A 55,413-nucleotide genomic window follows, 5' to 3' on the forward strand; every position below is an offset into this window, starting at 1 on the left:
GGTCGCCACCGCCGGTGGGCTGCTCGGCCCGGCCCTGGAGCTGGTGACGCTCGGCTGGACGCAGGCCGCGGTCACGCTGCACGTGGCGGCCGCGTACCGGCATGATCCGACCGACCGGGACCGGGCGGCGGAGCTGCTGGCTCTCACCGGTATGCAGCCGGACGTCGCGGCGGCCCACGCGGCGCTGAACGCGGCGGGCCGGCCGGCGGCCGACGGCGATGAGGATCCGGCGTTGCGGCTGCTCGACGGCGCGCAGCGGTTCACCGAGGCGGTGAGCCGGTTGACCGACGGCGGTTGGGCGCTGCTGCGGTTGCCGGCCCGGTTCCTGCCCGGTGGGCGGGCGCTGGTCGCCTGGTCGGGCGACACGCTGCTGCTGGAGCGGCTGGCCGCGCGGGCGAGCGCCCACTACCGGCCGGTCACACCGGCTGCGCCGGTCACAGCCAGCTGAACCAGCCGCGGGGCAGCAGCGCGTAGCCGACGAACGCGACGACGTCCAGCAGGGTGTGCGCGATGATCAACGGCATCACCCGGCGGGTACGCAGGAAGAACAGCGACAGCACCACACCCATGATCACGTTGCCGAGGAACGCCCCGAAGCCCTGGTAGAGGTGGTAGGTGCCGCGCAGCAGGCAGCTGGTGGCGATGACCGCGCCGATCCGCCAGCCGAGTTGCCGCAGCCGGGTCATCAGGTAGCCGACCACGATCACCTCTTCCAGGATGGCGTTCTGCGCGGCGGCCAGGATCAGCACCGGAACCGTCCACCAAAGCTGTGGTAGCGCGGCCGGGACCAGGCTGGCGTTGAGCCCGAGCAGCGCGGCGATCCAGAACAGTCCGAGTCCGGGCAGCCCGATCGCGGCGGCCAGGGCGGCGCCCCAGGCCAGGTCGCGCAGCGGCGACCGGGTGTCGAGTCCGAGCCGGGCGCGGGCGTCGGCCCGGTCCCGGCTGAGCAGGTGGACCGCCAGCAGGACCGGCACGAGGGCGAAGAAGATCCCGAGCAGCTGGTACGTCAGGTCGAGCCAGGGGCGGGCCGACTGGGAGGCGTTCATGGTGGCGGTCTGCTGCCCCAGCGGCCGGTCGGCGGTCAGTCGCGCGGTGATGGTGACCAGGGCGTAGATGGCGGACTGGCCGAGCGACACGCCGAGGACCAGGAGCACCTCGGCGCGCAGCAGGCGCGGCGGCAGCGGGGCCGCCGGGTGGGCGTCCGGGTTGCTGCTGGCCGGTGGTGGCGTACCGGTGAGGTCGACCGTCACCGGACCACTGTGCCCGAGCGGGTACGGCAGAGCAATGTCGCACATCGGGTACGTCGACTCGCTACTAAGAGTACTCACCCTGGAACCCAGTGGTACGGCGTCAGTGGCGGCACGGTGACGGGGAAGGCCTCGATGAGCAATCTCGCGCAACTGTTGAAGGAGAGCTGGGTGCTCGTCGAGGAGGAGCACGACCAGGTAGCTGGCTACTTCTACGCCCGGCTGTTCCTGGACCGGCCGGATCTGCGGCAGCTCTTCCCGGTGCAGATGGATACCCAGCGGCGCTGTCTGATCGAAGCTATCGTCTCTGCCGTCGGCTCGATCGACGACCCGGAGCAGTTCGCCGACTATCTGCAGTCGCTCGGCCGGGCCCACCGCAAGTTCCATGTGCAAGCCGCGGACTACGCCGCGTTCGGCGACATGCTGCTGGAGGCGCTGCGGACCGTCGCCGGTGACCGGTGGAGCGTCGAGTACGACGAGGCATGGGGCGCCGCGTTGGAACTGCTCACCACCAACCTCGTCATCGGCGCGGAGAGCGACCCGAACCCGGCGTTCTGGCACGCCGAGGTGCTCGACCACGAACGCCGGGGCGCCGACGTCGCCGTGCTGACCTGCCGGCCGCTGCAGCACCGGCTGGAGTACCAGGCGGGGCAGTACGTCAGCGTCGAGGTGCCGCGATACCAGCCGAGGCTGTGGCGCAGCTACTCGATCGCGAACGCGCCCCGGGCGGACAACACGCTGGAGTTCCACGTCCGGGCGGCGGCGGCCGGCTGGGTGTCCAGCGCGCTGGTCCGCCGGGTCCGCCCCGGTGATCTGCTGCGGGTGGCGGCCCCGATGGGTGCCATGGTGCTGGACCGGGACTCGCCACGAGACATCGTCTGCCTGGCCGGTGGGGTCGGTTTCGCCCCGGTCAAGGCCCTGATCGACGAGCTGACCCGGTACAACCGCAGCCGCTGGGTGCACGTCTACCTGGGTGGGCGGACCCGCGACGACCTGTACGACCTGGCCGAGTTGAGTCGGCTCTGCGCCGCCTACCCCTGGTTGAACGTGGTGCCGTGCTGCTCGGACGACCCGGGTTGGACCGGGGAGCACGGCGAGGTCGCCGACGTGCTGGCCCGCTACGGCCCGTGGTACGAGCACGACTTCTTCGTCGCCGGGTCGGCCGGCATGGTCCGGTCGAGTCTGCGTCGGCTGGCCGAGCTCGACGTCCCGGCCGACCAGATCCGCTACGACAGCTTCGGCGACGTGTGACCGTTCCGCCCGGTCAGTACACCCAGGGCCGGCCGCTGTCCCGGTACTCCTCGACCGGCACCAGGCTGGTCCCCGGTGCCATCCGGTCGACGTACAGCCGGCCCTCCAGGTGGTCGATCTCGTGCGCGACCAGCCGGGCCATCGCCCGTTCGAAGGACGTGATCACCCGGCCGCCGTCGAACCGGGAGTGTTCGACGTCGACCCGCAGCGGACGCGGCACCAGCCCACGCACGTCGAAGTAGGACAGGCAACCCTCGTACTGGTCGTCGGTCTCCACCGAGGTGTCGACGACCCGCGGGTTGAGCAGCGCCAGCGGCTCGGCTCCCGGTTCCGGCGCCCGGACCAGGGCAGCGGCCCAGGGCAGCCCGATCTGCGGTGCGGCCAGACCCACCCCCTTACCGAACGGGTGCAGCTCGTCGAGCCGGGCCAGCATGGCCCGCAGCCGGGCGACGGTGTCCAACGCCACCGCCTCGTCGGCCGGCAGCTCGAACGGCTGCACCTGCTGCCGGAGCATCTCCGCGCCCCGCTGCACGATCCCGATGGCCCGCATCCGTTCGCTGGCCCGCGGTTCCGGCCGGGTCCCGGTCCCGGCCGGTGACCCGGCCTGCCCGCCGCTGTGGGGCGGTGGCCCGGACCGGAACCGCCACTCCAGCCGGTACCGGGCGTTGAGCAGCGGCGCGTCGGTCGACCACTCCAGCACCGACCGGCCGTTCACCCGATGCCGGCGCACCGGCGTACGCAGCGGGGCGTCCTCCGCCGACAGGGACGTCTCAACCCCCCACACCTGGGGGTCGAACGCTTCCGGCAGATCCAGCCGTACGGTGAGCTGCCGGGTGGGCAGCCGGACGGCGCGTTGAAACCACTGCCCCCACTTCTCCTGACCGACCCGGTAGGTGTACTCGATGCTGGTGCGCTGCCCCGGGTACAGCGGGAACCGGCCGTCGGAGTTTTCGAACAGCAGCCAGACCTCTTTGAACGCGTCGCGGTCGTGCTTCTTGCGCCACTGCATCGGCTCCTGGTGCCCGGGGGTTCCGCAGAAGGCGTGCAGGTCCAGCTCGACGAAGGTGAGCGGGTGTTCCCGGTGGTGCCGGTTGGACCGGTCCGGGTCGTCGGGGTACCGGTCGACGGCGACCCGGACCAGGTAGCGGGTGACCGGGTCGGTGCCGGCGTTGTAGAGGGCCCGCCGGATCGTGCAGTGGTAGTAGCCGTCCCGGTAGGCGAGGGTGGCCACCTCCTGCTCGACGATCAGGCCGGTGCCGGGCGGCATCCACTGTTCGGGCACCGGTGGGTCGCGCGGCGGGGCGCTGGTACGGCTGTGCCGCAGTTCGTCGTACTCCTGGTAGCGCTGCCAGATCGCGCCGCCGGCGCCGAGCACCGCTTCGGCCCGACGGGCGAAGTCCTCGGTGGGGCGGTGCCGGCGTCCTTCGACGTGGCTGATGTACGACGGGTCGAAGCCCATCCGGGCGGCCAACTGCTTCTTGGTCATCGCCCGGTCCAGACGCCACTGGGCGAGCTCGGCCGCGAAGGTGTCCGCGGCGCGGTCGATGGGCGAGCTGGTCATCGCAAGGCGTCCCCTCAGGCCGGATCCACAGTCTGCTTTCCGACTCGTACCCCCGGTCGAATTTGGCGCGTTGCCGACAGAGCACTTGACATCACAGTTCGGAGCACTCTGTGAAATTTTCCCATCACTCACCGGCACGGAGTGTCACCACCCCGACTGGAAGTTTCGCCGATACTCTGGTTAGCCTAGCCTTAGCAAGCTAGGGTGAACCGTCGGCGGCTGTCGGAAGGATCGAAAGGTGAGAACGTTGAGGCGAGGGACGTGCGACCCGGTTGACCACGGGAGCGCCACCTCCTTCTCGGTTGCCACCACCCCGATCGATGGTTGCTCATCGTGACCGCCGTCATAGACCCCCGGGCCCGCGCCGCCGCTCCGCTGGCCCCGATCACCGCCACGCTACGCACCGCGTTCGGCACCGACGACCTGCCCGGCCTGCACGCCGGTCTGCTCGTCGACGACCAGACTGGCTGGCTGCCCGCCACCGAGCTGATCCACGGCGACCAGCTGCCCCGGATGCTCGACTCGGCCGCCCGGCGCTGGCAGGCGAAGCGGCACGCCGCCGCCGCCCTCGCCTGGAAGGCATACAGCTACTGGGTGGCGCTGCCGGTCGCGCTCGGCTGGGCGTCGGCCCGCCGGGTGCCGCTGATGCGCGCCGACGACGTACTGCTGCGGATGGACGACGACGGCCCGCTGGTCGACGTCGGCCTGCGCACCGGAATTCCGGTGGCGGTGCTGCCGCACGACCCGATCGCGGCGGCCGGGCTGCCCGAGGTGCTGGTCGTGGCCGACGAGGCCGAGCTGCTCCGGGTCCTGCGGATCTCCCTGCTTGACCAGCACATGAGCCCGCTGCTGGACGAGATCCACAGCCGGGTGAAACTCGGCCCGCGTACGCTGCTCGGCTCCCTGTCCTCCGGCATCGCCTACGCGGTGCTGCAGGCGGCCGACGCGCTGCCCGGCTCGTCCGCCGCCACAATCGGCACACTGCTCGACGCGCTCGACATCGGCGACCTGATCGACCTGGTGCCGGGCGAGGACGGGGCCGTCACCGTGCAGCGACGGACCTGCTGCCTGGCGTTCACCCTGCCCGACCCGAAGATCTGCCCCGGCTGCTGCATCCGCCCGTGACCCCGCGCCGCGCGGCCGGTGGGCACCGGCCGCGCAGGGGTAACGGTCAGCCCGGCTGCTGGTAGGTGGCCGTCAGCCTCGCCCGGGCGAGGGTGTGGAAGGCCAGGTTGAAGCCGACGTATGCCGGGGTGGCCGTCGGGCCGAGGTCGAGCCCTTCGACGTCGAGGGCGTGCACCGCGAAGATGTACCGGTGCGGCCGGTCACCGGCCGGCGGTGCGGCACCGTCGTACCCGGCGTTGCCGAAGTCGTTGCGTACGCCGAACGCGCCCGGCGCCGCCTTCGCCGGGTCACCGCCGGCGCCCTGCGCCAGCTCGGTCACCGACGCCGGCAGGTTGACCAGCAGCCAGTGCCAGAACCCGCACCCGGTCGGCGCGTCCGGGTCGAAGCAGGTCACCACGAACCCCTTGGTCGACGCCGGAAAGCCCGACCAGGACAGCTGCGGGGACAGGTTCGCCCCGCCGGCTCCTGTGAAGACGTGGGCCGTCGGCAGCGGCCCGCCCTCGGAGAGATCCGTGCTGGTCAACGCGAACGAGTTGACCGGCGGAAGCAGGTCGTACGGATCAGGTGCGATCGGTCGGTCCAGGTTCATGCCAGGCATCCTGCCGCACCCGGCACCGGTACGCAGCACAGCGCACCGATGCCGGGTGTCATCGGGTCAGGACCGGTCGGCTCCGCTGCCGACCAAATCGGCGTCGCGTCGCGCGGCCAGCCGGGCCCGCAGCTGCTCGCCTTCGATGTCCACGTTCGGCATGATCCGGCTGAGGAAGCCCGGCAGCCACCAGGCGGCCGGGCCGAGCAGTGACATCACCGCCGGCACGATCGTCATCCGCACCACGAACGCGTCGATCAGTACGCCGATCGCCAGTGCGAAGCCCATCGACTTGATCACCGGGTCGTCGAGCAGCACGAACCCGCCGAAGACCGAGATCATGATCAGCGCGGCGGCGGTGACCACCCGGGCGCCGTGTCCCATCCCGTTGATCGTGGCCTGCACGGCGGTGTCACCGTGCACGAAGTCCTCCCGCATCCGGGAGACCAGGAACACCTCGTAGTCCATGGCCAGGCCGAACAGGATGCCGATCAGCAGGATCGGCAGGAAGCTGACCAACGGGCCGGTGGTGTCCAGATCGACCAGCCCGGACAGCCAGCCCCACTGGAACACCGCCACGGTGATACCGAACGTCGCGCCGACGGTCAGCAGGAACCCGACGGCGGCCTTCACCGGCACCAGGATCGAACGGAACACCAGCATCAGCAGCAGGATCGACAGCCCGACGACCAGCAGCAGGTAGACCGGCATCGCCTCGGCGAGCTTGTCGGACACGTCGATGCCGACGGCGGTGGCTCCGGTCAGGGCCACTGCGGCCGAGCCGTCGTCGTCCGGCGCCAGCCCGAGTACGGCGATCTCGTCGCGGATCCGCTCGACGAGCTCCTCGGTCTCGGCCTCGGTCGGGCCGGTCGCCGGGATGACCGCCAGAATCGCCGTCTGCCCGTCCTGGCTGGGCTGCGGCGGCGCGACCATCAGTACGCCGTCGAGGCCCTGCACCGCACCGGTGATCTGACCGGCGGCGGCGGTGGCGGCCTCCGTCGAGTCACCGGAGACAACCATGATCAGCCGGCCGTTGAAGCCGGGCCCGAACCCTGCGGTGGTCAGGTCGTACGCGGTCCGTTCGCTGCTGCCGACCGGCGCGGTGCTGGCGTCCGGAAGCGCGATCCGCATGTCGGCGGCGGGGATCGCCAGGGTGCCGAGGCCGGCCACGCCGAGCACGATCACCGGGATCCGCAGCTTCACCATCAGCCGGGCCCAGCGGAACCCGAAGGACTCCTGGATCTCGTGGGTGGTCGGCGCCTCGGCCGCGTCGACGGCCCGCTTGCGGCGCGGCAGCACCCGGCGGCCGGCGTAGCCGAGCAGCGCCGGCTGCAGGGTGATCGCGACCAGGACGGCGACGCTGACCGTGGCGGCGGCGGCCAGACCCATCACGGTCAGGAACGGGATGCCGACGACGGCGAGCCCGGCGAGGGCGATGACCACGGTGGCGCCGGCGAACACGACCGCCGAGCCGGCGGTGGCGACGGCGCGGGCGGCCGCCTCCTCCGGTTCCAGCCCTTCGAGCAGGTGCTGCCGGTGCCGGGAGGTGATGAACAGCGAGTAGTCGATGCCGACCGCGAGACCGAGCATCAGCGCCAGCACCGGGGCGGTCGAGGTGAGGTCGACGATGCTGCTCAACGCGAACAGGCCGGCCATGCCGGCGCCGACACCGATCAGCGCGTTCAGCATCGTCATTCCGGCGGCGACCAGCGAACCGAAGGTGATGATCAGGACCACCAGGGCGATCGCCACGCCGATCGCCTCCTGCGAGCCGACGTGCGGTTCGGTGTTCATCACCTCACCGCCGTGGGCCACCTGGAAGCCGGCGTCGCGGGCCGGTTCACCGACCGACTCGTACGCTTCGCGCTGCTCAGCGGTGACCTCGTCGGTGGGGGCGGCGAACTGCACGTTGATCAGCGCGTACCGACCGTCCGGAGAGACCGACCCGGTCTGGAACGGGTCGAGCGCGGCCACCACCCCGGGCAGTTCGTTCGCCTGCCCGACGACCGCGAGTACCGCCGCCTGGCCCTCGGCGGTGGTGAGCTGCTCCCCTTCGGGCGCGGCGATCACGATCGCACCGCCGGCTCCGCTGGCCTGGGGGAACTGCTCCTGCAGCAGGTCCAACGCCTCCTGGGACTCGGTGCCGGGGATGCTGAAGTTACTGACGGTCGGCCCACGGAAGGCGAGCGCGGCCGAGCCGAGCGCCACCAGGGCGATCAGCCAGATCGCGACGACCAGGTGTCGCTTGCGAAAGGCGGTCCGGCCGAGCCGGTATAGCAGGGTGGCCATGCGGCATCCTCTGTCGTGTCGGGCGTTACGGAACTTCGGGTCTTCAGCTGGCGCCGGGCCTCGGATGGTCAAGGGTCCGGTCGATCACCTGGCTCAGCAGCGGGCGGAGCCGGTCGGCGTCGAGGTCGAGGTGTTTGGAGCTGGCGGCGGCGACCCCGGCCAGCACCACCAGGGCGGCGAACCGGTCCTCCAGGCGTCCGGATCGACCGGTGAGGGCGTCGAGCAGCCGGTCGATCATCTGTTCCAGGTCGCAGAAGGCGGGTTGGTGCAGCATCTGCGGGATCTCGGCGTAGAGCACCGCGATCTGCCGCTGGTAGCGCAGGCAGAGTTCGATGAAGCCGTCGATCGCCGTACGGCGGGCGGTCTCGTCGTCGAGTCCGGCCAGTTGCTGGTCGAGTTGGGCAAGGCTGGCGACCGCCGGGTTCATCAGGGCGGCGAGGATCGCGTCCTTGCTGTCGAAGTGGTAGAGCAGGGACGCCTTGGCGCAGCCCACCTCGGCGGCGATGTCCTGAAGGGAGGCACCCCGGAAGCCGACCTCCGCGAAGCGCTGGGCGGCCACGTCGAGGATCTGTTCGCGTAGTTCGGGCCGGCCTGCGCCGCCCCGGCCGGCCTGCGTCACCTTGCTCACCTCCGTTCCTAAGGTCACCTGTCGCAACCAAGGATGCCGGAGCCAACCCGGGAATCCTGACCGATCGGTCAGAAGGTGAAGCAGCTCACACAAACGGCCCGCTCAACCTCGATCTCGACCAGCAGATCGCACCCGAAGCGGGTGGAAGCCTGACGAGAACCTGATGAGAGTTGTTAAGAGTCCGACCCGAAGATGGAAGCGGCGCAGATCAATGATTTGTCGCGGTCTTGCTGTGTGTTGCTTGATAGCCTGAAGTCGTGTCGGCCACCGTGGATCCACCGCCGCCGCGTACCGATTCGTCCATGCCCCGGCAAAAGATCAACTGGGTCGACCGACTCATTCAGGCGGCGGCCGTCGCCGGATCGATCGCCGGTGTCGCGTCCTTTTTTACTGAGCACCCCACTGCGGGGCTGCGGCTCATCGCGGGCAGCCTGCTCGTCGGCGGGGTCGCGCTCGCTTTCAGATGGCGTACGGCCGGCGGCCCTCGCTTTGGTTTCACCAGCGCGCTGGTGCTGGCGCTGATCGGGGCGGGCATCTTCGGTTGGTCGGCGCGGCCGGACGCGGCACCGGAGGCCGGCGCGCCGGCACCGAGCTCGACCAGGACCACTGCGTCGAGTTCGTCGGGTTCGTCGCCAACCACTGCCGGACCGGATCCCGCGACCGGCGGCACATCGGTGACGGTGCACCGGGCAAAAACCATCGTCCCCCTCTCCGCGACATCGGAGATCGACCTCGACTCACTCGCCCCGGACTGGGACGTCACGGGCTACGACGAGACGGGCCGGGCCGATCTGCGGTTCAGCATCAGCGGCCTCGACGCGATCAACAACGCCGAGCTACGGGAGGCCGCCGGGGACGGCCCGGAGCTCTGCCAGCAGGCGACGGCGCAATACCGGCTGACGTTGGACGAGGACCTGCCCGATACCAGGTACACCTGCGCGATCACCAACGAGGACCGTTTCGCCTCGGTGCGGTTCAACCGCGAAGACGTCCGGATGGGATACACCGTCTTCAGTTGGATCAACCTGACGATCACGGTCTACAACCGCGCCGCCTGACCACCGCCCGACCCGGCGGCCGGGCGAGGTTACGACCCGTCGGGCCGGGGCAGACGATAGAGTCCGTCACGTTGCACGAATATCTCCCGCCGCTCGGCGGCATCGCCGGACTTGTCAAGCACGTAACCCGTGACCCAGAGCCAGCCCTCGTACGTCGGCTTGGGGTCCACCGAGATGACCCGAAACCGCAGCCTGCGCTCACCAGCGAACTGCACACTGGCCTCACCGCCGACCACCAGCACGTCACCCGGCCTCGGCTCGGGCGCACGGAGCAGCCGACTACCCGCCACGCCGATCCGCCAACGGATATGTCCTACGCCCGCAGTCCGGACACCATCGCGACTTCACCTTGAACGACCACAGCCCGGCGCAGAAGCCCAGCAACGCCGCACTGAACAGCGCCCCGATGTCCCACATCGTTCCGTCCCTTTCGAGAGATGACGATTCCAAGCGGTCACGCGTCGTCGAGTGACACGGGCTCGCCGCCGTTGGCCTGCCACCGGGCAAGGATCTCGGCGACGATCCGGCGGGCACCGGCCTCACCGTGCTCGGCCTTCAAGTCCTCGAAGCTCCACCGCAGCGTGAGAGCCACCTCGGCCGCTTCGTCGGTTTCGCACTCTCGGGTGGAGTAGGCGTCGTCGGCATCGGCATCGGCATCGGCCTTCGGACCCAACTCGCTCGCACCGTCGTCCACCAGGATCACAACCCTGCCGGTACGCGGTAGCCGACCATCTGGCCGTAGGTCATCAGCGGACGCAGCGTCGGAGTGAGCATCGTCGGCTCGGACGACCAGCGGTGCCCACGGTTGCCCGCCAACCGCCGCTGCCTGGCCGCCGCACGCTCCTGGTCGAGCCGGGCCAGGCGCTTCGACGCCGCCGACCGCCCGTCCCGCCACTCCCGCCACCGCACCACCAGTTCACGAATCATCTCGACGATCACTGCTCTCTCCTTCTCAAGATCGTTTTGGTGTTACCCAACCGATCAAGCTCACGGCGCTACACCGCTGATGTCTCGCCCGGACAGCTTCCATGACCGTCCACAGGCAACCTTGCAACTGTCAAGGTTCACGGGGTGCCGGTGCATACGTTCGACTCGTGAGAGTCGTCGCGCTATCCGACGTCGCCGAGATGCTCGGCGGTGTATCGCGCACCCGCGCCACCGAGATCACCAACCGGGCGAGCTTCCCGGCACCAGTCGCGCTCGTCGCCTCCGGCCGGATGCGGATCTGGGACCGCGACGAGGTCGCCGAATGGATCCGCACCCACCGCCCGACCCAACAAGAAGACTGATGCCTCATTCACCTTCGTGCTCCCTCGTACAGTGGCGTCCGTTTACCAAAAACCCGCAACAGGACCGGAGTCCGCAAGGACAAACCGATACTCACGGCCGCTGGCGCAAGACGCGATAGCGGGGACGTCCGCCGAATACCATCTGCTGTCCGCAGACACCGGATCGGCTAGAGTGGGAGTTAACCTCAGACCATGAGCGACTATCTACAGGTGTCAACCGCAGTCGAGACACGTGATGCCGCAGTAGCCCTCGCCCGATCGGCGGTACGTGCTCGCCTGGCTGGGAACGCCCAGGTGGTTGGCCCCGTGATCAGCGTCTTCTGGCATCTCGGCGACCAGGGCGAGGGTGAAGAGTGGCAGGTGCTACTCAACACGACGGCCGCCCGGTACGAAGCCTTGGAGCGCCACCTACTCGCGCACCATCCCTGGCAGAACCCGCAGATCACCGCCACGGCAATCGTGGCAGGGTCGGCAGCATGTCTGGAGTGGCTTCGATCGTCGACGGACGAAGCCGCACCAGGCAGTTGACATTGAAGCTGCCCTGGCCGGGCGACGCTACCGGCTCATCTCCGCCGCTTGGCCATGTAGGTCGACGACACATGGGAGAGCCGCGTAAGGCTCCAGCCTCGACATGAATGAGTCGATTCGCTCAGCTGGGCGGATCGACCCGACTCCCGCCGCCAGCCGCATTGCCTTGCCCGCCACGGAGCACGCCTGTTCCACCTCGTTGGCGTCGAGGTAGGCGTCAGCGAGCCAGGTCAGATAGAGCGCCTTGTCACGGGCATGCGTGTCGCTGTACAGCGCCAGGACGTGCTCCAGCACCGATATCGCGCGCATCGGCCGGTGCAGCACCGACCAGCAGCGGCCAGTCATGATGTCGACCTCGACGTCGTCCACCCAGTAGACCCAATCTGGTTCAACTCGGGCACCGGCGGCGCTCAGCCACCGTGCGCCTGTATCGAGTTGCCGTTCCGCTTCTGCTGCCTGTCCTTGAAGGGCATGAGTCCAGGCCCGGCGGCAGTGCAGGAGAGTCAGGACCCGAGGGGTTGCGCCATCTTTCGCTGTCTCGCACGCCGCGATAGCTAGATTCAAGCCGGACCGGCCGAGCGCGATCGCCTGGTAGGCAAGAAACGCTTGCGCGTTGCCGGCAAGCGCCGGGCTGTCCGCCTCCTGCGCAGCGGTCAGACTCGCCTGATACAGCCGCTCCGCGTCGCCGTGACGGCCCGCGTCGAAGGCGGCCCAGCCGGCCAACTGCGCCTGCTCGGCGAGCACCGCCAACAACCGTCGATGGATGTCCTCGGCGTAACGTCCGTCCCGGATGAGCCGATCTGTCGAATCAAGCTCGGCAGCGTACATCTGGTACGTGTCCGCGCCGCCAAGGAAGTCGTCCAGACGACGCAACCGCGCGGTACGCTCCACCAATTGATTCGGAAGATCTGCACCGATCTGGCAGCCGTGATCCAGATAGGTATGCGGAAGCGCGGCAGCGAGACCAGCTCCAGCTACGAACTGGCGGCGGCTGAGAGCCCTTTGAGTGTCAGCTAGTGCTGACAATTCACCGCCGGCTCGGAGCGCAGAATCGAGCCGCTGGGCAGCCTGCGCCGTTGGTCGCTTGGAGCCGCTTTCCAGCTCATGGAGATAGGACTTGCTGTAAAAGGTCGCCCTGGCAAGCTGACGCAGCGACATACCGCGCTCAGTCCGCAGCTGACCCAGTCGACGGGAGAAGCTCGAACCTTCTGACTCTGCCATCTCGACCATCCCTGATCGCCGGAAGATCAGCTCCGCGTCAGCGAGACTTCGACGCTCACCGCTGACAACCGTACCGCAGAATGATGATCATCTTGTCACTGCCTGATGTGACCGACGCGCTCGCTGCCACAGCGGCGCAGGATCGAGTGATCGCCTACCGCATCGCGTCCGAGGCGACCGCGTCGATCATGCACCGATGCGGACAGGCGCCCCTGTGAAAGGACGCTCAGGACTCCGCACCCAGCAGGTCAGCCAGCGTGGCCAGCTCCTGGCTTACCGATCGACGGTGGCGGGCCAGGACCGTGGTGACGATGTCCCGGGCGTACCGCTGATGCCGCAACCAGGTCGGCGACCCCGCTCGGAGCCCGGACAGAATGCGCGTCGCTTCGACCAGGTCGCCGCGCTCAGAGTTGGCCCAGGCACGGTCGAGCTGGTGACGATTCCGGTTGTCCGACGTGGCCCGGCCGCGCCCCGGAGGTACGCGTTCCGCCAACGCGAGCGCCGTGACCGGGTCGCCCGCCACGACCGACATCTCCACCCGCTTCATCTGCACGGTCACCGGACAGAAGGCACCCGTGGTCACCGGCATGCGAAGAGCCACGTCTGCTGGTAGCTGCTCGCCGATCCGGACCGCTGCCGCACCGGCGGCGTCAGCATTTCTCTGGCGTCGTCGGCGCGACCGTCGCGGATCGCCGCGGCCGACCCGCGCAGCATGAGCCAGCCCCAGACCGCGAGCCGGGTCGGGTCAGTACGTGAAAAGCGTGGCTCGATCGCGTCCGCCGTGGCGAGGGCCAACCGCTCGGCCTCGTCGAACCGCCCCTGCCGGAGCAACAGCCAGCACATCGTGGTGACGACTGACGCGGCGACCAGTTCGTCTCCGGACTCGTCCGCGACATCGAGCGCGAGACTCAGCGCATGATAGGCAAGATCGAAACGCCGGAGCTGGATCAACGCCGTCCCGGCGATCTGGTACGCCTGAGCGAGCTGCCCCGCACCTGTGGTCCGCTGATCGCCGCCACTCGCGTCGACAAGGGTGCGGGCTGTACTGATCAGCACCGGCAACCGGGCGAGCGCGATGGCGTAATCGTCGCCATGGTAGATCCGGTCGATATCGGCAATTGACGTCTGCAGTTCCCGCACCGTCGGCAAATCTGTCGAGACACCACCGACGGTCGTCCCGCTCAAGCCACGGGCCGGAGTCAGCACCCGCCGTAGCAGGCCAACCGCGGTCTCGTCGTCATCGGCTCCGGCACCGGCCGCCGGGCTGGCGACAGGAGGCCCGACCAGTACGGACGTCGGCACGGCAAGCGCGGCGGCGACCGCTCGCAAGGTCGACATCCGCGGTGATCCCGGCTTGTTCTGCTCCAGCTTCTGGATCGTCTCGCCCGCAAGCCCGGCCGCCTCCGCCAACTGCTCCTGAGTGAGTCCCCTGAGTCGACGTAGCCGCCCTACGTTGTCGCCCACCGTCGAACTCATCGCGCCGCCTCCCGAAACCCGCCCCGGCCGTACGGAATCCGGCACGCCGCATCGACCGCCGCCGCCAACCGTACCGCCGAGACCATCTTGTCGCTGCTGGCCATCGATCGGGCGGAACGGACAACAGGTAGACGGAGGTGGCGTACCAGCGACCCTGCACCACCGAGATCACCCGTAGGCCAAGCGTCCTGGCAACGGCGACCGACGCCGAATTCCGGTGGCGGGCCGGCGCTGGGGTCGGCAGGATCGGGGGAATGACCACCGAACCAGACCGGCAGGCGGTCGGCTCACTGCGGGCCGTGGCGATCGACGCGCCGGGCATCGACCGCCTGGCCACCTTCTACGAACAGCTCGCCGGCTGGCGACGCCGCCCCACCGGCGACGATGACGACGACTGGATCACCCTTGTCACCGACGACGGCTGGCGGATCGAGCTGCAACAGGCGGTCGACCCCTACCGCCGGACTGGCCCGGCCAGGACCGACCGCAGCAGGCCCACCTCGACATCCAGGTGTCGGACATCGACGCGGCGGCGGACCGCGCCCAGCAACTCGGTGCCAGCCTGTTGCAACGCAACGAACGGTGGCACACCCTCGACACCGCCGAACGGGCCGCCCTCGCCATCGGCGCCACCCGCCTCGACGGCGCCGGCCCCGACTGGCGCGTCTACGCCGACCCCGCCGGCCACCCGTTCTGTCTCGTCTGGGCGGCCTGACCAGGCGAAATGATCACGACAAGCTGGCGTACCGCTGTCACCATCGGGCCGTGGTTCGGCATCGCCGACGCCAACACCCTTCGATCAGCGAGGAAGCCATGGCCGACATGTCCGGCGACCACAGCGACGCTGCCGGTCCGCGTACCGACGAGGTAGGTCAGCCCCGGCGTGGCCGGCAGCCGGTCACCCTGCCGGCTTGGATCCGTGACCCGGAGCCGGTCCGGGTCACCTGGCGGCGCCGGGTGATGCTGGCCGCGTTGCGCCTGCCCGGCGGACCGAGGGTCCGCCGGGCCTGGTGGCGCTGGCAGCGGCGGCAACGGCTGCACCGCCGGTTTCCGATCCTGACCGCGTTGATCGCGGTGCCGCTGGCCTTCGTCGCGATCATGGCGCTGGTGTCGCTGGTCTACTGGCTGTGGGCGCGGATCTGGGTGATCCCGTAGGCCAACCGGCCGGTCTGCGCCGACTCACCGGCCGGCTGCCAGGTCCAGGGCGATATCGACGATCATGTCCTCCTGGCCACCGACCAGGCCGCGCCGGCCCACCTCGACCAGGATCTCGCGGGTGTCGACCCCGTGGGCGGCCGCGGCCCGCTCGGCGTGCCGGAGGAAGCTTGAGTACACGCCCGCGTAGCCGAGGCTGAGGGTTTCCCGGTCGACGCGGACCGGCCGGTCCTGCAGTGGCCGGACCAGGTCGTCGGCGGCGTCCATCAGAGCGAACAGGTCGCAGCCGGAGGCCCACCCGGTGAGTTCGGCCACCGCCACGAACGCCTCGATCGGACAGTTGCCGGCGCCGGCACCCTGACCGGCCAACGACGCGTCCACCCGTATGGCGCCCTCCTCCACCGCGACGACAGAGTTCGCCACACCGAGACCGAGGTTGTGATGGGCGTGGATGCCGATGCCGGTACGCGGGTCGAGCACGTCCCGGTACGCCCGGATCCGGTCCCGCACTCCGGTCATCGTGAGCCGACCGCCCGAGTCGGTGACATAGACGCAGTGTGCGCCGTACGACTCCATCAGCCGAGCCTGCGCCGCGAGTTCGGCGGGCTCCGCCAGGTGCGACATCATCAGGAACCCGGCCACATCCATGCCGAGTTCCCGGGCGGCCTCGATGTGCTGTGCGGCGATGTCGGCCTCGGTGCAGTGGGTGGCGATTCGGACGGAGGCGACCCCAAGCTCCCGTGCCCGGCGCAGATCGTCGACGGTGCCGATGCCGGGCAGCAGCAGGGTGGTGAGCCGGGCCCGCCGGACCACCTCCGCGACCTCGGCTATCCACTCCAGGTCGGAGTGTGCGCCGGGGCCGTAGGTGAGGCTGCCACCGGCGAGACCGTCGCCGTGTGACACCTCGATCGCGTCCACCCCGGCCGCGTCCAGCGCGGCCGCGATGGTCCGGACCTGCGCCAGGGTGTACTGGTGGCGGATCGCATGCATGCCGTCCCGTAGCGTTACATCCTGGACGTAGAGCCGATCAGTCACGCCGCTCCTCCCGTCCGAACCAGACACTCACCGACCCGTAGCGCGGCCGACGTCATGATGTCGAGATTGCCGGCGTACGCGGGCAGGTAGTGCGCGGCACCCTCGACCTCCAGAAACACGGAGATCTGCCAGGCCAGGTTCCTCGCCGATGGCGCCAGTTGGGCGCGCGGGTCGCCAGCCCTGATCCGATCGAACTGGACCCGCTGTTTGAGCCGGTAGCCGGGTACGTAGGTAGCCACCCGAGCAACCATTTCGGCAACCGCAGCCTCCACTACCTGCGGGTCGCAGTCGTCGACCAGGCAAAGCACCGTGTCCCGCATCAGCAGCGGTGGCTCGGCTGGATTCAGGACGATGATCGCCTTGCCGCGGTCCGCGCCACCGACCCGCTCGATCGCCCGGGCCGTGGTCTCGGTGAACTCGTCGATGTTCGCCCGGGTGCCGGGACCGGCCGACCGGGAGGCGATCGAGGCGACGATCTCGGCATAACGCACCGGGGCGACACTTCCGACCGCGGCGACGACCGGGATCGTCGCCTGGCCGCCGCAGGTGACCATGTTCAGGTTCGGTGCCGCCAGGTTGGCGTCCAGGTTGACCGAGGGCACGACGTACGGACCGATCGCGGCGGGCGTGAGGTCGACCATGCGTACTCCGGTGTGCCGCAGCGCGGCAGCGTTGTCGCGGTGTGCCCGGGCCGAGGTGGCGTCAAAGACGACCTCGATCTCGTCGAAGTCGTCCCGGGCCAGCAGCCCTCGCACCCCGTCCGAAGTGGCCGGGACTCCGAGCCGGCGGGCCCGGGCCAGCCCGTCGGAGTCGGGATCGATGCCGACCAGGACACCCATTCGCAGCACGGCCGACTGCCGCAGTATCTTGATCATCAGGTCGGTGCCGATGTTGCCCGAACCGATCACCGCCGCCTTCGCGGCTGGCCGGCCGTCGGACCTGCCGGCGGTGGACGTGAGCGCCTCAGCCATGGGTGTGGACCTCCTCGGCGGACCCGATCGAGACAGCCACCGAACCGACTGCGGAAATGGTGGCGGCGACCTCGTCGCCGGCGGTGACCGGGACCATCGGACCGAGCGCCCCACTGAGGACGATTTCTCCGGCCTGGAGCGGTTCGCCGTAGGTCAGGGCCGCGTTCGCCAACCACCGCAGGGCGTTGAGCGGATCGTCCAGACAGTCCGCGCCGGACCCGCTGGCGACCTGCGTTCCGTTGCGATGCATGGTCATCGTCACCGCCGACAGATCCAAGTCGGAGATGTCGACCCGATCCGGACCGAGCACGAACAGCCCGGCCGATGCGTTGTCGGCGACGGTGTCCGTGATCGAGATGTCCCAGCCGGCGATCCGGCTGTCGCATATCTCCAGCGCGGCGACCGCGTACTCGACAGCGTCCCGGACCTGCTCGACGTCGGCCGTCGTGGCGTCGAGGTCACGGCCGAGCACGAAGGCCACCTCGGCCTCGATCCGGGGCTGCAGCAGCCGGCCCGGATCGACCCGACCAGCGGACGGGACCAGGGCGTCGTCGAGGAGCGTGCCGAGATCCGGCTGATGTACTCCGAGTTGCCGTCGCACTGCCGACGAGGTCAGTCCGACCTTGCGCCCGATCCGGTGGCGACCGAGCTCGCAGGCGTGCCAGGTGTTCGCCGCCTGCACCGCGTAGGCGGCATCGACATCGTCCGATCCGAGCAGGTCACGGACGGGCTGACAGGGAAGGCGTTCGTATGCCGCACGACGCAACCGGGCTGCGGCCCGGTCGCGAAGGTGGGGTGGGTGCTGCGACACGACAGGACTCCTCGCGGATGTGGGAGGCCGGCGCCGAGGCCGGACGACAGGTCCGATGGTGGTCATGGGGTCACCCGGGCAGGGTCCGCACGAGGTAGGCCCAGGCGTCGGCGAGTTGGCGGGGGCCGTAGCAGCGGTCCCGCTTGGCGCGCGCCTCCGCGTCGTCCGACCAGGTGAACTCGGCGCCGGTGGCCATGGCGGTGAGCTGCATCCGGCAGGCCTTCTCCAGGAACACCGCCGTCAGCACCGCGGTCGGGACATCGACCCCCACGGTGACCAGCCCGTGATGGCGCAGCAGGAGGGCGTTGCGGTCACCTAGCGCCTCGGCCACCGCCGCCCCCTGCTCCGGGGTCCGGATCAGGTCGCCGGTGGTGGTGAACCGGGCGATGTCTGGCGGACTGAACAGGGTGCCTTCGTGTGCCAGCGGGCGGAGCGGGTGGCCGGTGGCGGCGAAGGTGACGGCCGCCTCGCCGTGGCTGTGCACCACAGCGTTCACATCAGACCGTCGGGACAGGATCTCGGTGTGGATCGGATACTCGAGGTGCCGCCGGCCCGCAGCCCGCGACCCCGCTTGCGGAAGCGGCAGCACGGTTCCGGCGGAGTCGAGCAGGAGCACCCCGTCCGCGTCGACCTCCTCGAAGCCGTACCCGGCCGCCTTCATCCAGATCCCGGCGCCGGTCGGGTCGCGCAGGGACAGGTGACCCCACACCAGATCCGAATGACCGTTGGCGGCGAGCACCCGGCAGCCCTGGGCGACCTGTTCCGCCGGTGCCGCAACGGGCCGCGTCACGGCCGGGCCAGAAAGTCACCGACGACCCGGTTGAACGCCGCCGGCTGTTCGAACATCGGCCAGTGACCGGCAGCCTCGATCAGGGCGAACGACCCGGCCGGCAGGAGCTTGCTGGCCCGTTCCCCGACCGTGGCGGGCGTAGTCGGATTGTGCTCGCTCCAGAGCACCAGGGTCTCGTGCGGGATCTGTCGCAGGTCGGCTTCACGTAGCAGGTAGCGCCGGTTCTCCTCACCGGGCTGCTCGGCGATCAGCTTCGCCATCGCCTCCTGGCTCCCGGGCAACGTGTAGTACCGGTACCTTGTCTGCACCAGTTCGTCGGTGACTGTCGACGGGTCGTGCATCAGCCACTCCAGCCGCTTCCGCACGCTGTCCAGCGTCGGAGCCTGGGCGGCACGCCGGGTCACGTCGCCGACCCGCTGGTGCACCCGCTCGCTCTCCCGGCGGCTCTCCTCGTCGTCGAGCAGCAGGCCGGCGCCCGTGACGGAGACCACCCGGCCCACCCGGTCCGGGTGGTGCAGCGCCGCCCACATCGCGACCCATCCCCCGAGTGACTGACCAACCAGGTGTGCCCGGGGCGCGCCGATCGCGTCGAGGAACCGCAGCAGGTGGTCCACGAAGACCGGCGTGTGGTACGTGACGTCGGTGGGTCGTGCGGTGAGCCCGTGCCCCAGGCAGTCGATCGCGTACACCCGAAGGCCGCGCTCCGCCAACGGCAGCACGTTGCGGATGAAGCCCTCGGCGTGCCCGGTCAGGCCGCCCATCATGATGACCGGCTCACCATCGCCGGCTTCGATCGATCGGGTACGCCAGCCGCCCGCGTCCCGGAACCGCACCTCCGCGCCGAGCGCGTCAAGCCAGAATGTCATCGTTCTCCTCAAGGAATTTCTCGATCTCGGGGTTTACCAGGTCCGGACGTTCGTAGTGCGGCCACTGCCGGGCGCCGGGCACGGTTCGCAACCGGGCCCGGGGAAGCGCGGCGACGGCCGCGCGCAGCACGGTGGTCGGGAGATGGCCGGATTCGCCGTGCACCAGTAGCACCGGTGACGCGACGTTGGTCAGCTGCTCGGGGGTGAGCAGCCAACGACTGTTGTCGGCGCGGCGGACGGACTGGTGGACCGCCCGCGCGGCGTCAGGAGCGTAGAGCCGGCGCCGGACCTCGACGAGTTCGTCGGTGACCAGGTCGGGGTCGGCCAACAGGCCGGTCAGCCGGGTCCGGACGTTGTCTCCGCTCGCCTCGGCGAAGGCCCGGCCGCCGCGCTCGTACGCCGCGCGTACCCTCGGGTCGTCGAGCCGTTCCTGCTCGGACTGCAGCCCAGCCGGTTCGACCAGGACCAGCCGGTCGACCCGCTCCGGTCGGGTGATCGCGAGCAGGGCCGCTACCCAGCCGCCGAGTGACTGTCCCACCAGATCGACACGGGGCAGCCGGAGCGCGTCGAGCAGGTCCACGACGTGGCTGAGCAGCCGGTCGACGGAGTACTCGCCGGGCGGTGCGGCGGTCAGTCCGTGGCCGATCAGGTCGGCCGCGATCACCCGGCGCCGCCGGGACAGCGCCGGCAGGGTGCGCGACCAGGTCTCCAGGTGCCCGCCCCGGCCGTGCAGGAGAAGCACCGGCGGGCCGTCGCCCTGGGTCACTGTCCGGGTACGCACACCACCCGCGTCGACCCAGCGCACCTCGGCGCCGAGCAGTTCGGTCCAGAGCGTCATCACAGCCGGCGCCTCACCGGTCGAGGTACGCGTGCAGGAAGTCGAACGTGAGCCGGTCGGTCTCCTGGGCCGCCTTGGAGTGGTAGTTCGGATGGGTGTCGTCGTGGTACGCGTGCCCGGCGTCCGGATGCAGGTGCAGCTCGGTGGACTGGCCACTGCGGGCCAACGCCTGCTTGAGTTGGCGGACCTCGTCGAGCGGAATGAACTGGTCCGCCTCCCCGTAGTGGGCCTGAACCGGGCAGCGGACCGACTCGGCGGCCTCGATCCGGGAGCGTGGTCGCCCGGTCGGGGAGTACTCCGGTGGCAGCACCGGCAGACCGTAGAGCGGCACGACACAACGCAGCCGGTCCGTCCGGGTCGCCCAGACCAGTACCGTCCCGCCGCCGAGGCAGAAACCGACGGCCGCGGCCCGAGAGGTGTCCACGTCGCCGCGCCCAGCGAGGTAGTCGAGCGCAGCCTCGAAGTCGGGTACGGCCTGCTCGTCGGTCGCCGCCAGGAACGCCTTGGCACGTCGCTCCTCCACAGTGGTGTAGTCCTGTGGGGGTCGGCCACCGACGCGGCTGAACATGTTCACCGTCAGGCAGGCGAACCCCTGCGCCGCGTAGCGGCGGGTGACGTCCTGCCGGTGCTCGGTGACGCCGAGGTTCTCGTGCGCCATCAGCACGACCGGAGGGAGCCGGTCGGCGCGCGGTTCGGGCAGGGCCAGGTAGCCCTGGATCTGGTCGGTCCCGCTGGGAAAGGTGACCCAACCGGGTGTCTCGTTGGGGCTCACAGGTGTTCCCATCCTTCCGGTTCGATGGCGGTTGCCACCGGACGCCGTTCGCCCGGGGACGCGGAGGTGAGTTGTTGCCGGACCAGTTGCCCGGTCCGGTCGAGTTGGCGCCGCAGGAACCGGGACGCGGGGCCGATGACGGCGAGCGCCCCCGCGACCCGGCCGTTGACCGTCACCGGTACGGCGACCCCGGCCACGCCGACCAGATACTCGCCGGACTCGATCGCGTAGCCCCGGGCGCGGCTCACCTCGACCTCGGCGCAGAGCTCCTGATGGTCGACGATCGCCCGTGGGGTGCGCCGGGTCAGTCGTAGCCGGGGCACGATCTCGGCGACCCGCTCGGGTGGCAGCCCGGACAGAGCCGCCTTGCCGATGCATCCGCCGCCGAGCACCGAGCGCCGTCCGACTGGGGAGGACACGGCCAGCGGGTGGGCCGCCGGGCGCTTGCCCGTGATGACCAACGTGCAGTCCGACCAGTCGACCTCGGCCACCAGGACGGTCTCGCCGGTGATCCGAGCCAGCTCGTCGGCCGCCGGCTGGGTCAGGTGGGTCAGGGCGGAACTCTCCGAGACCTGGTTGCCCAGTTCGAGCAACCGGATGCCGAGCAGATACGCCCCGTCCGGGTCCTGCCGGAGGAAGCCCCGTTCGACGAGCGTGACCGCGATCCGGTGGGCGCTCGGGCGCGGCAGCCCGGCGGCCTCCGCAAGCTGGGACAGGTGCAACCTCGGGTGGGTGGTACTGAACGCGGTCAGGATGTCCAGCGCCCGCGCCACCGAGCGCACGCCCCGCCGACGGTCCGGGTCATCATCGAGGTCGATCATCAGAAGCCTTCCGTCACCGGGCTTGGGCTACAGGCAGTACTGCGGAGCCTGATCCACGTTGCTCTTGGTGATGAGCTGGTCGGGGATCTGTTGCACCTTGGGGGCAGCCGGGCCGGAACCGCCGTTCTCGGCGTCGAGCAGGGACACCACGGCGTCGATGGCCATCTCACCGATCAGGCGCGGCGGCTGGCTGATCGTCGCGGAGATCTGGCCGTCGCGGATCGCCGCAAGGCCGTCGTCGGTGCCGTTGATTGTGACGATCTTGATGTCGTCGCGGTTGGCTGCTCGGAGCGCGGAGAGCGCGCCGAACGCCATGTCCTCGTTGTGAACGAAGAGGTACTTGATGCCGGGGTTGCCCTGCAGCAGGTTCTCCGCGACCTCCTGCGCCTTGGCCCGCTGCCACAGCGCCGGCTGCTCGAAGACCACCTGCTGACCGTCTCCGAGGGCTGCCTTGAACCCCTTGTTCATCAGGTCGGCCGAGGCGCCGGGGGCGCCGCCGATGATCGCGATCTCGGCCGGTTCCTGGCCGCCGTCCTCGGCCACCCACTGGCCGAGCAGCGCGCCGGCGTGTTCCACGTCGGTGGTGGCCGCGCCGAGAATCTTGTTGGGATCGACAGCCGCCACGGAGGTCAGGAAAATCGGGACGTCGGCGCGGTTGGCTCGGTCGACATCGCCCTGCTGAGCATCGATGTTGACGGTCTGCACGATGATCGCGTCAACCTGCTTGATGATCATGTCTTCCACGTTGGAGATCTCTTTGGCGGGATCACCGGCGGAGTTGGCGACCAGCAGTTCCACGCCCTTCGCCTCGGCCTGCGCCCGTACCGACTTTTCCAGGCAAGTGTGGAACTGGATGGTATTGCCGTTCACGAAGCCGATCCGGTATCCCTCCTGGCCACCGGAGTCGACGGTTGCGTCGTCGCTACCGCAGCCGGCCGAGGCCGACACCGTCAGGGCGGCGACGGCAACCCCGATGAAGAATCTGCTCTTTCTTTTCATAGCGGTCAACCTCTCAAAGACGGACCAGTGTGGTCGTACGGGAGAACGGTCTACGGCCGGGCAACGGCACCAGATCAGCCGCTGTGCCGGCGACGTACCTGATTGGCGACAGCCGCGACGAGCAGCACGGCGCCGACGGAGACCTGCTGGTAGTAGGAGTCGATCTGGAGAAGATTCAGCGCGTTGGCTACCACCCCGAGCAGGATCACGCCGAGGACGGTGCCGATGATCGTGCCGCTGCCACCGGCCAGCGCCGTTCCACCGATCACCACGGCGGCGACCACGGTCAGTTCCAGGTGCAACCCGGCGGTGCCCGGGCTGGCCGCTCCCAGCCTGGCCAGCAGCATCGTGCCGCCGATGGCGGCGAGCGCTCCGTTGAGTCCGTAGAGGGCCAGCTTCACACCGGTCACCGGGACGCCGGACAGCCGTGCGGCGGCCTCGTTCCCACCGATCGCGAACGCGTGCCGGCCGATCGTGGTGTAGCGCATCACCAATCCCACCCCGACGCAGACCGCGAGCGCGATCAGCGACAACACCGGAATGCCCACCACCTCACCGAAGCCGAGGCCGGACAGGTTCTGCCCGATCGAGATGCTCTGCCCACGGATGACCAGGAGCGCGACGCCCTCCAACGCTGTCGCGGTGCCGAGCGTGACCACGAACGGCGCTACTCCCGAGGCGGTGATGATCGCGCCGTTGAGCAGGCCGACGGTGATGCCCACACCGACTGTGAGCGCCACCGCCGTCAGCTCTGACACGCCGGCCTCGAGAAGCCGGGCGAGCACCCCGGCACTGACTCCGGCGAGACTGGCCAGGGAGAAGTCGATACCGCCGGCCGTCATCAGCAGGGTGAGGCTCGCGGCGAGCACGGCCACCACGGAGATCTGCCGGACGACGTTCAGCAGGTTCGGCCCCGTCAGGAAGGCGTCCGACTGGGTCGCCGTGAAGATCGCCAGAACGATCAGCAGGCCGATCAGTCCGGCATGGTGGGTCAACCCGCCCGGCACCGCGAGCCGGGTCCGCTTGTTGAGCGCCGACGTTGTCATGCTGTCCCTCCGGCCGTCATGGTCACCAGTTCGTCTCTGCTGGTCTGCGCCACGGCGCACTCGGCCACCACCGCGCCGCCCCGGATCACCACCACCCGATCCGCCAGCCGCAGCACCTCGTCGACGTCGGAGGAGGTCAGCAGGAGCGCTGTTCCATCCGCGGCCAGACCCTCTACCAGTTCGTGGATCTCGGCCTTGGCCGCGACGTCGACCCCGTTCGTCGGTTCTTCCAGCAGACAGACCCGCCCGCCCGTCGGCAGCCACTTGGCCAGAAGAACCTTCTGCTGATTGCCACCGGAAAGTGCCCGGACCGGCGGGTCGGCGGCGATGCTGACGACCCGGTAGCGGTCGCGGGCCTCGGCGGCCATGGCGTGCAGCGCCGGCCAGCGGACGAACGGCCGGCCCGATAGCGCCCGTCTGGCCAGCGTGACGTTCTCGTCCACGGAAAGCTCGGGAATCAGGCCCAGGGCAAGCCGGTCCCCGGTGACGCACCGGATGCCGTGCCGCAGCGCGTCACGTACGCTGCCCGGCCGTACCGGCTGGCCGTCCACCACGATGCTCCCGGTGCGCGGGCGACGGGTGCCTGAGAGCAGGCCGAATAGCTGGGACTGGCCATCGCCGGCTGGACCGAGTACGCCGACCACCTCCCCGGCGCGGACCTGAAGGTTGAGTTCACGCAGCCTGTCGCCGGTGCCGATGCCGACCAGGTCCAGCACCACCGGCCCGGGCTCGACGGCCGGCCGGCGTTGGCCGATGTCGGCCTTGCCGCCGGTCATCGAGGTCACCAGGTCAGAAACGGTGGTGCCCTCGGCCGGCACGGTGGTGACCCGGCGGCCGTCGCGCAGCACGGTTATCGAGTCGGCGAGGGCAAGCACCTCGTCCAGGTGATGCGAGACGTAGACGATGCCGACTCCCCGCTGGCTGAGGGTGCGGACCAGCTCGTGGACATGGGCAGCGTCGCCGCCACCGAGGGCGGCGGTCGGCTCGTCGAGGATCAGCACCCTGCCGCCGGCGTGCACCTCCCGGGCAATCTCCACCAGCACCTGTTGGGCCGCAGGGAGCGTCCGGACCGGGGCGGTGACATCGATCCGTACCCCGATGTCGTCAAGTGCCGCGCGGGCCGACCGCCGAATCTCGTCCCAGCGCACCCACGGGCCTCGACGCGGCAGCCGGCCGAGCAACAGGTTCTCGGCGACGGAAAGCGACGGAACCAGGGACCGGCGCTGGTGCACGGTGGTGATGCCGATCTGCCGGGCCCGTCGTGGAGTGAGTGGGCCGGCCGGTTCGCCCGCCACGGACAGGGTTCCCGTATCCGGCGTCAGCGACGCGGAAATGATCTCCACGAGAGTCGACTTGCCGGCGCCATTCATCCCCAGCAGGGCGTGGACCTCGCCGGCGTGCAGATCCAGATCTATGTCGATCAGAGCGCGAGCGCCCCCGAAGGACTTGCTCACGCCACGCAGCGACAGCAGCGGGGCGGTCACGGCGTGTCCCGAGGCGGGTACATCTCGGCGTGCGGGACGCCGAGCATCACCATCAGGTTCCGCAGCGCCACCGGATTCATCCCCTGGGCCAGCAGCTTCCAGGAGTCCCGGGCGCGCACCGCGCGGACCTCCTCCTCGTCGAGCGCGTAGCCGTCGAGAAGGCCGTCCCGAACCCGGGCCAGCAAACCGGGCTTGTGTTCCAGGTCCCAGGCCAGCCGGTTAAGTTCCACGACGCTCATCGCACGAACTCCATGATCCCGGCGCCGATCGCCCACTCGGCCATCGGCGCGTACGCCAGCAGCGTTCCCGGCGCGGGCTCCCCCGCACCAGCTGTCGCACCCACGGCCACCAGCCAGGTCCGGATCTCCAGTGCCCCATTGCCGGCCTGTTCCAGGATTTCCTCGTCTGACAGGGCGAGGATCGGCTCCAGACGACCGTCCCGCAGACACGACACGAAGTCCCGGTCGAACTCCTCGTTGATCTCACCGAACCGAGGTAGGCCGACCCAGTGTGAGATGCCGCCGGTGCCCAGTACCCCGACCCTGCTGTCGGCGGGCAACGTCGCCACGGCCGCACCGATCGCCCTGCCCAACTCCAGGCAACGGCGCAGCGACGGCAGCGGCGGCGTGTTGCAGTTGAGGAAGAGCGGAACGACTCCGGCGCGCGCCGCGTTCGGAAGCTTGGTCAACGGCACCGTGAAGCTGTGGTCCAGCCGCATGGTGTGCGAGCGGGCGGCGTCGAAGCCGCGCTCCACCAACCCGGTCAACAACGCCTGGGCGACCCCGGGCGCGCCCGGGAAGGTACCGTCCGGAGTGCCGAACTCGCCCCAACCCTCGTACCGGTCGGCCAGGCCGAGGCAGTACGTCGGGTAGTTGTCGAGCCCGAAGGTCTCGTAGTGGTCGGTGCCTACCACGATCATCGCTGTCAGGTCGGCCCGACCAATGGCCTCGTCCATCCGCTGCCACGCATCGTGCAGTGCCCGTGACCGGTCGGCGCCTCCCAACGGGTTCTTGATGATCGCGCCGACATGCGAAGTCGCCGCCGCGTACGCCACGGTCCCCATCAGCGCACCACCGCCGAGGCCGGCGCGTGATCAGCGAAGGTGATGTCGGTGGCGAGGTCGGCGTCGCGCCGGCTCACGTCGGTGGCGTGCAGCAGTCCGCAACCGGGGCAGGCGTACTGCCGGATCTCCAACTCCTCGGCGAGCCGGGTGGCCGGGCTGAACTGGAACACGTCGGTACTCACCAGGCAGGCTGCCCGGCGACGCCACGACTGGCCCAACGGAGCCAGCACGGTGCCGCAGTGGCAGGCTACGTAGCGCGCCCCGTCGACCTCGATCCGCTCCAACCGGTCACCGATCGGACCCAGCCGGCGCCGGCCGGTGGCGGCGGGTTGTGCAGGCAACGCCTCGGCCGCCGGCCAGGCCCGGCGCTCGGCACGCAGCCGACTCCGGCGGTCTGCGGTCGCTGCTGCGTCGAGTTCGCCGGCCGCGTCGAGCACCGCACCGTAGAGTCGGACGGCTGCCTCCGGGCTGACAGCCCTCTGCCGTAGGTCCACCCGCAGTGCCTCGATCGGGCGCTCCAGCGGGTCTCCCCAACCACCGCCGGCCTGGTGGGTATAGCTGAGCGTCGCTGCCGCGCCGAGCCGGAACTTCCCGGCCCGGCCCCGCATCGGCGGCCGCTCACCGGTGAGTGTCGCCGGGTCCGGAATCTCCCCGCCGGCCAGTCGCTCCGGCAGGTCGCTATCGCGGACCAGGCGCCGACCGTTCGGGCCGGACGGGTAGCCGCCGAACAGCCCGGTGGAGTTCGGCGCCAACCAACCGTGCCCGGAGCAGACGGCGCTGACGTCGTCGCTGCCGTGCACGGCGTAGTGTGCCCCGATACTCTGCCCGCCGCGGTGCCGGCCGGCCCCACCGGAGTCGGTCACCAAGCCCCGCCACAGGTACAGCAACGGCATGTCCAACTCCACGGTCTCGGCGTTGGCGATACGTTGCCGCTCAATGTTGTGCTGCCCCTGGGTCCAGACCCCGTCCCGATGCGCGTACGCGCCGCCACCGGTGGCGAGGCAGTCGAGGATCACGTGGGTGAAATGCTCGCCGTGCGAGTTGGTGCCAGTCAGTACGAACTGATCGGGGCCGCCGGCCGGCGCGGCCTGAGCCTCACCGATCAGTTCGTCGGAGCAGGCCGCCAGCCGGGACAGGCACTCCACCGCTGTCATCTCCACCAGCCAGGCGGCCTCGAGCACACCACCGCTCACCGGCGCGGGTCGACGGGCGTTGATAATCAGCCCTTCCGGTGCGTACACCTCGACCGGGTGGAACAACCCCTCGTTCCAGGGCGAGTCAAAGGCCAGGGTCGGCAGCAACGCCGCAGCGACTCCAGCCATCAGGCCGGACCGAGTGCAGTTGATGTACCCGGTTGCCTGGGGTGACGAGCCGGAGTAGTCGAAGTGCAGCCGATCGCCCTGCTTGGTGAGCACCAGGTCCACGTCGTAGACCGCGTCGACCTCGCTGGCCGCGAGCCCGCCGTCGTTGTCCAGATAGGCCCGGGACCGGACGGTGGCGTCCGGCAGTTCACGGAGCCGGTTGCGCAGCCGGGTCTCGGAGAGTTCGATCAGACCTGACATGACCTCGCGGACCGTCGCGGCGCCGTACCGGTCAGCCAGTTCGGTCATCGCCCGTACGGCGGTGTGGTTGGCTGCGACAAGTCCGCGAAGGTCCAGGTTCGCGGTGCTCGCCATCCGGGTGTGTGCCAGAACGATGTTCCACACGTCGGTGCGGGTCCGGCCACCGTCGATCAGCTTCGTCGGCGGAAGCTGCAGCCCCTCCTGGAACGACTCGGTCGCCGCAGAGCAGAATCCACCAGGTTGCATGGCGCCGACGTCGACCATGTGGCACATCGCGCCACTCCAGGCCAGCAACTCACCTTCGTAGAAGATCGGGGCGACGATGCCGAGGTCGGGAGCGTGAACGGCACCCTTCCACGGGTCGTTCACGATGAACATGTCGCCGGCCGCGATGCCGGGATCGTCGCCGCAATCGGCGATCACGTGCCGAGTGATCGCGGCCATCGACGCGGAGTGCAGCAGAATGGTACGGCCCATCGCGGCTACCGAGCCGTCCGGCAGGTAGAGCCCGACGTTGTAGTCGCTGGCCTCGGTGACGTGGGGCGAGCCGGAGATGGCGGACAGGACGGCGCCCTGTTCGTCGGTGATGGCCAGCAGCCGGTGCCGGATCACCTCGAAGGTGACAGGGTCCACGTCCCGTCCGGCGGTGGAGTGGCCGGCGGGTCCGGTGGAGCTGGCGGTGGTCATGAATCCTCCCGAGCGGTGATCACCAGGTTGGCGTCGTCGTCGACATCGGCCTGTTGGCGAGGGCCGACGACCACGGTGGTGCCGGCGAATTCCAGGACTGCCGGGCCGGGCAGTGAGAGGCCCGGCCCGACTGACTCCCCGCGGTAGACGGTGGCCGGCACCAGCCCGGTCTCTGGAAAGTGCACCGAACGCTGTCCGAGCACCGCCGCGGCGAGCGTTCCGCGCCGCCGCGGTGCCGCCGCGGCCAGCTCGGTTACCCGGACCCGCCCCTCCACCCGCAGGGTGAGCAGCTCAAGCCCGGCGCTGCGCAACGCGGTGCCCGCGCCGTAGATTCGTTCGTAGCTGGCCAGGAAGTCCTCGACCAGGCGCCGAGCCATCTGCCCGTCGACCCGGCCTGCCGGCACGACCACCGGAAGTTCCTGGGTCTGCCGGCGGAACTTGAGGTAGACGATGCGCGTGAAGGTGGCTCGCGGATCACGGTCGAGGTCGGCGTGGCAGCGGTCGATGAGTGTCGCGAAGGTCGCCGCGATGCGGTCGCTGTCCAGATGGGCCGCCGGGTCATCGGCGCCGGGCGGCGTACGCTGCGGGTCGGTGGTCTGCACAGCCCGATAACGATCGGAGATGACCGTCCCGAACGCGGAGTGGACCGTCGCCGTCGGGGGCACCACCAGAGTGCCGATGCCGGCGGCGTCGGCATACGCGTAGGCGTGGGTCGGGCCGGCACCACCGTACGCGTAGATCACGAAGTCGCGCGGGTCATGGCCCTGCTCGACGGTGACCTTACGCAACAGGTCTGCCATCTGGTTGTCCGCGACCTGCCGGATGCCGGCGGCGGCATCGGTGACTGACATGCCCAGCGGCTCCGCAACGTGCCGGCGGATGGCCTCCTCCGCGGCGGGGCGGTCCAGCTTCATCCGGCCGCCAAGGAAGTGGTCTGGATCGATGATCCCAAGCACCACGTCGGCATCGGTGACGGTGGGCCGCTCGCCGCCGCGGCCGTAGCATGCGGGGCCGGGCACCGACCCGGCGCTCTCCGGGCCGACGACCAGGGCACCCACCTCGTCCACCCACGCGATCGAACCGCCGCCCGCACCAATCGCCTGAACCTTGATCCGGGGCAGTGCCAGGTGATAGTTGCCCACCTCGCTGATTCGCTCCACCAACGGTTCGCCGTTGACAATGAGGCCGACGTCAAAGCTCGTCCCGCCCATGTCGCTGGTGATCACATTGCGGTGACCGAGCCGGCGGGCGAGCGCCACGGAGGCGAGCACTCCACCGGCCGGGCCGGAGGTGAGCATCGACGCGGCTCGGGCGGCCGCGTCGCCGGCCCGCATCACGCCGCCGCCCGAGTCCATGATTGACAACTCGCCGGTGAAGCCGGCCTGCCGCAGCCGCGTCTCCAGCAGGTTCACGTAGTCCCGAATCACCGGACCGAGGTAAGAGTTGATCACCGTGGTGGCGGTCCGCTCGTACTCGCCGATCACCGGGGCCACCTGATGCGACAACGTCACGTACGCCGTCGGCCACTCCTGCTTAATCAACTCGGCCAGCGCGCGTTCGTGCGCCGGGTTGACGAACGACCAGAGCAGGCTGACCGCCAATGCCCCGACCTCGGTGTCGCCATCGCGCATTTCGACCAGAGCCGCGCGAACCGCAGCCAGGTCGATCGGCACCACCTCGCGGCCCGCCGAGTCGACTCGCTCGGTGACCTCGACGATGCTGGCCCGGGGCACGATCGGCTCCGGGTTCCGACGGCGGCTGTAGTGCCCGGTCGCCGCGCCGAGCCCGACCCAGGAGGTCATGCTTCGTTGGATCAACAGCGTGTCCGCGAAGCCGCGCGTGGTCAGCAACGCGGTCGGCGCACCCTTGCGTTCGATGAGCGCGTTGGTCGCCGCCGTAGTGCCGTGGGCGAAGTGGTCGATACGCCGGGTGAATTCCGGCAGTTCAAGGCCGTACGCCTCGGCCGCCAGTTCCAGTGCGGCGAGCACGCCGCCGGACCTGTCGGGAAGCGTCGTCGGTGATTTGAACAGCCGGGGCGGCGCGCCGTCCTCAAGCACGACGAGATCGGTGAAAGTGCCACCGATGTCAGTGCCGACGAAGAAACGCCGATCGTGCGCCGTTTGCGTCACCGTGACCCCCTGGTGCGACCTGTGCTACATGAAATGTTGGCGAAACATACGTCGCGACTGTCGGGGCAGCTCAACGCCCCGTTCCGCCAGGCGGACTCGGTGCGCATGATTGGTCCGATCGGACGAGTGGTCCATCCGACGAAACGGCAACACGTCCGCGCCAGTCACTCAGCCATTCGACTATGGACGGACAACCGGTCGGCCGGTCCGTCGGGTCGACCGATCAGTAGAGTTCACGGCGACCGCGCCGCCCACCCCACCGGCCGGCGTACCTGCCGTCGCGCTGATCGTCGCGGGGCTGGTACTCCCGGCGTCCCGTCGGCTCTTCGGGGGCACCGTAGCCGGTGCGATGCCTACCCGGGCACCGGTGCCGCCGGCAGCCAGACCTACCGGGCTGACCTGGCTGGCCGATCCTGCTACGGTCCGCCGGTTCGCCCCGACGGCAACTGGCCTTGGCTCGCCCACTACCGCCTGACGTTGCGGACCTACCCGTCCCGCCAGCCAAGGACGACCGCCGGGGCAACTCTCAGTAGTTACCTGACGACGATTGGATCGTATCCGGCTTTCCCCGGACGGACACTTGCTTGTTGGAGCGGAGGGCGTGGGATTCGAACCCACGAAGACATTGCTGCCTTACCGGTTTTCAAGACCAGCGCCATCGGCCACTAGGCGAGCCCTCCCGGTGCGGCCGGCCGGAGACGGTCAGCCGCCGCGTCACTGTGCCCTAGTGTGCCACGGACGTCCGACAGCACTCCGCGGCGCAGGTTAACGCGGCGGTAGCCGAGGGGGCCATCAGGATTCACCAGCCGGGTTCGGCGGGCGGCACACCGGCCGAGCCGGTAAGACTGATGCCATGTACGCGATCACCGTGCCGCAGCCCGGCGGACCCGACGCCCTGGTCTGGACCGAGGTGCCCGATCCCACCCCCTGCCCGGACGAGGTGATCGTCGACGTCGCCGCGACCGCCGTGAACCGGGCCGACCTGCTACAACGGCAGGGGCACTACCCTCCGCCGCCGGGCGCGTCGCCGTACCTCGGGTTGGAATGCTCCGGGGTGATCAGCGCGGTCGGCGCGGACGTCTCCCACCGCAAGGTCGGCGACCAGGTCTGCGCGCTGCTTGCCGGCGGCGGGTACGCCGAGCGGGTCGCCGTGCCCGCCGGGCAGCTGCTGCCGGTGCCGGCCGGGCTGAGCCTGGTTGACGCCGCCGCGCTGCCCGAGGTGGCCTGCACCGTCTGGTCGAACGTGGTCAAGCTCGCCGGGCTGCGGGCCGGCGAGTCGCTGCTGGTGCACGGCGGCGGCAGCGGGATCGGCACCTTCGCCGTCCAGCTCGGTGCGGCGCTCGGCGCCACCGTGCTGACCACCGCCCGCGCGGCCAAGCACGAACAGCTGCGGGCGCTCGGCGCCCACCACGCGATCGACTACACCGCCGAAGACTTCGTCGCCCGCGCCCGCGAGCTGACCGGCGACGGTGACGGCGGGGTGGACGTGATCCTCGACATCATCGGCGGCGGCTACCTGGAGCGCAACGTCCAAACGCTGGCCACCGGCGGCCGGTTGACGATCATCGGGTTGCAGGGCGGCCGCACCGCCGAGCTGAACCTGGGTGCGCTGCTGGCCAAGCGGGCCACGATTTTCGCGACCACGCTGCGGTCCCGTCCGCTCGCCGAGAAGGCGGAGATCGTCCGCCGGGTGCACGACCAGGTCTGGCCGCTGATCGCGTCGGGTGCGATCCGCCCGGTCATCGACCGCCGGATGCCAATTGCGCAGGCCGCGCAGGCGCACCGGATCGTCGAGAGCAGCGACCACCTGGGCAAGGTGCTACTGGTGACCGGCGAGGGCCAACCGCCGTCGAGTGGCAACGGCTAGCCGCCGTCGAGCAGGATGCGCGGGCCGGGGCCGGCGGCGGCCAGCCGGTCGGCCGGGTTGTACAGCGTGCACGACCGCAGTGACAGGCAGCCGCATCCGATACACCCGGCCAGGTCGTCGCGCAGCCGGGTGAGCAGCGCGATCCGCTCGTCGAGCCGGTCCTGCCAGCGCTGGGACAGCCGCGCCCAGTCGGCCTTCGTCGGGGTACGCGAATCGGGCAGCTCGTCCAGCGCCTGGCGAATCTCGTCCAGCGGCACGCCGATCTGCTGAGCGATCCGGATGAACGCCACCCGGCGCAGCTCGGAGCGGGCGTACCGGCGCTGGTTACCGCCGGTACGCCCGGCTCGGATCAACCCGATTCGCTCGTAGTACCGCAGGGCTGACGGTGCCACCCCGGACCGGGCAGCCAAATCGCCGATGGCCAGTGTCCGCTGCATCACAACGTCCTTGAAATGAAGTCAACTTCAACTTGCAGGGTAGGGTCATGTCAGCCTTCGTAGCCAGCCCGGTCGCGCCGCCGCATCAGCCGCCGACCGACATTGGGTACGCGGCCCTTCGGCCGCTGCTACGCCGGATCACCGGCGACGAGAAGCACGAGCACAGCGCCAACTCGACATTGGACGTGCTGTGGGTCCTCTACGACCGGATTCTGCGGATCAGCCCGCAGACCGTCGACGCCGTCGACCGCGACCGGTTCCTGCTATCCAAGGGGCACGGTCCGGCCGCCTACTACGCCGTACTCGCCGCGAAGGGGTTCATCCCCGACGCCTGGCTCGACGACCTGGCCGGGCCGGACAGCCCGCTCGGTCACCACCCGGACCGGCTGCTGGTGCCTGGGGTGGAGATCGGCTCCGGCTCGCTCGGGCACGGGCTCGGCCTCGGCGTCGGCACGCTGCTCGGCCTGCGTGCCCAGGGCCTGACCGACCAGGCCGGCGGAGCCAATCGGGCCGGCGGGGCTGGCGAGGTCGGTCGGGCCGGTAGGGCCAACGGAGCCCGGGTCTACGTCCTGGTCGGCGACGCCGAGCTCGACGAAGGGTCGAACCACGAGGCGATCGCGTACGCCGGCAGCCGGCAGCTCGCCGAGCTGACCGCGATCGTCGTCGACAACGACTCGGCCACCCACGGCTGGCCCGGCGGGCTGGCCAGCCGGTTCCGCGTGAACGGCTGGACCACGACGATCGTCGACGGCCGCGACCACGAGGCACTGACCGACGCGCTGACCGGACATGACGGAGTACGCCCGCACCTGGTGGTCGCCCTGACCCCGGCCAAGTACACCAGACCGCACGGCAAGGAGAATGATCATGCGTGACGCCTTCACCCGCGCCACCACCGGCCTGCTGGACGACGATCCGCGTACCGCGTTGGTGCTGGCCGACATCTCGGCCGAGGCGTTCGCCCCGGCCGCCCGCCGGCACCCCGACCGGATGTTCAACGTCGGCATCCGCGAACAGTTGATGATCGGCGTGGCCGGTGGGCTGGCGTTGACCGGGCTGCGGGCCATCGCCCACTCCTACGCGCCGTTCCTGGTCGACCGGGCGTACGAGCAGATCAAGCTCGACCTCGACCACCAGGGCGTCGGCGCGGTGCTGGTCAGCATCGGCGGGTCGTATGACGCGGCGGCGGAGGGCCGTACCCACATGTCCCCCGGTGACGTGGCGCTGCTCGACACGGCCGGGCCGTGGACGGTGCACGTACCGGGCCATCCGGACGAGGTCGGGCCGTTGCTGCGGGCGGCGGCCGGTCACGACGACGCCGTTTACCTGCGGCTGGCCGCACGCGGCAACCACAGCCCGCATGGTGACGGGGTGTCGGGTCGACTGGTGACGGTGCGTCGGGGCAGCGGGGGAGCCCCGGTCGTCGTCGCGGTCGGCCCGATGCTCGACCAGACGTTGGACGCGGTCACCGGGCTGGACGTGACGGTGGCGTACACGAACACGCCGCGCCCGTTCGACGTCACCGGCCTACGGATGCTCGTCGACTATGTCGATCCGGTGGTGGTGCTGGTCGAGCCGTACCTGGCCGGGACGTCGAGTCACCTGATCGGCGCCGCGCTGGCGGACCGGCCGTACCGGCTGCTGTCGTTGGGCGTCGGGCGGGAGGACCTGCATCGGTACGGCAGCGCGGCGGACCATGACCGCTGGCACGGGCTGGACCCGGCCGGGCTGCGGCGCTCAGTCACCCGGTTCGTCAGCGGCTGAACGGGGCCGTTAGCAGCCGGGGGAGAAGACGGCGGGGCTCAGGCGCCGGGAACGGTACGCCCCTGGCGCCGGGTCCGCTCCCGACCCAGGATCCACAGTGCCTCGACCCCGTCCTTCCAGGTAATTTTCTTGCCTTCCTCGCGGCCCCGGGCCCGATAGGAAATCGGCACCTCGTACGGGCGGACCCGGCGACGCAGTAGCTTGCCGGTGACCTCCGCCTCCATGCCGAACCCGCGCGAGCGCACGTCGAGTGAGCGGTACAGCGACAGCGGCAGCAGCTTGAAGCAGGTCTCCAGGTCGCCGATGTAGGAGTTGAACATCACATTCGCAGCCGTGGTCACGGCCTTGTTACCCATCACGTACCAGAAGCTGTAAGCGCTGTGGCTGCCGAAGGTCCGATTGCCGTAGACCACCGTGGCCCGACCGTCCAGCACCGGCTCGAGCAGCTTCGGGATGTCCTGCGGGTCGTACTCAAGGTCTGCGTCGAGGATCACCATGTAGTCGCCCTCGGCGGAATCCACTGCGGTCTTGATCGCCGCGCCCTTGCCGGCGTTGCGTGGATGGGTGATCACCCGCAGCCGCGCGTCGTCGACGCTCTCCAGGATCGCACCGGTGCCGTCCCGGCTGCCGTCGTCAACGACCACGAACTCGATCTCGCACGGATAGTCAACGGCGAGCGCCTGCTTGAGGGCATCGCCGACCCGCGCCTCCTCGTTGTAGACCGGCATGAGGATCGAGAGCTTCACGGTGGTCTCCGAATGCGTACGGTGGCAGTGGACCCAGACTAGCCCAACCCGTGGGGGCGCACGGGCCAGGCGAGCCGCAGGTGCGCCCCCAGGTGGTCCGAAAGATCCTTCGACGGCGGCGACTTCCACTCGGAGTAATGGTGGGCGGTAATCTCGTTTCCATGGGCGAGAAAGATGATCTGCCGGGACCGAGGAGACGGCGGCCGCCGATCTGCCCGAAATGCCTCGGCGCCGGTAAGGCCTTCACCTTCGCCCTGATCAGTGGCCGCACCCGCGAGGTGTGGTTGAAGTGCTCAGCTTGTTCCGGGTCGATGCAGTCGCCGATCGCCGGTCCGTGACCGGCTGACCGCCGGCCGTAACGACTATGCCACTGCCGGCAGTCGGTTACTGTCAGTCAGGCGGCGGCACCGCTGCGGGCGTCCAACGGGCGGGCCAGGAACGCGTAGCCGAACAGGGCTTCGATGTGGCCGGCCCGGGCCGGATCGCCGGCCTTGATGAGGAACCGTTCCCGGATGCCGTCGACGGCGGTGACCGCGAGCTCGACGATGCCGGCCCTCGGATCGGTGGTCCAGGTCACATGGTCGAGGTGACGCAGTTCGCTGTTGAGGTGCAGCCGTAGCCGGCGCCACAGCAGTGTCTCCTGGGTCACCACCAGTCGCCGCCGGGTCAACAGGAGCAGGTAGTCACCCTGCATCGGCTGGTCGGGGCGTTGGCACCGGGTGACGAGCACGGTGCGTTCGTTGGGCGAGACACAGCGGCGGAACACCGGCATGTGCCGGCTGGTGGTCGAGATCGGGACGGCGGTCTCTGCCGCCGCCGGCAGGAACGTGCGGGAGAAGACGTCCATGTCGTGTTAACGACACGTCAATGCGCAATGACTCGGGGTAACGGCGAAATTTCAGCTACAGAATTTCCACGATGGTCGCGTTGGCCATCCCGCCGCCCTCGCACATCGTCTGCAGCCCGTACCGGATGCCGTTGGAGCGCATGTGGTGCAGCATCGTGGTCATGATCCGGGCGCCGCTGGCCCCGAGTGGATGGCCCAGCGCGATCGCGCCGCCACGCGGGTTCAGCCGGACCGGGTCCGCCCCGGTCTCGGCCAGCCAGGCGAGCGGAACCGGCGCGAACGCCTCGTTGACCTCGTACACCCCGATGTCGGTCAGGTCGAGCCCGGACCGACGCAATGCCTTCGCCGTCGCTGGGATCGGGGCGGTCAGCATCATCACCGGATCATCACCGGCCACCACGGCGGTGTGCACCCGGGCCAACGGCCGTACGCCGTGCGCCCGGGCCCACTCCGACGTGGTCACCGCGAGCGCCGCCGCGCCGTCGGAGATCTGTGACGCGGAGCCTGCGGTCACCACCCCGTCGGCCCGGAACGGCGTGGCCAGCTCACCGAGCTTCGCCAGTGAGGTGTCCCGGCGGATGCCCTCGTCGGCACCGAACTTGTCGGCACCGGACCCGGCGTCGTCGGTGACCGGCACCGGCGCGATCTCGGCGTCGAACTCGCCGGCGTCCTGGGCGGCCGCCGCCCGCTGGTGGCTGGTCAGCGCGAACTCGTCCAGGGCGGTGCGCGACAATCCCCAGCGCCGCGCGATCAGCTCGGCGCCGACCCCCTGGTTGAACGGGACGGGGTCATCCGCGACGACGCCGTCGACCCCCCGGTACCGGTCCCGCACCTGGTCGCCGAACGGCTGCCCGGCACCGGTGCTGGCCCCCATCGGTACCCGGGTCATCGACTCGACGCCGCCGGCCACCACCAGGTCGGCCTGCCCGGCGATCACCGTCGCGGCCGCGAAGTGCAGCGCCTGCTGGCTGGACCCGCACTGCCGGTCGACGGTGGTGCCGGGCACCGACTCCGGCCAGCCGGCCGCGAGTACGGCGTTGCGCCCGATGTTCCAGCTCTGGTCGCCCGCCTGGAACACACAGCCCCAGACGACGTCATCGACGTCGGCCGGATCGAGACCGGTCCGCTGGGCGAGCGCCCGCAGCACGTGGCTGGACAGTTCAACCGGGTGCACCGATGCCAGGGCACCCTTGCGTCGCCCGATCGGGGTCCGGACCGCTCCGACGATGACCGCGTCCCTCATGCCTACCTACTCCCGGGTAACCTCGTTTCCCGAATCGTACGCCGCGACCCGCGCGAGTGGCAGCCTCGGCCGGTGCACAGCCATCCTTGACCCGTGCACAGCGAACCCAGGGGAGCTGACCTGGCGGGTCGCCGGCAAGGTCCCGGCCGGCAAGATCGCGGTTGCCGTACAGCGTGGACCGCCGCGGCCACCGGGGCATCCGCAGCGAGTTGTTGGAGATCGACGCGGGCGACTCGCTGCACCTGATCGGCGGCAACGAGCTGGGCGCCTCGCCGGACGAGGTCGCGGCGGCGCTGCTGCGGGCGGCGCCCGGACCGTCAGCCGGCGTGCACCAGGGCGATCCGGGCCACCGTGACCAGGATCAGGAAGAGCAGCACGGCACCGCTGCCGACCGCCTGCACCACGGTGCGGTTGGTGCGCGGAGCGTAGGCCAGGATCGCCCCGATCAACCCGCCGGTGATCAGACCGCCGAGGTGACCGGCGATCGACAGGCTGGACACGGTGAAGGTCAGGATCAGGTTGATCACCAGGATGCCGACCACCGCTGAGGTGTCCCGCTTCAGCCGGCGCAGCACGATGAAGAACGCGGCGAACAGGCCGAAGACCGCAGTGGACGCGCCGGCGGACAGCGCACCCGGGTCGACCAGGTAGGCCGCGACGTTGCCGCCAAGCCCGGCGATCAGGTACAGCGCCAGGAACCGGGCCGGCCCGAGCACCGCCTCCAGGTTGCGGCCGAGCACCCACAGTGCCCACATGTTGAACAGCAGGTGTAGCAGCCCGTAGTGGATGAACATCGCGGTGATCAGCCGGTAGACACCACCACCGTCGATGCCGATGAAGACGTCGCCGTACCCGGGCAGCGCACCGGCGAGCACGGTGCCGTTGGGCCGGACGGTGACGTCCGGGCCGATCACCCCGCCGAACGCGTGCAGCCGCCCGGCGGCCGAGAAGAGCCCGGCGCCGAGCAGCGCACCACCGCCGGAGATCGCCAACCCGATCAGTGCGACGACCGCGTTGATGCCGATCAGGACCTTGGTGACGGTGCCCTGTTGGCCGGCGGCACTGCCACCGAAGGCAGTGCGCGCCGACCGTTGGGTCCGTCGCCCTTCTGCGACGCACTCCGGGCACTGGTGCCCGACCGCCGCGTCCCGCATGCAGTCGGGGCAGATCGGCCGCTCGCACCGGGCGCACCGGACCCAGGTCTCCCGGGACGTGTGCCGGTAGCAGACCGGCACCGTCGGGGCCGGATCACTCATCACGCCACCTCACTGCGCCGGTGCCGACGACCCGCGCCGAGAGCCGGCAACCCCGGTGCTCGCTCATGAGCGCCAAGGTTACCCGGCAGGTTTCGCGCCTGCCGCCTCGTGATCGGCCGGTTTCAGCCGACCCGCTCGATCTCCACGCGGTTGATCACCACGTCGCTGAGCGGACGGTCCGCCGGGTTGGTCGGCGTGTTCGCGATCGAGTCGACGACCTTCGCCGAGTCCTGGTCCGCCACCTGACCGAAGATCGTGTGCCGGTTGTTCAGGTGGGTGGTCGCGCTGACCGTGATGAAGAACTGCGAACCGTTGGTGCCCGGTCCGGCGTTCGCCATCGCCAGCAGGTACGGACGGTCGAAGCGCAGCTCCGGGTGGAACTCGTCGGCGAACGTGTAGCCCGGACCGCCCCGACCGGTGCCGGTCGGGTCGCCCATCTGGATCATGAACCCGCTGATCACGCGGTGCGAGATGGTTCCGTCGAAGTACGGACCGCTGCCCGGCTGACCGGTACGCGGGTCGGTGTATTCCCGGGTGCCCTCGGCGAGCTCGACGAAGTTGCGGACCGTCTTCGGTGCGTGGTTGGCGAACAGCTCCAACCGGATCGGTCCGTGATTGGTGTGCAAGGTGGCGTAGACAGCCTCAGCCACGGGTACTCCTCAGTTGTTGGTCAGTTCCATGCGGATCCTCCCATGTGCCCCGATCCGGTCACACGGAGGCACCCGAAGGTGGAGGATGACGTTGCAACGACGGCACAGGAGGTAGGCAGCGGTGTTGAGGATCTCCAGGCGCGCCAAGCGGCGGGATCTCGTCCGAGCGGAGCTCGGCGAGAGCCTAGATCATTTTATGCAGGCAGCGACGCACGCGGCCGGGGGCGTGGGGGCCACCGTCGGACCCCGGATCCACGCCGCCCGGGACGCGGTGGCACCCACCGCCGACCGGGTACGCGGCTCCGCGTCCCAGGGCATGACCGCGACCATGGCCACGCTGGCGCCGCTGGCGGTGGCCGCCGCCGACGGGGCCCGCCAGGCCCGCCGGGCAACCAGGAAGGCGAAGACGAAGAACATGAAGAACATGAAGGCAGCGAAACGGACCGCGATGCCGGCGATGAAGGCGAAGCTCACCCCGTCGAAGCGTGCCAAGCACAGCCGCCGCCGCTGGCCGATGATCGTCGGCGTGCTCGCGGCGGGAGCCGCGATCGGCACCATCGCGGTACGGCGTCGCCAGGCCGCCCAGTGGGAGGAGTACGACCCGGGTCAGGCACTGGACACGATGCGGGCGGCCGGTAGTGCCACCCACGAGTCGGTCACGCCGAAGCCGGCCGACGGCGGCAAGCCGCACGGCGACCCGATCTCGGCGATGGACAGCGACCCGACGGCGGCGACCGCCCACAACGGGCGCGCCTGAGTACCGGCGGTCGGACCGGCGCACGGTTGGCGGGTTCAGAGCCAGCCGTTGCGCCGGAACGACCGGTACAGCACCAGTGAGATGCTCAGCATCAGGGCGAGCACGACCGGGTAGCCGAACTTCCAGCCGGTCTCCGGCATGAACTCGAAGTTCATCCCGTAGATGCCGGCCAACGCGGTCCACACCGCGGCGATACCGGCCCAGGCGGCGATCTTGCGCATGTCGTTGTTCTGCGCCACGGTCACCTGCGCCAGTCGGGCCTGCAGGATCGAGTTCAGCAAATCGTCGTACGCGTTGACCTGCTCCACCACCCGGCTGAGGTGGTCCTGCACGTCCCGGAAGTAGCGGCGGATCTCGGCCGGCACGTCCTCGTTGATCTCGGCGGTCAGGGTCATCATCGGCCGCTGCAGCGGCGCGACGGTGCGCTTGAACTCCACCAGCTCCCGCTTCAGCTGGTAGATCTCGTGCACCTTGTCACTGGCCTCGGGCGAGAAGACGTCCGCCTCGACGGTGTCCAGGTCGGTCTCCACCCGGTCCACCACCTCCAGGTAGAGGTCCACCACCCGGTCGGTGATCGCGTACGCCACCGCCCACGGCCCCTGCACCATCAGGTCCCGGTTGCGTTCCAGGTCGGCCCGCACCGGCGCCAGCCGGCAGGCGTCGCCGTGCCGCACGCTGATCACGAAACCCTGCCCGATGAACAGCATCACCTGGCCGGTCTCCACCACCTCCGAGTCGCTGGTCAGCTTCTCGTGGTCGACGTACCGGGCGGTCCGCAGCACCAGGAAGTTGACCTCGCCGAACTGCTCCAGCTTCGGTCGCTGCTCGGCCTTGACCGCGTCCTCCACGGCCAGCTCGTGCAGCCCGTACGTGTCGGCGATGCCGGCCATCTCGGCCAGGCTCGGCTCGTGCAGCCCCAGCCAGACGAACGCGTTGCGCTCCCGACGGGCGGTGGCCAGCGCCTCGGGATGCTGCCACGAGCCCGGCTGGCGGATGCCGTCGATGTAGAGCGCGCAGTCGACCACCCCGCTGCGTTCCTCGACCGGCGCCGGGTCCGGCGCGAGCGGGGTCTCGGTCGAGTTGAGCATCCGGCTGACCGCCCGGACCGGGGACGTCCAGGCCCGCGACAACGCCCGGCTGCTCCCGCCGTCCGGCCACCGCTGCTGCCCACGGTCCTGGTCCGCCATCCGCCCGTCTCCTTCCCGGCACTCCGGCTCCCCGGCACCCGGCCGGCCGAAGCCGGCAGAGACGCCAGCCGGCTACCCCGCGCGTACCTCGTCGATCGCGGCCGCCAACCGGCGGACGCCCTCGTCGATCTGATCGACGGTGACCGCCGAGTACGCCAACCGCAGCGCGTGTTCGCCGCCGTCGAGCAGGAAGTCACTGCCCTTGACCACCGCGACACCGCGCTGCGCGGCCGCCGGCACCAGCGCGTCCACCGCCACATCGTCCGGCAGGTCGACCCAGAGGAAGTACCCGCCGTCCGGCTCGGTGAACCGTACCCCCGGGATGTGCTTGCGCAACGACTCGGCCAGCACCCGGGCGCGCTCGGCCAGCGCGGTGCGCACCGTGGTGATCGACCGGTCCAGGTCGCCGGAGACGCAGAACTGGTGCACGATCGCCTGGGCTACCATGCCCGGCGAGATGTACAGGTTGGTGGCGCGCGCCGCGATCTCCTTCACCAGCCCGACCTCGCCGACCAGGTAGCCGACCCGGACCCCCGGGCAGACGGTCTTGGTGAAGCTGGAGGCGTGCACCACCACGCCGGCGGTGTCCAGCGACAGCATCGACGGCAGCGCCTCGCCCCGGAACCGGATGTCGGCGTACGGGTCATCCTCGAAGATGGTGAACCCGAACTCGGCCGCGAGCTCCAGCAACGCTCGCCGCTTCGGCAGCGACAGGGTCACCCCGGCCGGGTTCTGGTAGTTCGGGATGACATGCGCCAGCCGCGGCCGCACCCCGGACTCCAGCAGCTTGCGCAGCTCCTCGGTGTCCAGCCCGTCCGGCTGCAGCGTCACCGGGTGCACCTCGGCACCGAGCTGGCGCAGGTTGAGCAGCGTCCGGTCGTACGTCGGCCGCTCCACCACCACCGCGTCGCCCGGCTTTACCAGGTGGTCGAAGAGAAACGCGTCGGCCTGCAGCGACCCGTTGGTCACCAGCACCTGCTCCGGCGCGACCCGGTGCTTGTCGGCGATCCAGCGGCGCAACGGAACGTAGCCGACGGAGGTGCCGTAGGCGGTCACCCCGGCCGGGTCGGCGTCGAAGGCCCGGCCGGCGGCGGCCTTCAGCCCGTCGATGTCGACGATGTCCAGCGAGGGCGCCCCACGGGCGAACGAGATCAGCTGCTCGGCGCTCATGGGTGCCAGCGTACGACCTGCCCGGCCGATCACCGTCGGCTGGTGCGCCAGCACACATGCTGGTCCTGGTTCTTCCCCCGGGGTGCTCGCTAGGGTCACAGGCGTGTCCGCCCCACCCCCCGAACCGCTGCGCTGCGTCGCGGCGCTGATCGTCGACGACGACGGCCGGATCTTCTTCCAGCGCCGCTCGCCGCAGCGTCGACTGTTCCCCGACACCTGGGACATCGCCGGCGGCCACCTCGAAGCCGGCGAGACGCCGATCGAGGCCCTGCACCGGGAGGTACGCGAGGAGACCGGGTGGACCGTCTCCCACATTCTCGCCGAGGTCGGCGAGTACACCTACGTCGGCAACGACGGCATCGCCCGGGTCGAGCTCGACTATCTGGTACGGGTCGACGGTGACCTGGCCAATCCGCAGCTCGAGGCCGGCAAGCACACCGAGTTCCGCTGGCTCGCCGCCGACGCGCTCGACGTGCTCGACGAATCGGCTCACGTCAACGACGGGCTGATCCGGCGGATCGCCGAGAACGGCTTCGCCGTACTGCGCTCCCTGGGCCTGTGAGCGCCGGCGACCAGCTGTGGCTGCCCGGTGACCGGTGCGCGGCGCTCACCGCCCCCGTCATCGACCGGGTGCACCGGGCCGCGATGGCCGCCGCCGACACCGCCGGGGTCGAGCTACGTCAGCGGTACGGCGGTCCGGCCGCCGTCGGCTACCTGGTCGACCTGCGGACCCGGCTGGCCGCGCCGAGCGGCCTGGTCGACGCCGCCGGGTTCGCCGCCGTCACCCGCTACCAGGACGCGGCGAGCTGCCAGCGGGTGCTGGACAAGCAGGTCGCGTACGGGATGCTGGTACGCCATCCGGACGGGGCGCTGCGGGCCACCGAACGCGGCGCCGCCTTCCTCACCGACCTGTACGGGCTGCACGCCGCGGTCACCGGGCAGATCTGGGGTGCCGAACACGCGGCCCGGCTGGTCCGGCTGGTCGAACTGACCGGCCGGCTGCTGGCCGCCGCGCTGGCCGGTAGTGACACCGGCGGGCAGGACGCGTTCCGCGCGGTCGCCCCGCCGTACGAGCCGGAGGGCACCCCGGCCGGGGTGCTGCTGCTCAACCGGCTCACCGTGCTGCGTCACCACCGGGCAGACGCGCACGCCGCCGCCTGGACCGCCGCCGGGCACACCGCCCGCAGCATCGTCGACCTGCCACCCGGCCCGGCCCGGCTGGCCATTGAGCAGGAGACCGACCGCCGGGCGGCCGGCCCGCACCAGGCGCTGGAGCCGGAGCAGCGGCTGACGCTGCTCGCCGACCTCGCCACGCTTCCCGGCTGATGCCGCTATCCTCCACCGGTATCCCACCCACCCCTCACCAGGAGGACCGTCTGATGATCGGTCTCGTGCTCGCTGCCGGAGCGGGACGGCGGCTGCGGCCGTACACCGACACTCTGCCGAAAGCGCTGGTACCGGTCGACGGGGAGACCACGATCCTGGACATCGGGCTGCGCAACCTCGCCGCCGCCGGGCTCACCGACGTGGTCGTCGTCGTCGGCTACGCCGCGGACGCGGTCCGGACCCGGCAGGCCGACCTGCAGGACCGGCACGGCGTGAAACTGACCCTGGTCGACAACGACCGCGCCGAAGAATGGAACAACGCGTACTCGCTGTGGCTGGCGCGGGACCACTTCGCCGCCGGTGCGCTGCTGGTCAACGGCGACACCGTGCACCCGGCGAGCGTCGAGCAGACGCTGCTGGCCGGGCGCGGGCCGGGCATCCTGCTCGCGGTCGACACGGTCAAGAAGCTCGCCGACGAGGAGATGAAGGTCGTCTTAGACGACGCCGGACAGCTGACCCGGATCACCAAGCTGATGGATCCGGCGCAGGCGCACGGCGAGTACATCGGCGCGACGCTGATCGAGGCGTCGGCCGCCGCCGGGCTCGCCGAGGCACTGGAGGCGACCTGGCGGCGCGACCCCAACCTCTACTACGAGGACGGCTACCAGGAGTACGCCGACCGTGGCGGCGAGGTACGGGCAGCGCCGATCGGCGACGTCGACTGGGTCGAGGTGGACAACCACGACGACCTGATCAAGGCTCGGGACATCGCATGCCGCTACTAGCCCGTACCGTGCACACCCCGCTCGCCATCGACGTACGCCGGGGTGCCGTCGCCGGCCTGGGCGCGCTACTCGCCGACCGCCGGATCTCCGCCGGCGGCGAGGTCGCCGTGGTGGTCGGCCCCGGACAGGGCGAACGGATCGCCGAGTTGATCTCTCCCGGGCTCGGCCGGGCCGACGTCTTCACCGTCGCCGGCGGCACCCTGGACGCCGCCCACGATCTGGGCGAGAAGCTGCGGCAACGCTCCTACGACGCGGTCGTCGGTATCGGCGGCGGCAAGACCATCGACACCGCCAAGTACGCCGCCTCCCGGTACGCCGTGCCGATGGTGAGTGTGGCGACCAGCCTGGCCAACGACGGGATCGCCTCCCCGGTGGCGTCGCTGGACCACGACGGCGGACGCGGGTCGTACGGGGTGCACATCCCGTTGGCGATCGTGGTCGACCTGGACTTCGTCGATGCCGGCCCGGACCGGCAGACCCGGGCCGGCATCGGCGACGCGTTGAGCAACCTCAGCGCGGTCGCCGACTGGGAGTTGGCGCACGCGGTCCGCGACGAACCGATCGACGGTCTCGCCGTGACGCTGGCCCGAACCGGGGCGGAGGCGCTGATCAGCCATCCGGGCGGGCTCGGCGACGACGCGTTCCTGACCACCCTCGCCGAGGCGTTGATCCTGGGCGGGATCGCGATGGCGGTGTGCGGGTCGAGCCGGCCGGCCAGTGGCGGCTGCCACGAGATCTCGCACGCCCTCGACCTGCTGCACCCCGGTGCCGGTTCGCACGGCGAGCAGGTCGGGCTGGGTGCGCTGTTCTGCACCTTCCTGCGCGGCGACCAGCTGCGGTTCGGGCAGTTGGCGGCGGCACTGCGTCGGCACGGGCTGCCGGTGCGCCCCGCTGACCTGGGGCTGACCGACGACGACTTTGTCGCCGCCGTGCTGCACGCCCCGCACACCCGGCCGGACCGGTACACCGTCCTGGAACACCTGCACCTCGGTGCGGATGCCGTCCGGGAGCGGCTGGCAGAATACCTCGGTGCCCTCAGCATGCCCGCAAGGTGAACAAGCAGTGTCTACCCCGTTCCTGAAGGACTTCTTTCAGGCGAACAGAGGGGGCGGGCTGTTCAGCGAGGCGGTCAGCCAGCGGCTGGGGGCGGTGTTCGCGTACGCCGCCGCCCGGCTGCGGTTGCCACCGACCGTGCTGACCGTGGCGAACCTGCTGCTCGGGCTGGCCGCGTCGGTGATGGTGATCGCGACCGCCGACGCGGTGGCCGACGGCTCCGTCCCGGCCTGGCTGATCGGGCTGGTGGCGCTGGTCGGCTGGCAGATCGCGTACGCGCTGGACTGCGCCGACGGGCAGTTGGCCCGGGTGACCGGGCAGACCAGCGCGGCCGGTGCCCGGGTCGACGTGCTCTGCGACGTCGCCGCGCAGATCGCGCTGGTCACGGCGCTGTCCGCGGTGGCGGTGGCGCAGCTGCCGGAGACCCCGGTGTGGCTGCTCGCGGCGTTCGCCGGCACCTGGATGGTGAACCTGGTGACCTCGGTGATGCAGGCCGGCCCGAACGCGGCCAGCATGGTCACCTCGACCTCGCTGCCCGTACGGCTGGTGAAGCTGATCCGCGACTACGGCGCGGTGATCTTCGTCGCCGGGTTGGTGCTGATCGCCGCTCCGGCGCTGACGGTCTGGCTGATCGCCGCGTTCACCGTGGTCAACGGTGGTTTCCTGCTGGCCAGCATCACCTTCTCGGCCCGCGCTGCCCTGCGCTGACCGCGTCGTAGACGGCCAGGTGCTGCTTCATCACCACGTCGGGGTGGAAGGTGGTCTCGTAACGGGTGCGGGCGACGCCGGCCAGTGCGGCGGCCCCGTCACGGGCGACCGGCAGGGCGGCGGCGAGTGCGGCGGCCTCCGGCGGTACCACCCAGCCGGCGGGGCCAGCAGCCCTAACGCCAGCAGCGCCGGTGTCGGCACCGACCAGGTACGGGATGCCGCCGAGTGCGGTGCCGAGCACCGGCCGGCCGCTGGCCAACGCCTCGATCACCACTGTCGGCAGCACGTCGTGCCAGGTGGAGACGGCCAGCACCACGGCGCTGGCGCGCAGCGCGTCGCGTACCGCTGATCTGTCCAGCGGGCCGAGGAAGTCGATGTCGGTGCGGCCGGCGGCGGCCGAGGCGACCAGCGGCCGCAGCTCGCCGTCGCCGCCGATCCGCAGCGTGCCGAACGCCCCGTCCGGGTGCCGCTGCCAGGCGTCGAGCAGCAGGCCGATGCCCTTCTCCGGGGTGAGCCGGCCGAGGAACAGGAAGCCGTCGCCGAGCGGTGCGGGCGGGCCGGGATCGGCGATCGCGTTCGGTTTGACCACGATCCGCTCGTCGGGGATGCCGTACCCGCGCAAATGCTCGGCGACCGCCGAGGTGAGCGCGATGAACCGGTCGACCGACCGCCAGGTGGGCCGGTGCAGGGCCAGGGTCGCGGCCATCACCGCGCTCTGCGCCCGGGAGCCGCGGTAGCAGCGGTGCACCACGCCGGGCAGGCCGATCGCCCGGCCCCGGCAGTCGGTGCAGATTCGGCCGTCGCGGAAGTACAGCCCGGCCGAGCAGACCTGCCGGTAGTTGTGCACGGTGTGCACCACCGGCACCCGGTGCCGGTGCGCGGTGCGGATCGCCCAGGGCGAGATCAGCGGGTACGGGTTGTGCAGGTGCAGCATGTCCGGCCGGTGCTCGGTGAGCAGCCGGTCCAGGTCGCGTTGGGCGGCCGGGGCGTAGCTGGGCGAGATCGGCAGCAGCGCCTTGCCGGTGGCCGGCAGCGCCGGGATGTCGTCGGAGCTGCGCAGAAACGGGATCACCTCGACACCGGCGGCGGCCAACTGGTCTATCTCGCTGTCGACGATGACGTTCTCGCCGGACGGCTGGGCCTGCCGGTATCGGTTGTGCGCCACGACGACTCTCACCCGGTCAACCCTCCTGCTCGACGTCGTCAGACGCTACCGTCTGAGGGTGCCCGAGTTGCCGGAGGTACAGGCGCTCGCGGCCTACCTGCGCCAGCGCGCGGTCGGCCGCCGGGTCGAGCGTGTCGAAGTGTCGGCGATCAACGTGCTCAAGACGTACGACCCGCCGCCGTCGGTGGTAGCCGGTCGACCGGTGACCGGCGCCGGCCGGCACGGCAAGTTCCTCGACGTCGCACTGGACGGCACCCTCCATCTGGTGGTGCATCTGGCGCGGGCCGGCTGGCTGCACTACCGGGAGTCGTTTCCCTCGGCCGCGCCGTTGAAGCCGGGCAAGGGGCCGATCGCCGTACGGGTCCGCCTCGCCGACGGCTCGGGCTTCGACCTGACCGAGGCCGGTACGCAGAAGAAGCTGGCCGCGTACCTGGTGACCGATCCGGCGCAGGTGCCCGGGGTGGCCCGGCTGGGTCCGGACGCGCTCGCGGTGGACCCGGACACCTTCGCGCAGCGGCTGCGCGGTCGACGGGGTCAGGTCAAAGGGGTACTGACCCAGCAGGAGGTGCTGGCCGGCATCGGCAACGCATACTCGGACGAGATCCTGCACACCGCGCGGTTGTCGCCGTTCGCGTTGACGAACCGGCTCACCGACGAGCAGCTGGCGGGGTTGTACGAGGCGGCGCGGCGGGTGCTGACCGACGCGGTGGACCGGTCGGTGGGTCAGCGGGCAGCCGAACTGAAGGGCGAGAAGCGCTCGGGGATGCGGGTGCACGGTCGAACCGGCCTGCTTTGCCCTGTTTGCAGCGATCAGGTGCGAGAAGTCTCTTTTGCAGATTCGAGCCTGCAGTACTGCCCCACCTGCCAGACCGGCGGCCGCCCACTCGCTGACCGACGGTTGTCCCGTCTTGTGCGTTAGGTGACCAAATAGAGCACAGAAGGCCGTACGTCCCGCGCCACGGCGCTCTGCACCACAACGGAGACTTCCTCGGAGCCGTTCCATCGGTATAGTGGCCCGGTCCCAATGCTCCAACACCACCGGAACCGCCGGTCCCCACCGTTCGGCCGGGGGGCGTAGAGTCTTTCGGGTTACCGTCCGTGTACGGGCACCGTGAGAGACTGAGCTGGTGGGCGAGCCAAGCCTTCACGGAGAGTGGGCGGCACGTGTCACGCGGGAGGACGTGGGTGAGGTGACGACAAGCCTCCAGCGCCCGGTATCCAACACCAGCCGGAGCAACAGGGTGCGCCACGTCGACAGCTTCGAGATCCAACCGCCGACGCCGACACCGACCAACGGCGTACCCCGGTCCGCCTGGGCGCGGGCACGGCGTCGCGCGTCGCGCTGGCACCGTCCGTACACCGCGGCCCTGCTCGCGCTGGACTTCGCGGCGGCGGTGCTGGCCAGCTACCTGTCGATCTCGCTGTTCGAGAAGGCGACCTCCGGGTTCTCCGACGCCGACGCCACCTGGTTCCACACCGTCACCTACCTGCTACTGCCACTCGGCTGGGTGGTGGTGCTCTGGGGCACCGGCTCCTACGACCGGCGCTACCTCGGGCTCGGCACCGACGAGTTCAAGCGGGTGCTGCGCGGTGGGGTGACGGTCGCCGCCAGCGTCTCGTTCCTCGCCTTCGCCACCAAGACCGACCTGTCCCGGCTCTCGGTGGCCACCGCGCTGCTCGGCGCCCTGGCGTTCATCCTGATGTTCCGCTTCCTCGCCCGGTACGCCCTGCACGTACTGCGTCGGCGGATCGGGCAGGCCACGCACCGGATGGTGCTGGTCGGCACCCTGCCGGAGACCCTGGAGGTCTTCACTGCGGTGACCCGCAGTCCCGCCGCCGGGCTGATGCCGGTCGCGATCCACCTCACCGACGGCTACGCGGCGGCCCGAGGGCTCGAGACCCCGGTGCCGGTGTACGCCGGCCGCAACGTCCTCGCGCTGGTCCGGGAGGTCGGCGCGGACACCATCGCGGTCTGCGGCTCAGCCAGCTCCGAGCCGGGCGAGCTACGCCGGCTCGCCTGGCAGCTGGAGGGCAGCGGGATCGACCTGGTGGTCGCACCGCAGCTGACCGACATCGCCGGTCCTCGGGTGCACATTCGGCCGATCGAAGGTCTGCCGCTGCTGCACGTCGAGGAGCCCACCCTCTCCGGGCTCGGCTGGCTGGCCAAGAACCTGCTGGACCGGGTGGCCGCCGGGCTGGGTCTGATCATGCTGGCGCCACTGTTCCTGGCGGTGGCGATCGCGATCCGGTTCTCCGACCGGGGGCCGGTCTTCTTCCGGCAGCCCCGGGTCGGCCACGAGGGCCGGGTGTTCCGGGTCTGGAAGTTCCGGACCATGTACGTCGACGCCGAGGAGCGGCTCGCCTCGCTGGTCGACCAGAACGAGACCGACGGGATGCTGTTCAAGATCCGCAACGATCCGCGGGTCTTCCCGATCGGTCGGTTCCTGCGAGCCAGCTCGATCGACGAGCTGCCCCAGCTGATCAACGTGCTCAAGGGCGAGATGTCACTGGTCGGGCCGCGGCCGCTGCCCGCCGACGACGGTGACTTCCTCGGCGACGTCCGGCGGCGGCTGCTGGTCCGGCCCGGGATGACCGGACTGTGGCAGGTCTCCGGCCGGTCCGACCTGTCCTGGGACGAAGCGGTCCGGCTGGACCTCTACTACGTCGACAACTGGTCGCTGACCTACGACCTGAGCATCCTGTGGCGCACCATCGGCGTCGTGTTGGCCCGCAAGGGTGCCTACTGACCGACCCGGATGCCGACGGATGACAGAAGTCCGTCGAAAGCGGGCAGCCGACCGCTGACCGACCGATCGTCGCCTTCCGCTTGGCAGCACCGCCGGTAGCGGACAGGATCTGTCCGTGCCGGCAAACCTATCCGCACCACTGGCGGTCCTGGCTCTGGTGACCGCGCTGGCCGCCGCGGTGTACGCGGTCGTCCGGCTGCGCGCCCGGCGCGGGATCGCCACCGCGACGCAGCGGGCGACGTACCAGGTCCTGCACACCGCCGGCCTGGCCGCCGAACCGCTGCGCAACGGGCTGGGAGCGACCGACGCGGCCAAGGCCGTCCGGCATCTGCGGGCGCTGGTCGGCGCCCCGGGCGCGGCGCTGACCGGCAGCGAGGCGGTACTCGCGTTCGACGGCCGCGGCCAGCACCATGCCGAGCAGTTCACCGCCGCAGCCCAGCAGGCGTTCGACGCCGGCCGCTCCCTCGTGCTGACCGCCCGGGACCTGCCCTGTGACCGGCCCGACTGCCTGGTGCGCGGGGCCGTCGTCGCCCCACTCACCGGGCCGGACGGCGACGCCACAGTCGCGCTGGTCGCGGTGGTCGACGACGATCCGGCGCCGGGGCTGGTGCAGGCGACCCTGGAGACCGCCCGGTGGGCCGGCAGCCAACTGGCGCTCGCCGAGTTGGACTCGTCCCGGGAGCGGCTGGCCAGAGCCGAGGTACGGGCGCTGCGGGCGCAGATCAGCCCGCACTTCATCTACAACGCGCTGACCGCGATCGCGTCGTTCGTCCGCACCGACCCGGAACGGGCCCGGGATCTGATCCTGGAGTTCGCCGAGTTCACCCGCTACTCGTTCCGGGCGCACGGCGAGTTCACCACGCTCGCCGAGGAGCTGCGGTCGATCGACCGGTACCTGACCATCGAACGGGCCCGGTTCGGCGAACGGCTCCAGGTCCGGCTGCAGATCGCCCCGGAGGTGCTGCCGGTGCATCTGCCCTTCCTCTGCCTGCAGCCACTGGTAGAGAATGCGGTGCGGCACGGGCTGTCGCGCAAGCCGGGGCTCGGCACGGTCAGCATCGAGGCGCGGGACGCCGGGACCGAGTGCCACATCACCGTCGAGGACGACGGGGTGGGGATGGACCCGGCGGTGCTGACCGCTGGCGCCGACCCGGTACGTCGCGGCGCCGACCCGGCCGACGACGCCGGCCAGCACGTCGGCCTGTCGAACGTCGACGAACGGCTGCGCTCGGTCTTCGGCGACGAGTTCGGGCTGGTGGTGGAGACGGCGGTGGGAGCGGGTACGAAGGTGAGCATGCGGGTGCCGAAGTTCCACCCCGACGTACGGCCGGGGGCGGGCGCGACCGGCCGGTGGGAGGTGCTGTCGTGACCCCGTTCCTGCGGGTACTCGCGGTGGACGACGAACCCCCCGCCCTCGACGAACTGGGGTACCTGCTGCGGGCCGACCCCCGGGTGGCCCGGCTGCACACCGCCGCCGACGCCACCGAGGCGCTGCGGGTGCTGCGCGACACCGACGTCGATGCCGTATTCCTCGACATCCGGATGCCCGGGCTGGACGGCATGGAGCTGGCCCGGGTGCTGCGCCGGTTCGCCCGGCCGCCGGCGATCGTCTTCGTCACCGCGTACGACGACGCCGCGGTCGACGCCTTCGACCTCGGCGTCACCGACTACGTCCGCAAGCCGGTACGCGCGGAGCGGCTGGCCGAGTCGGTCCGCCGGGTGCTGACCGCCCGGGTGGTGCCGACCCATCCGGCGGCGATCGCCCGCAACGAGGAGGACCCGGCGATCCCGGTGGAGCTGGCCGGGACCACCCGGATGCTGCCCCGGTCGGCGGTGCGCTGGGTGGAGGCGCAGGGCGACTACGCCCGGCTGCACACGGCCGACGGCTCGCACCTGGTCCGGGTGCCGCTGGCCACCCTCGGCGAACGCTGGGCCGACGCCGGCTTCGTCCGCGTCCACCGGTCGTTCCTGGTCCAGCTCCGGCTGATCACCGAGCTGCGGCTGGCCAACTCCGGGTACGTGGTGGTGATCGACGGCACCGAGCTGCCGGTCTCCCGACGGCACACCCGGGAGCTGAAGGACAAGCTGGTCCGGGCGGCCAAACACGACTGGAGCAGGTGACCGGCGGCCAACCGGGCTCCCATTAGGCGGCCCGGCGGCGACGCAGTGTGGCGACCGCCGACCCGGCCAGGGTGAGCAGGCACTCCGGCAGCTGTCCGTCGGCCAGCGCGGCACCGAACAGCGCCTCCCCGGTCGAGCCGTCCGAGTTGGCGTACGCGCTGATGAACCTGGCCACCCACCGCGCGTCATAGCCCGCCTCGTCGATGCCGGGAAAGTCGAGGGCCCAGCCACCGGCTGGTACGTCGTCGCCGACCATCGTCGCGGCCAGGCACCACGCGACGTCGTACGCCCCGGTGACGCCGTTGCGGTCCACCACCGCGTCGAAGACGTCCGCGACGCCGTCGCTGTCACCGGCCAGGGCGGAGCGCAGGATCTCCGCAGCGTCGGTGAACGCCTCGTCGGACCCATCGCGTCGGTCGGTCATGAGCCGAAGGGTAGGCGGCGAGGTCAAGGCACCGGCCGGGTCGCCGTCACCGGCGGGCCGGCTGACGTCGCGTTCCGGCCGAGGAGGCGCTAAGGTGCCCTGCGGACCTTCGGCCGATGGAGGACGTCCCCATGCTCGTGTCACGCGGCTCCCGCACCGCCGCCCTGGCGTTCTGCGCAATCATGCTGGTCGGCGCGGCGAGCTGCGCCGAACCGGCGGCCACCGAGGAGTCCCAGGTCAACTCGGTGCGGCTGTACGGCACCGACGGCAACATGAGCAACTCGTTCGGAGCAGAGTTCGAGGGGCAGACCACGCTGCTGACCGGGATGAAGGGCACCAGCCCGCTCACCCCGCTGCCGGACGACTTCATCAGCAGGCTGCGCGCGGTCGACCGGCAACTCAACGACTTCCTGTACGCCGGCGAGGCGTACGACGCGGTGGTGATCAGCGCGCTCGCCACCCAGTTGGCCGGCAGCACCGACCCGACCGACATCGCCGCCCAGATCAACGGGGTGACCACCGGCGGCGAGCAGTGCGACGTCGTCGCGGTGTGCCTGGAGCTGGCCCGGGACGGGACGGACATCGCCTACCGGGGGGTCTCCCTGAAACGGGGTGGCTTCACCGACGCCGGGGAGCCGTCCACCGCCAGCTACGCCACCCTGCACTTCGACGGCGACGGCCAGATCAACGACGGAAAGACCGAGTTCGTCGGCGCCGGAGACGAGTCCACGACCACCACGGCCGCGCCGCCACCGGCCGAACCGGAGACCTTCGTCACCCGCGCCGAGGCGCCGCTGAAGCTGGGCGGCCTGCTGCCGCGCACCGGCGACCTGGCGTTGGCGTACCCGCCGTTGGCGGCCGGCGCGGCGCTCGCGGTTCGGGAAGTCAACGAGGCCGGCGGGGTGCTCGGGGAGCCGGTCGAATGGTTCGACGGCGACGACGGGACCAACCCGGATGTGGCCCGCCGGACAGTCGCCAGGCACGTCGACGAAGGGGTGCACGTCATCATCGGCGCCGGTGCGTCCGGCATCTCCCGCGAGGTGCTGCCGGACGTGGCGGCCGCCGGGCTGATCCTGTTCTCGCCCAGCAACACCGACGCCGGGCTGAGCGAGGTCGACGATCAGGGGCTGTACTTCCGTACCGCGCCGTCGGACCTGCTGCAGGGGCGGGCGCTCGCCGACGTGATCCTGCGGGACGGGTCGCAGCGGATCGCGCTGGTGGCCCGCAGGGACTCGTACGGCGAGGGCCTGCAGGAGAACGTCCGGGCGGAACTGGACCGTGCCGGGGTCGGACCGGACCGGCTCAAGCTGCTCAGTTACGAGCCGCCGGCCGGCGCGGACGCGCCGCCGGTGAACTTCGACAGTGAAGCCCAGGAAATCAAGGCGTTCGGCGCGGACGCGATCCTGATCATCGGTTTCGCCGAGTCGGCCGAGGTGATCAAGTCGCTGGCCGCAGCCGGGCTGCCGATCGCCGAGTAGGACCGGGCCGGTAGCAGATTGGGCCGGCGGTCGCCGGGCCCCGCCGGCTGGTCCGTCCTGCTGGCACTTTCTCGGGATCACAGGCAGGTCGCCGCTGCGTACGGTTTCCCTTGTCAGCGGCCAGGACGATCTGCGGAAGAGGCGGCAGGATGAGTGAGTGGGTCGATCCGGCCCTCGGTGACGAGGCAGTCGAAGCTGAACAGGGGCTGGGCCCGAGCGGCGGCCCTGGCCACGACGATGCCGGCTACGAGCCGTACGGCGACGGCCCTTACGGCGTCGAGCCGTACGGCGACGGTGGGTCCGACACGATCGTCCAGCACAATCTTGACGGCTCCACCGACGTGCTGGTCGACCGGGACGGGGACGGCCTCGCCGACGTGGTCCTGCACGA

General features: G+C 70.4%; 60 protein-coding genes, 1 tRNA gene and 1 pseudogene (2 of these 62 running past the window's edge). 25 read left to right on the forward strand and 37 right to left on the reverse strand.

The window, feature by feature from the left end; genetic code table 11:
- A protein-coding gene (locus ACFHWU_RS12940; RefSeq protein WP_416568076.1) for a hypothetical protein crosses the window boundary here: on the forward strand, positions 1-448 show its final stretch. It extends 548 nt beyond the left edge of the window; only the last 448 of its 996 coding nucleotides appear in the window; its start codon lies off the left edge, out of view; it ends in the stop codon at positions 446-448.
- On the opposite strand, the gene ACFHWU_RS12945 is transcribed toward ACFHWU_RS12940, so the two are convergent.
- Entirely contained in the window at positions 435-1,181 is a 747-nt protein-coding gene (locus tag ACFHWU_RS12945; protein WP_416554075.1) for a CPBP family intramembrane glutamic endopeptidase, read from the reverse strand. The genes ACFHWU_RS12940 and ACFHWU_RS12945 overlap by 14 nt on opposite strands.
- 201 nt (positions 1,182-1,382) lie before the next feature.
- Here ACFHWU_RS12945 and ACFHWU_RS12950 point away from each other — a divergent pair, with 201 nt between their 5' ends.
- Positions 1,383-2,498 (forward strand): FAD-binding oxidoreductase, encoded by a 1,116-nt coding sequence (locus tag ACFHWU_RS12950; protein ID WP_416568075.1) that lies wholly within the window; start codon positions 1,383-1,385, stop codon positions 2,496-2,498.
- Between the two features lie 13 nt (positions 2,499-2,511).
- Here the strand turns inward: ACFHWU_RS12950 and ACFHWU_RS12955 are convergent, their stop codons facing one another.
- On the reverse strand, positions 2,512-4,059 hold the full coding sequence (locus ACFHWU_RS12955) for a peptide deformylase (RefSeq protein ID WP_416553996.1): 1,548 nt from the start codon (positions 4,057-4,059) through the stop codon (positions 2,512-2,514).
- Between the two features lie 333 nt (positions 4,060-4,392).
- Here ACFHWU_RS12955 and ACFHWU_RS12960 point away from each other — a divergent pair, with 333 nt between their 5' ends.
- A complete protein-coding gene (locus ACFHWU_RS12960; protein WP_416553994.1) occupies positions 4,393-5,184 on the forward strand; it encodes a hypothetical protein in 792 nt (263 codons plus the stop codon).
- 46 nt (positions 5,185-5,230) lie between these two features.
- Here the strand turns inward: ACFHWU_RS12960 and ACFHWU_RS12965 are convergent, their stop codons facing one another.
- From ACFHWU_RS12965 to ACFHWU_RS12975, 3 genes are all read right to left on the reverse strand, one after another.
- Entirely contained in the window at positions 5,231-5,773 is a 543-nt protein-coding gene (locus ACFHWU_RS12965) for a YbhB/YbcL family Raf kinase inhibitor-like protein (protein ID WP_416553992.1), read from the reverse strand.
- Between the two features lie 66 nt (positions 5,774-5,839).
- A complete protein-coding gene (locus ACFHWU_RS12970) occupies positions 5,840-8,062 on the reverse strand; it encodes an MMPL family transporter (protein WP_416590658.1) in 2,223 nt (740 codons plus the stop codon).
- A 43-nt stretch (positions 8,063-8,105) separates the two neighbouring features.
- Positions 8,106-8,690: a TetR/AcrR family transcriptional regulator gene (locus ACFHWU_RS12975; protein WP_416553988.1), complete on the reverse strand. Its 585-nt coding sequence runs from the start codon at positions 8,688-8,690 to the stop codon at positions 8,106-8,108.
- Between the two features lie 257 nt (positions 8,691-8,947).
- Between ACFHWU_RS12975 and ACFHWU_RS12980 the strand changes: the two genes are divergently transcribed.
- Positions 8,948-9,748: a hypothetical protein gene (locus ACFHWU_RS12980; protein ID WP_416590659.1), complete on the forward strand. Its 801-nt coding sequence runs from the start codon at positions 8,948-8,950 to the stop codon at positions 9,746-9,748.
- A gap of 29 nt (positions 9,749-9,777) precedes the next feature.
- Here the strand turns inward: ACFHWU_RS12980 and ACFHWU_RS12985 are convergent, their stop codons facing one another.
- The 3 genes from ACFHWU_RS12985 to ACFHWU_RS12995 form a co-directional block, all read right to left on the reverse strand.
- On the reverse strand, positions 9,778-10,038 hold the full coding sequence (locus ACFHWU_RS12985; RefSeq protein WP_416590660.1) for a hypothetical protein: 261 nt from the start codon (positions 10,036-10,038) through the stop codon (positions 9,778-9,780).
- Positions 10,039-10,202: 164 nt separating this feature from the next.
- Positions 10,203-10,442 carry a hypothetical protein gene (locus ACFHWU_RS12990; protein ID WP_416553982.1) on the reverse strand — a complete coding sequence of 80 codons (240 nt, stop codon included), beginning with the start codon at positions 10,440-10,442 and terminating at the stop codon, positions 10,203-10,205.
- 5 nt (positions 10,443-10,447) lie between these two features.
- A complete protein-coding gene (locus ACFHWU_RS12995) occupies positions 10,448-10,687 on the reverse strand; it encodes a hypothetical protein (RefSeq protein WP_282232799.1) in 240 nt (79 codons plus the stop codon).
- 155 nt (positions 10,688-10,842) lie between these two features.
- Here ACFHWU_RS12995 and ACFHWU_RS13000 point away from each other — a divergent pair, with 155 nt between their 5' ends.
- Together ACFHWU_RS13000 and cutA are read left to right on the forward strand one after the other, a co-directional pair.
- The gene (locus ACFHWU_RS13000) at positions 10,843-11,037 is read left to right on the forward strand and encodes a helix-turn-helix transcriptional regulator (protein ID WP_123604313.1); all 195 of its coding nucleotides are present in this window, start codon (positions 10,843-10,845) and stop codon (positions 11,035-11,037) included.
- Positions 11,038-11,229: 192 nt separating this feature from the next.
- Positions 11,230-11,565: a divalent-cation tolerance protein CutA gene (gene cutA / locus ACFHWU_RS13005; protein WP_416553980.1), complete on the forward strand. Its 336-nt coding sequence runs from the start codon at positions 11,230-11,232 to the stop codon at positions 11,563-11,565.
- 27 nt (positions 11,566-11,592) lie between these two features.
- Here the strand turns inward: cutA and ACFHWU_RS13010 are convergent, their stop codons facing one another.
- Positions 11,593-12,786: a helix-turn-helix domain-containing protein gene (locus ACFHWU_RS13010; RefSeq protein WP_416590661.1), complete on the reverse strand. Its 1,194-nt coding sequence runs from the start codon at positions 12,784-12,786 to the stop codon at positions 11,593-11,595.
- An 80-nt stretch (positions 12,787-12,866) separates the two neighbouring features.
- Between ACFHWU_RS13010 and ACFHWU_RS13015 the strand changes: the two genes are divergently transcribed.
- Positions 12,867-13,004, forward strand: a complete 138-nt coding sequence (locus ACFHWU_RS13015) for a hypothetical protein (protein ID WP_416590662.1) — start codon at positions 12,867-12,869, stop codon at positions 13,002-13,004.
- Between the two features lie 8 nt (positions 13,005-13,012).
- Here the strand turns inward: ACFHWU_RS13015 and ACFHWU_RS13020 are convergent, their stop codons facing one another.
- Positions 13,013-13,345: a hypothetical protein gene (locus ACFHWU_RS13020; protein WP_416590663.1), complete on the reverse strand. Its 333-nt coding sequence runs from the start codon at positions 13,343-13,345 to the stop codon at positions 13,013-13,015.
- 20 nt (positions 13,346-13,365) lie between these two features.
- Complete coding sequence (locus ACFHWU_RS13025; RefSeq protein WP_416590664.1) at positions 13,366-14,262, reverse strand: helix-turn-helix transcriptional regulator; 897 nt, start codon at positions 14,260-14,262, stop codon at positions 13,366-13,368.
- Between the two features lie 254 nt (positions 14,263-14,516).
- On the opposite strand from ACFHWU_RS13025, the pseudogene ACFHWU_RS13030 reads away from it, so the two are divergent.
- From ACFHWU_RS13030 to ACFHWU_RS13040, 3 genes and pseudogenes are all read left to right on the forward strand, one after another.
- Positions 14,517-14,666: pseudogene (locus tag ACFHWU_RS13030) on the forward strand (hypothetical protein); the annotation flags it as partial.
- Positions 14,667-14,773: 107 nt separating this feature from the next.
- Complete coding sequence (locus tag ACFHWU_RS13035) at positions 14,774-14,977, forward strand: VOC family protein (protein ID WP_416590665.1); 204 nt, start codon at positions 14,774-14,776, stop codon at positions 14,975-14,977.
- 98 nt (positions 14,978-15,075) lie between these two features.
- Positions 15,076-15,417, forward strand: coding sequence for a hypothetical protein (locus tag ACFHWU_RS13040; RefSeq protein ID WP_416553968.1), 342 nt, complete (start codon positions 15,076-15,078; stop codon positions 15,415-15,417).
- A gap of 24 nt (positions 15,418-15,441) precedes the next feature.
- On the opposite strand, the gene dmpG is transcribed toward ACFHWU_RS13040, so the two are convergent.
- The 16 genes from dmpG to ACFHWU_RS13120 all read right to left on the reverse strand — a co-directional run bounded on the left by dmpG (position 15,442) and on the right by ACFHWU_RS13120 (position 31,971).
- Complete coding sequence (dmpG, locus tag ACFHWU_RS13045) at positions 15,442-16,452, reverse strand: 4-hydroxy-2-oxovalerate aldolase (RefSeq protein WP_416553966.1); 1,011 nt, start codon at positions 16,450-16,452, stop codon at positions 15,442-15,444.
- On the reverse strand, positions 16,449-17,423 hold the full coding sequence (locus ACFHWU_RS13050; protein WP_416553964.1) for an acetaldehyde dehydrogenase (acetylating): 975 nt from the start codon (positions 17,421-17,423) through the stop codon (positions 16,449-16,451). Before ACFHWU_RS13050 ends, dmpG begins: the two co-directional genes overlap by 4 nt.
- Positions 17,416-18,234: a 2-keto-4-pentenoate hydratase gene (locus ACFHWU_RS13055; protein WP_416590666.1), complete on the reverse strand. Its 819-nt coding sequence runs from the start codon at positions 18,232-18,234 to the stop codon at positions 17,416-17,418. Before ACFHWU_RS13055 ends, ACFHWU_RS13050 begins: the two co-directional genes overlap by 8 nt.
- Positions 18,235-18,304: 70 nt before the next feature.
- The gene (locus ACFHWU_RS13060) at positions 18,305-19,024 is read right to left on the reverse strand and encodes a class II aldolase/adducin family protein (RefSeq protein WP_416568068.1); all 720 of its coding nucleotides are present in this window, start codon (positions 19,022-19,024) and stop codon (positions 18,305-18,307) included.
- Positions 19,021-19,890 (reverse strand): alpha/beta fold hydrolase, encoded by an 870-nt coding sequence (locus ACFHWU_RS13065; RefSeq protein WP_416553958.1) that lies wholly within the window; start codon positions 19,888-19,890, stop codon positions 19,021-19,023. The genes ACFHWU_RS13060 and ACFHWU_RS13065 overlap by 4 nt, the downstream gene beginning before the upstream one ends.
- Positions 19,874-20,728, reverse strand: coding sequence for an alpha/beta fold hydrolase (locus ACFHWU_RS13070; RefSeq protein ID WP_416553956.1), 855 nt, complete (start codon positions 20,726-20,728; stop codon positions 19,874-19,876). The genes ACFHWU_RS13065 and ACFHWU_RS13070 overlap by 17 nt, the downstream gene beginning before the upstream one ends.
- A gap of 13 nt (positions 20,729-20,741) precedes the next feature.
- Positions 20,742-21,500 (reverse strand): dienelactone hydrolase family protein, encoded by a 759-nt coding sequence (locus ACFHWU_RS13075; RefSeq protein ID WP_416553954.1) that lies wholly within the window; start codon positions 21,498-21,500, stop codon positions 20,742-20,744.
- A complete protein-coding gene (locus ACFHWU_RS13080) occupies positions 21,497-22,321 on the reverse strand; it encodes an IclR family transcriptional regulator (RefSeq protein WP_416553952.1) in 825 nt (274 codons plus the stop codon). Before ACFHWU_RS13080 ends, ACFHWU_RS13075 begins: the two co-directional genes overlap by 4 nt.
- A 27-nt stretch (positions 22,322-22,348) precedes the next feature.
- On the reverse strand, positions 22,349-23,320 hold the full coding sequence (locus tag ACFHWU_RS13085) for a sugar ABC transporter substrate-binding protein (protein ID WP_416568067.1): 972 nt from the start codon (positions 23,318-23,320) through the stop codon (positions 22,349-22,351).
- Positions 23,321-23,394: 74 nt separating this feature from the next.
- Positions 23,395-24,366, reverse strand: coding sequence for an ABC transporter permease (locus ACFHWU_RS13090; RefSeq protein WP_416553948.1), 972 nt, complete (start codon positions 24,364-24,366; stop codon positions 23,395-23,397).
- Positions 24,363-25,850 (reverse strand): sugar ABC transporter ATP-binding protein, encoded by a 1,488-nt coding sequence (locus tag ACFHWU_RS13095; protein ID WP_416553946.1) that lies wholly within the window; start codon positions 25,848-25,850, stop codon positions 24,363-24,365. Before ACFHWU_RS13095 ends, ACFHWU_RS13090 begins: the two co-directional genes overlap by 4 nt.
- A complete protein-coding gene (locus ACFHWU_RS13100; RefSeq protein WP_416553944.1) occupies positions 25,847-26,089 on the reverse strand; it encodes a hypothetical protein in 243 nt (80 codons plus the stop codon). The genes ACFHWU_RS13095 and ACFHWU_RS13100 overlap by 4 nt, the downstream gene beginning before the upstream one ends.
- Positions 26,086-26,913 (reverse strand): hypothetical protein, encoded by an 828-nt coding sequence (locus ACFHWU_RS13105; protein WP_416553942.1) that lies wholly within the window; start codon positions 26,911-26,913, stop codon positions 26,086-26,088. Before ACFHWU_RS13105 ends, ACFHWU_RS13100 begins: the two co-directional genes overlap by 4 nt.
- The gene (locus ACFHWU_RS13110) at positions 26,913-29,162 is read right to left on the reverse strand and encodes a hydantoinase B/oxoprolinase family protein (protein WP_416553940.1); all 2,250 of its coding nucleotides are present in this window, start codon (positions 29,160-29,162) and stop codon (positions 26,913-26,915) included. Before ACFHWU_RS13110 ends, ACFHWU_RS13105 begins: the two co-directional genes overlap by 1 nt.
- On the reverse strand, positions 29,159-31,291 hold the full coding sequence (locus ACFHWU_RS13115) for a hydantoinase/oxoprolinase family protein (protein ID WP_416553938.1): 2,133 nt from the start codon (positions 31,289-31,291) through the stop codon (positions 29,159-29,161). Before ACFHWU_RS13115 ends, ACFHWU_RS13110 begins: the two co-directional genes overlap by 4 nt.
- Positions 31,292-31,884: 593 nt before the next feature.
- Positions 31,885-31,971, reverse strand: a tRNA-Ser gene (locus ACFHWU_RS13120).
- A 173-nt stretch (positions 31,972-32,144) separates the two neighbouring features.
- Here ACFHWU_RS13120 and ACFHWU_RS13125 point away from each other — a divergent pair.
- Positions 32,145-33,158: an NAD(P)H-quinone oxidoreductase gene (locus ACFHWU_RS13125; RefSeq protein WP_416553936.1), complete on the forward strand. Its 1,014-nt coding sequence runs from the start codon at positions 32,145-32,147 to the stop codon at positions 33,156-33,158.
- Here the strand turns inward: ACFHWU_RS13125 and soxR are convergent.
- Positions 33,155-33,595 (reverse strand): redox-sensitive transcriptional activator SoxR, encoded by a 441-nt coding sequence (soxR, locus tag ACFHWU_RS13130; protein WP_416553934.1) that lies wholly within the window; start codon positions 33,593-33,595, stop codon positions 33,155-33,157. The two genes, ACFHWU_RS13125 and soxR, sit on opposite strands and share 4 nt — an antisense overlap.
- 47 nt (positions 33,596-33,642) lie before the next feature.
- On the opposite strand from soxR, the gene ACFHWU_RS13135 reads away from it, so the two are divergent.
- Both ACFHWU_RS13135 and ACFHWU_RS13140 read left to right on the forward strand, forming a co-directional pair.
- Entirely contained in the window at positions 33,643-34,470 is an 828-nt protein-coding gene (locus tag ACFHWU_RS13135) for a transketolase (protein ID WP_416553932.1), read from the forward strand.
- Complete coding sequence (locus tag ACFHWU_RS13140; RefSeq protein ID WP_416553930.1) at positions 34,463-35,359, forward strand: transketolase family protein; 897 nt, start codon at positions 34,463-34,465, stop codon at positions 35,357-35,359. Before ACFHWU_RS13135 ends, ACFHWU_RS13140 begins: the two co-directional genes overlap by 8 nt.
- A 38-nt stretch (positions 35,360-35,397) precedes the next feature.
- On the opposite strand, the gene ACFHWU_RS13145 is transcribed toward ACFHWU_RS13140, so the two are convergent.
- From ACFHWU_RS13145 to ACFHWU_RS13165, 5 genes are all read right to left on the reverse strand, one after another.
- The gene (locus ACFHWU_RS13145; RefSeq protein ID WP_416553928.1) at positions 35,398-36,105 is read right to left on the reverse strand and encodes a glycosyltransferase family 2 protein; all 708 of its coding nucleotides are present in this window, start codon (positions 36,103-36,105) and stop codon (positions 35,398-35,400) included.
- A gap of 394 nt (positions 36,106-36,499) precedes the next feature.
- Positions 36,500-36,952: a hypothetical protein gene (locus ACFHWU_RS13150; RefSeq protein ID WP_416553926.1), complete on the reverse strand. Its 453-nt coding sequence runs from the start codon at positions 36,950-36,952 to the stop codon at positions 36,500-36,502.
- A gap of 55 nt (positions 36,953-37,007) precedes the next feature.
- Positions 37,008-38,195: a thiolase family protein gene (locus ACFHWU_RS13155; protein WP_416553924.1), complete on the reverse strand. Its 1,188-nt coding sequence runs from the start codon at positions 38,193-38,195 to the stop codon at positions 37,008-37,010.
- A gap of 317 nt (positions 38,196-38,512) precedes the next feature.
- Positions 38,513-39,451, reverse strand: coding sequence for a rhomboid family intramembrane serine protease (locus ACFHWU_RS13160; protein ID WP_416553922.1), 939 nt, complete (start codon positions 39,449-39,451; stop codon positions 38,513-38,515).
- A 122-nt stretch (positions 39,452-39,573) separates the two neighbouring features.
- On the reverse strand, positions 39,574-40,101 hold the full coding sequence (locus ACFHWU_RS13165) for a peptidylprolyl isomerase (RefSeq protein ID WP_278172488.1): 528 nt from the start codon (positions 40,099-40,101) through the stop codon (positions 39,574-39,576).
- 124 nt (positions 40,102-40,225) lie between these two features.
- Here ACFHWU_RS13165 and ACFHWU_RS13170 point away from each other — a divergent pair, with 124 nt between their 5' ends.
- The gene (locus tag ACFHWU_RS13170) at positions 40,226-40,858 is read left to right on the forward strand and encodes a hypothetical protein (RefSeq protein ID WP_416590667.1); all 633 of its coding nucleotides are present in this window, start codon (positions 40,226-40,228) and stop codon (positions 40,856-40,858) included.
- A 35-nt stretch (positions 40,859-40,893) separates the two neighbouring features.
- On the opposite strand, the gene corA is transcribed toward ACFHWU_RS13170, so the two are convergent.
- Both corA and ACFHWU_RS13180 read right to left on the reverse strand, forming a co-directional pair.
- Positions 40,894-42,045, reverse strand: coding sequence for a magnesium/cobalt transporter CorA (gene corA, locus ACFHWU_RS13175; RefSeq protein ID WP_416553918.1), 1,152 nt, complete (start codon positions 42,043-42,045; stop codon positions 40,894-40,896).
- A gap of 72 nt (positions 42,046-42,117) precedes the next feature.
- Complete coding sequence (locus tag ACFHWU_RS13180; protein ID WP_416590668.1) at positions 42,118-43,215, reverse strand: PLP-dependent aminotransferase family protein; 1,098 nt, start codon at positions 43,213-43,215, stop codon at positions 42,118-42,120.
- A 103-nt stretch (positions 43,216-43,318) separates the two neighbouring features.
- Between ACFHWU_RS13180 and ACFHWU_RS13185 the strand changes: the two genes are divergently transcribed.
- From ACFHWU_RS13185 to ACFHWU_RS13205, 5 genes are read left to right on the forward strand one after another with little or no spacing between them, the layout of a single operon-like run.
- Positions 43,319-43,777, forward strand: a complete 459-nt coding sequence (locus ACFHWU_RS13185; protein ID WP_416553914.1) for an NUDIX domain-containing protein — start codon at positions 43,319-43,321, stop codon at positions 43,775-43,777.
- On the forward strand, positions 43,774-44,541 hold the full coding sequence (locus tag ACFHWU_RS13190; protein ID WP_416590669.1) for a hypothetical protein: 768 nt from the start codon (positions 43,774-43,776) through the stop codon (positions 44,539-44,541). The genes ACFHWU_RS13185 and ACFHWU_RS13190 overlap by 4 nt, the downstream gene beginning before the upstream one ends.
- 53 nt (positions 44,542-44,594) lie before the next feature.
- A complete protein-coding gene (locus tag ACFHWU_RS13195) occupies positions 44,595-45,326 on the forward strand; it encodes a sugar phosphate nucleotidyltransferase (RefSeq protein ID WP_416568064.1) in 732 nt (243 codons plus the stop codon).
- Positions 45,314-46,381, forward strand: a complete 1,068-nt coding sequence (locus ACFHWU_RS13200; RefSeq protein ID WP_416553908.1) for an iron-containing alcohol dehydrogenase family protein — start codon at positions 45,314-45,316, stop codon at positions 46,379-46,381. The genes ACFHWU_RS13195 and ACFHWU_RS13200 overlap by 13 nt, the downstream gene beginning before the upstream one ends.
- A 7-nt stretch (positions 46,382-46,388) precedes the next feature.
- The gene (locus ACFHWU_RS13205) at positions 46,389-47,087 is read left to right on the forward strand and encodes a CDP-alcohol phosphatidyltransferase family protein (RefSeq protein ID WP_416553906.1); all 699 of its coding nucleotides are present in this window, start codon (positions 46,389-46,391) and stop codon (positions 47,085-47,087) included.
- On the opposite strand, the gene ACFHWU_RS13210 is transcribed toward ACFHWU_RS13205, so the two are convergent.
- Positions 47,056-48,264 carry a glycosyltransferase family 4 protein gene (locus tag ACFHWU_RS13210; protein WP_416590670.1) on the reverse strand — a complete coding sequence of 403 codons (1,209 nt, stop codon included), beginning with the start codon at positions 48,262-48,264 and terminating at the stop codon, positions 47,056-47,058. The genes ACFHWU_RS13205 and ACFHWU_RS13210 overlap by 32 nt on opposite strands.
- A gap of 46 nt (positions 48,265-48,310) precedes the next feature.
- Here ACFHWU_RS13210 and ACFHWU_RS13215 point away from each other — a divergent pair, with 46 nt between their 5' ends.
- The 4 genes from ACFHWU_RS13215 to ACFHWU_RS13230 all read left to right on the forward strand — a co-directional run bounded on the left by ACFHWU_RS13215 (position 48,311) and on the right by ACFHWU_RS13230 (position 53,120).
- The gene (locus ACFHWU_RS13215) at positions 48,311-49,171 is read left to right on the forward strand and encodes an Fpg/Nei family DNA glycosylase (protein WP_416590671.1); all 861 of its coding nucleotides are present in this window, start codon (positions 48,311-48,313) and stop codon (positions 49,169-49,171) included.
- A 322-nt stretch (positions 49,172-49,493) separates the two neighbouring features.
- On the forward strand, positions 49,494-50,999 hold the full coding sequence (locus ACFHWU_RS13220) for a sugar transferase (RefSeq protein ID WP_416553900.1): 1,506 nt from the start codon (positions 49,494-49,496) through the stop codon (positions 50,997-50,999).
- Positions 51,000-51,114: 115 nt separating this feature from the next.
- The gene (locus ACFHWU_RS13225; protein ID WP_416590672.1) at positions 51,115-52,368 is read left to right on the forward strand and encodes a sensor histidine kinase; all 1,254 of its coding nucleotides are present in this window, start codon (positions 51,115-51,117) and stop codon (positions 52,366-52,368) included.
- On the forward strand, positions 52,365-53,120 hold the full coding sequence (locus tag ACFHWU_RS13230; RefSeq protein WP_416553896.1) for a LytR/AlgR family response regulator transcription factor: 756 nt from the start codon (positions 52,365-52,367) through the stop codon (positions 53,118-53,120). The genes ACFHWU_RS13225 and ACFHWU_RS13230 overlap by 4 nt, the downstream gene beginning before the upstream one ends.
- Positions 53,121-53,142: 22 nt before the next feature.
- Here the strand turns inward: ACFHWU_RS13230 and ACFHWU_RS13235 are convergent, their stop codons facing one another.
- Positions 53,143-53,544 carry a hypothetical protein gene (locus ACFHWU_RS13235; protein WP_416553894.1) on the reverse strand — a complete coding sequence of 134 codons (402 nt, stop codon included), beginning with the start codon at positions 53,542-53,544 and terminating at the stop codon, positions 53,143-53,145.
- Positions 53,545-53,675: 131 nt separating this feature from the next.
- Between ACFHWU_RS13235 and ACFHWU_RS13240 the strand changes: the two genes are divergently transcribed.
- Entirely contained in the window at positions 53,676-55,022 is a 1,347-nt protein-coding gene (locus tag ACFHWU_RS13240) for an ABC transporter substrate-binding protein (protein ID WP_416590673.1), read from the forward strand.
- A 149-nt stretch (positions 55,023-55,171) separates the two neighbouring features.
- Positions 55,172-55,413: the start of a hypothetical protein gene (locus ACFHWU_RS13245; RefSeq protein ID WP_416553890.1), read on the forward strand. Its footprint extends 346 nt past the window's final position; only the first 242 of its 588 coding nucleotides appear in the window; its start codon is at positions 55,172-55,174; the stop codon falls past the right edge of the window.

The organism is Micromonospora sp. LOL_015 (assembly GCF_048060275.1).
Classification (GTDB): domain Bacteria; phylum Actinomycetota; class Actinomycetes; order Mycobacteriales; family Micromonosporaceae; genus Micromonospora_E.

Coding starts and splice junctions, on each gene's coding strand:
- ACFHWU_RS12950 (WP_416568075.1), top strand. CDS start 1,383: ATGAGCAATCTCGCGCAACTGTTGAAGGAGAGCTGGGTGCTCGTCGAG.
- ACFHWU_RS12955 (WP_416553996.1), bottom strand. CDS start 4,059: ATGACCAGCTCGCCCATCGACCGCGCCGCGGACACCTTCGCGGCCGAG.
- ACFHWU_RS12965 (WP_416553992.1), bottom strand. CDS start 5,773: ATGAACCTGGACCGACCGATCGCACCTGATCCGTACGACCTGCTTCCG.
- ACFHWU_RS12970 (WP_416590658.1), bottom strand. CDS start 8,062: ATGGCCACCCTGCTATACCGGCTCGGCCGGACCGCCTTTCGCAAGCGA.
- cutA (WP_416553980.1), top strand. CDS start 11,230: ATGAGCGACTATCTACAGGTGTCAACCGCAGTCGAGACACGTGATGCC.
- ACFHWU_RS13010 (WP_416590661.1), bottom strand. CDS start 12,786: ATGGCAGAGTCAGAAGGTTCGAGCTTCTCCCGTCGACTGGGTCAGCTG.
- ACFHWU_RS13015 (WP_416590662.1), top strand. CDS start 12,867: ATGATGATCATCTTGTCACTGCCTGATGTGACCGACGCGCTCGCTGCC.
- ACFHWU_RS13025 (WP_416590664.1), bottom strand. CDS start 14,262: ATGAGTTCGACGGTGGGCGACAACGTAGGGCGGCTACGTCGACTCAGG.
- ACFHWU_RS13040 (WP_416553968.1), top strand. CDS start 15,076: ATGGCCGACATGTCCGGCGACCACAGCGACGCTGCCGGTCCGCGTACC.
- ACFHWU_RS13050 (WP_416553964.1), bottom strand. CDS start 17,423: ATGGCTGAGGCGCTCACGTCCACCGCCGGCAGGTCCGACGGCCGGCCA.
- ACFHWU_RS13065 (WP_416553958.1), bottom strand. CDS start 19,890: ATGACATTCTGGCTTGACGCGCTCGGCGCGGAGGTGCGGTTCCGGGAC.
- ACFHWU_RS13070 (WP_416553956.1), bottom strand. CDS start 20,728: ATGACGCTCTGGACCGAACTGCTCGGCGCCGAGGTGCGCTGGGTCGAC.
- ACFHWU_RS13080 (WP_416553952.1), bottom strand. CDS start 22,321: ATGATCGACCTCGATGATGACCCGGACCGTCGGCGGGGCGTGCGCTCG.
- ACFHWU_RS13085 (WP_416568067.1), bottom strand. CDS start 23,320: ATGAAAAGAAAGAGCAGATTCTTCATCGGGGTTGCCGTCGCCGCCCTG.
- ACFHWU_RS13090 (WP_416553948.1), bottom strand. CDS start 24,366: ATGACAACGTCGGCGCTCAACAAGCGGACCCGGCTCGCGGTGCCGGGC.
- ACFHWU_RS13100 (WP_416553944.1), bottom strand. CDS start 26,089: ATGAGCGTCGTGGAACTTAACCGGCTGGCCTGGGACCTGGAACACAAG.
- ACFHWU_RS13105 (WP_416553942.1), bottom strand. CDS start 26,913: ATGGGGACCGTGGCGTACGCGGCGGCGACTTCGCATGTCGGCGCGATC.
- ACFHWU_RS13110 (WP_416553940.1), bottom strand. CDS start 29,162: ATGACCACCGCCAGCTCCACCGGACCCGCCGGCCACTCCACCGCCGGA.
- ACFHWU_RS13125 (WP_416553936.1), top strand. CDS start 32,145: ATGTACGCGATCACCGTGCCGCAGCCCGGCGGACCCGACGCCCTGGTC.
- soxR (WP_416553934.1), bottom strand. CDS start 33,595: ATGCAGCGGACACTGGCCATCGGCGATTTGGCTGCCCGGTCCGGGGTG.
- ACFHWU_RS13135 (WP_416553932.1), top strand. CDS start 33,643: ATGTCAGCCTTCGTAGCCAGCCCGGTCGCGCCGCCGCATCAGCCGCCG.
- ACFHWU_RS13140 (WP_416553930.1), top strand. CDS start 34,463: ATGCGTGACGCCTTCACCCGCGCCACCACCGGCCTGCTGGACGACGAT.
- ACFHWU_RS13150 (WP_416553926.1), bottom strand. CDS start 36,952: ATGGACGTCTTCTCCCGCACGTTCCTGCCGGCGGCGGCAGAGACCGCC.
- ACFHWU_RS13155 (WP_416553924.1), bottom strand. CDS start 38,195: ATGAGGGACGCGGTCATCGTCGGAGCGGTCCGGACCCCGATCGGGCGA.
- ACFHWU_RS13160 (WP_416553922.1), bottom strand. CDS start 39,451: ATGAGTGATCCGGCCCCGACGGTGCCGGTCTGCTACCGGCACACGTCC.
- corA (WP_416553918.1), bottom strand. CDS start 42,045: ATGGCGGACCAGGACCGTGGGCAGCAGCGGTGGCCGGACGGCGGGAGC.
- ACFHWU_RS13180 (WP_416590668.1), bottom strand. CDS start 43,215: ATGAGCGCCGAGCAGCTGATCTCGTTCGCCCGTGGGGCGCCCTCGCTG.
- ACFHWU_RS13195 (WP_416568064.1), top strand. CDS start 44,595: ATGATCGGTCTCGTGCTCGCTGCCGGAGCGGGACGGCGGCTGCGGCCG.
- ACFHWU_RS13200 (WP_416553908.1), top strand. CDS start 45,314: ATGCCGCTACTAGCCCGTACCGTGCACACCCCGCTCGCCATCGACGTA.
- ACFHWU_RS13235 (WP_416553894.1), bottom strand. CDS start 53,544: ATGACCGACCGACGCGATGGGTCCGACGAGGCGTTCACCGACGCTGCG.
- ACFHWU_RS13240 (WP_416590673.1), top strand. CDS start 53,676: ATGCTCGTGTCACGCGGCTCCCGCACCGCCGCCCTGGCGTTCTGCGCA.